Origin of the sequence: Streptomyces sp. NPDC060031, from assembly GCF_042736805.1 — a bacterium.
In the GTDB taxonomy this organism is placed as follows: Bacteria; Actinomycetota; Actinomycetes; order Streptomycetales; family Streptomycetaceae; genus Streptomyces.
Map to the genome: position 1 here is coordinate 1 of NZ_JBHWVM010000017.1, position 54,968 is coordinate 54,968.

At 73.2% G+C, this 54,968-nt stretch carries 53 protein-coding genes (1 of these 53 running past the window's edge); 36 read left to right on the plus strand and 17 right to left on the minus strand.

Annotation, left to right across the window (positions count from 1 at the left end):
• Positions 1–185 precede the first annotated feature (185 nt).
• Complete coding sequence (locus tag ACFWB8_RS10280) at positions 186–881, minus strand: TetR/AcrR family transcriptional regulator (protein WP_385224215.1); 696 nt, start codon at positions 879–881, stop codon at positions 186–188.
• A gap of 127 nt (positions 882–1,008) precedes the next feature.
• On the opposite strand from ACFWB8_RS10280, the gene ACFWB8_RS10285 reads away from it, so the two are divergent.
• The 7 genes from ACFWB8_RS10285 (at position 1,009) to ACFWB8_RS10315 (ending at position 8,688) form a co-directional block, all read left to right on the plus strand.
• The gene (locus ACFWB8_RS10285) at positions 1,009–2,703 is read left to right on the plus strand and encodes an amidohydrolase (protein WP_385224217.1); all 1,695 of its coding nucleotides are present in this window, start codon (positions 1,009–1,011) and stop codon (positions 2,701–2,703) included.
• 83 nt (positions 2,704–2,786) lie between these two features.
• The gene (locus tag ACFWB8_RS10290; protein WP_385224219.1) at positions 2,787–4,451 is read left to right on the plus strand and encodes an ABC transporter substrate-binding protein; all 1,665 of its coding nucleotides are present in this window, start codon (positions 2,787–2,789) and stop codon (positions 4,449–4,451) included.
• Entirely contained in the window at positions 4,448–5,416 is a 969-nt protein-coding gene (locus ACFWB8_RS10295; protein ID WP_385224221.1) for an ABC transporter permease, read from the plus strand. The genes ACFWB8_RS10290 and ACFWB8_RS10295 overlap by 4 nt, the downstream gene beginning before the upstream one ends.
• Positions 5,413–6,321 carry an ABC transporter permease gene (locus ACFWB8_RS10300; RefSeq protein WP_385224223.1) on the plus strand — a complete coding sequence of 303 codons (909 nt, stop codon included), beginning with the start codon at positions 5,413–5,415 and terminating at the stop codon, positions 6,319–6,321. The genes ACFWB8_RS10295 and ACFWB8_RS10300 overlap by 4 nt, the downstream gene beginning before the upstream one ends.
• Positions 6,318–7,286 carry an ABC transporter ATP-binding protein gene (locus ACFWB8_RS10305; RefSeq protein WP_385224225.1) on the plus strand — a complete coding sequence of 323 codons (969 nt, stop codon included), beginning with the start codon at positions 6,318–6,320 and terminating at the stop codon, positions 7,284–7,286. Before ACFWB8_RS10300 ends, ACFWB8_RS10305 begins: the two co-directional genes overlap by 4 nt.
• Complete coding sequence (locus tag ACFWB8_RS10310) at positions 7,283–8,146, plus strand: ATP-binding cassette domain-containing protein (protein WP_385224227.1); 864 nt, start codon at positions 7,283–7,285, stop codon at positions 8,144–8,146. Before ACFWB8_RS10305 ends, ACFWB8_RS10310 begins: the two co-directional genes overlap by 4 nt.
• 68 nt (positions 8,147–8,214) lie before the next feature.
• Complete coding sequence (locus ACFWB8_RS10315; RefSeq protein WP_385224229.1) at positions 8,215–8,688, plus strand: hypothetical protein; 474 nt, start codon at positions 8,215–8,217, stop codon at positions 8,686–8,688.
• Here the strand turns inward: ACFWB8_RS10315 and cynR are convergent.
• Positions 8,651–9,622, minus strand: coding sequence for a transcriptional regulator CynR (cynR, locus tag ACFWB8_RS10320; protein ID WP_385224231.1), 972 nt, complete (start codon positions 9,620–9,622; stop codon positions 8,651–8,653). The genes ACFWB8_RS10315 and cynR overlap by 38 nt on opposite strands.
• 123 nt (positions 9,623–9,745) lie before the next feature.
• On the opposite strand from cynR, the gene ACFWB8_RS10325 reads away from it, so the two are divergent.
• From ACFWB8_RS10325 to ACFWB8_RS10335, 3 genes are all read left to right on the plus strand, one after another.
• Positions 9,746–10,330 carry a carbonic anhydrase gene (locus ACFWB8_RS10325; protein WP_385224233.1) on the plus strand — a complete coding sequence of 195 codons (585 nt, stop codon included), beginning with the start codon at positions 9,746–9,748 and terminating at the stop codon, positions 10,328–10,330.
• Between the two features lie 49 nt (positions 10,331–10,379).
• The gene (gene cynS, locus ACFWB8_RS10330) at positions 10,380–10,850 is read left to right on the plus strand and encodes a cyanase (protein WP_385224235.1); all 471 of its coding nucleotides are present in this window, start codon (positions 10,380–10,382) and stop codon (positions 10,848–10,850) included.
• 102 nt (positions 10,851–10,952) lie between these two features.
• Complete coding sequence (locus ACFWB8_RS10335; protein ID WP_385224237.1) at positions 10,953–11,222, plus strand: hypothetical protein; 270 nt, start codon at positions 10,953–10,955, stop codon at positions 11,220–11,222.
• Positions 11,223–11,241: 19 nt separating this feature from the next.
• On the opposite strand, the gene ACFWB8_RS10340 is transcribed toward ACFWB8_RS10335, so the two are convergent.
• The gene (locus ACFWB8_RS10340; RefSeq protein ID WP_385224239.1) at positions 11,242–12,351 is read right to left on the minus strand and encodes an FAD-dependent monooxygenase; all 1,110 of its coding nucleotides are present in this window, start codon (positions 12,349–12,351) and stop codon (positions 11,242–11,244) included.
• 181 nt (positions 12,352–12,532) lie between these two features.
• On the opposite strand from ACFWB8_RS10340, the gene ACFWB8_RS10345 reads away from it, so the two are divergent.
• On the plus strand, positions 12,533–13,483 hold the full coding sequence (locus ACFWB8_RS10345; RefSeq protein WP_385224241.1) for a TetR/AcrR family transcriptional regulator C-terminal domain-containing protein: 951 nt from the start codon (positions 12,533–12,535) through the stop codon (positions 13,481–13,483).
• On the opposite strand, the gene ACFWB8_RS10350 is transcribed toward ACFWB8_RS10345, so the two are convergent.
• Positions 13,470–13,922, minus strand: coding sequence for a MarR family winged helix-turn-helix transcriptional regulator (locus tag ACFWB8_RS10350; protein ID WP_385224243.1), 453 nt, complete (start codon positions 13,920–13,922; stop codon positions 13,470–13,472). The genes ACFWB8_RS10345 and ACFWB8_RS10350 overlap by 14 nt on opposite strands.
• A 74-nt stretch (positions 13,923–13,996) precedes the next feature.
• Between ACFWB8_RS10350 and ACFWB8_RS10355 the strand changes: the two genes are divergently transcribed.
• Entirely contained in the window at positions 13,997–14,851 is an 855-nt protein-coding gene (locus ACFWB8_RS10355) for an SDR family oxidoreductase (protein WP_385224245.1), read from the plus strand.
• A 12-nt stretch (positions 14,852–14,863) separates the two neighbouring features.
• Here the strand turns inward: ACFWB8_RS10355 and ACFWB8_RS10360 are convergent, their stop codons facing one another.
• Positions 14,864–15,538, minus strand: coding sequence for a LuxR C-terminal-related transcriptional regulator (locus ACFWB8_RS10360; RefSeq protein WP_385224247.1), 675 nt, complete (start codon positions 15,536–15,538; stop codon positions 14,864–14,866).
• Entirely contained in the window at positions 15,526–16,515 is a 990-nt protein-coding gene (locus ACFWB8_RS10365) for a sensor histidine kinase (RefSeq protein ID WP_385224249.1), read from the minus strand. The genes ACFWB8_RS10360 and ACFWB8_RS10365 overlap by 13 nt, the downstream gene beginning before the upstream one ends.
• Positions 16,516–16,805: 290 nt before the next feature.
• Here ACFWB8_RS10365 and ACFWB8_RS10370 point away from each other — a divergent pair, with 290 nt between their 5' ends.
• Together ACFWB8_RS10370 and ACFWB8_RS10375 are read left to right on the plus strand one after the other, a co-directional pair.
• The gene (locus ACFWB8_RS10370; RefSeq protein WP_385224251.1) at positions 16,806–18,068 is read left to right on the plus strand and encodes an SGNH/GDSL hydrolase family protein; all 1,263 of its coding nucleotides are present in this window, start codon (positions 16,806–16,808) and stop codon (positions 18,066–18,068) included.
• Positions 18,069–18,133: 65 nt separating this feature from the next.
• Positions 18,134–20,230, plus strand: coding sequence for a prolyl oligopeptidase family protein (locus ACFWB8_RS10375; RefSeq protein WP_385224376.1), 2,097 nt, complete (start codon positions 18,134–18,136; stop codon positions 20,228–20,230).
• A 49-nt stretch (positions 20,231–20,279) separates the two neighbouring features.
• Here ACFWB8_RS10375 and ACFWB8_RS10380 read toward each other — a convergent pair whose 3' ends face one another.
• Together ACFWB8_RS10380 and ACFWB8_RS10385 are read right to left on the minus strand one after the other, a co-directional pair.
• The gene (locus tag ACFWB8_RS10380; RefSeq protein WP_385224253.1) at positions 20,280–21,053 is read right to left on the minus strand and encodes an SGNH/GDSL hydrolase family protein; all 774 of its coding nucleotides are present in this window, start codon (positions 21,051–21,053) and stop codon (positions 20,280–20,282) included.
• Positions 21,040–21,609 (minus strand): PadR family transcriptional regulator, encoded by a 570-nt coding sequence (locus ACFWB8_RS10385; RefSeq protein WP_385224255.1) that lies wholly within the window; start codon positions 21,607–21,609, stop codon positions 21,040–21,042. The genes ACFWB8_RS10380 and ACFWB8_RS10385 overlap by 14 nt, the downstream gene beginning before the upstream one ends.
• 106 nt (positions 21,610–21,715) lie before the next feature.
• Between ACFWB8_RS10385 and ACFWB8_RS10390 the strand changes: the two genes are divergently transcribed.
• From ACFWB8_RS10390 to ACFWB8_RS10415, 6 genes are all read left to right on the plus strand, one after another.
• Complete coding sequence (locus ACFWB8_RS10390) at positions 21,716–22,165, plus strand: nuclear transport factor 2 family protein (protein ID WP_385224257.1); 450 nt, start codon at positions 21,716–21,718, stop codon at positions 22,163–22,165.
• Positions 22,166–22,286: 121 nt separating this feature from the next.
• Complete coding sequence (locus ACFWB8_RS10395) at positions 22,287–22,748, plus strand: carboxymuconolactone decarboxylase family protein (protein WP_385224259.1); 462 nt, start codon at positions 22,287–22,289, stop codon at positions 22,746–22,748.
• A gap of 131 nt (positions 22,749–22,879) precedes the next feature.
• Positions 22,880–24,088, plus strand: coding sequence for an acyltransferase family protein (locus ACFWB8_RS10400; protein ID WP_385224261.1), 1,209 nt, complete (start codon positions 22,880–22,882; stop codon positions 24,086–24,088).
• Positions 24,089–24,103: 15 nt separating this feature from the next.
• Complete coding sequence (locus ACFWB8_RS10405) at positions 24,104–24,637, plus strand: NADPH-dependent FMN reductase (protein WP_385224263.1); 534 nt, start codon at positions 24,104–24,106, stop codon at positions 24,635–24,637.
• A gap of 394 nt (positions 24,638–25,031) precedes the next feature.
• Positions 25,032–25,640 (plus strand): class I SAM-dependent methyltransferase, encoded by a 609-nt coding sequence (locus tag ACFWB8_RS10410; RefSeq protein ID WP_385224265.1) that lies wholly within the window; start codon positions 25,032–25,034, stop codon positions 25,638–25,640.
• Between the two features lie 77 nt (positions 25,641–25,717).
• Positions 25,718–26,194 carry a luciferase family protein gene (locus tag ACFWB8_RS10415; RefSeq protein WP_385224267.1) on the plus strand — a complete coding sequence of 159 codons (477 nt, stop codon included), beginning with the start codon at positions 25,718–25,720 and terminating at the stop codon, positions 26,192–26,194.
• 32 nt (positions 26,195–26,226) lie between these two features.
• Here ACFWB8_RS10415 and ACFWB8_RS10420 read toward each other — a convergent pair whose 3' ends face one another.
• Together ACFWB8_RS10420 and ACFWB8_RS10425 are read right to left on the minus strand one after the other, a co-directional pair.
• Positions 26,227–27,744 carry an alpha/beta hydrolase gene (locus tag ACFWB8_RS10420; RefSeq protein ID WP_385224269.1) on the minus strand — a complete coding sequence of 506 codons (1,518 nt, stop codon included), beginning with the start codon at positions 27,742–27,744 and terminating at the stop codon, positions 26,227–26,229.
• A gap of 64 nt (positions 27,745–27,808) precedes the next feature.
• On the minus strand, positions 27,809–28,147 hold the full coding sequence (locus ACFWB8_RS10425) for a DHCW motif cupin fold protein (RefSeq protein WP_385224271.1): 339 nt from the start codon (positions 28,145–28,147) through the stop codon (positions 27,809–27,811).
• Between the two features lie 88 nt (positions 28,148–28,235).
• Between ACFWB8_RS10425 and ACFWB8_RS10430 the strand changes: the two genes are divergently transcribed.
• On the plus strand, positions 28,236–29,222 hold the full coding sequence (locus ACFWB8_RS10430; RefSeq protein ID WP_385224273.1) for an NAD-dependent epimerase/dehydratase family protein: 987 nt from the start codon (positions 28,236–28,238) through the stop codon (positions 29,220–29,222).
• 96 nt (positions 29,223–29,318) lie between these two features.
• Positions 29,319–29,843 carry a GNAT family N-acetyltransferase gene (locus ACFWB8_RS10435; RefSeq protein WP_385224275.1) on the plus strand — a complete coding sequence of 175 codons (525 nt, stop codon included), beginning with the start codon at positions 29,319–29,321 and terminating at the stop codon, positions 29,841–29,843.
• A gap of 15 nt (positions 29,844–29,858) precedes the next feature.
• Here ACFWB8_RS10435 and ACFWB8_RS10440 read toward each other — a convergent pair whose 3' ends face one another.
• Positions 29,859–31,214, minus strand: coding sequence for a tetratricopeptide repeat protein (locus tag ACFWB8_RS10440; RefSeq protein ID WP_385224276.1), 1,356 nt, complete (start codon positions 31,212–31,214; stop codon positions 29,859–29,861).
• Positions 31,215–31,353: 139 nt separating this feature from the next.
• On the opposite strand from ACFWB8_RS10440, the gene ACFWB8_RS10445 reads away from it, so the two are divergent.
• Positions 31,354–32,721: a M64 family metallopeptidase gene (locus ACFWB8_RS10445; RefSeq protein ID WP_385224278.1), complete on the plus strand. Its 1,368-nt coding sequence runs from the start codon at positions 31,354–31,356 to the stop codon at positions 32,719–32,721.
• Positions 32,722–32,749: 28 nt separating this feature from the next.
• Here the strand turns inward: ACFWB8_RS10445 and ACFWB8_RS10450 are convergent, their stop codons facing one another.
• Both ACFWB8_RS10450 and fusA read right to left on the minus strand, forming a co-directional pair.
• Positions 32,750–33,694 carry an endonuclease/exonuclease/phosphatase family protein gene (locus ACFWB8_RS10450; protein WP_385224280.1) on the minus strand — a complete coding sequence of 315 codons (945 nt, stop codon included), beginning with the start codon at positions 33,692–33,694 and terminating at the stop codon, positions 32,750–32,752.
• Between the two features lie 239 nt (positions 33,695–33,933).
• Entirely contained in the window at positions 33,934–36,000 is a 2,067-nt protein-coding gene (fusA, locus tag ACFWB8_RS10455; RefSeq protein WP_385224282.1) for an elongation factor G, read from the minus strand.
• 370 nt (positions 36,001–36,370) lie between these two features.
• On the opposite strand from fusA, the gene ACFWB8_RS10460 reads away from it, so the two are divergent.
• On the plus strand, positions 36,371–36,736 hold the full coding sequence (locus ACFWB8_RS10460; RefSeq protein ID WP_385224284.1) for a zinc ribbon domain-containing protein YjdM: 366 nt from the start codon (positions 36,371–36,373) through the stop codon (positions 36,734–36,736).
• Positions 36,737–36,778: 42 nt separating this feature from the next.
• On the opposite strand, the gene ACFWB8_RS10465 is transcribed toward ACFWB8_RS10460, so the two are convergent.
• Positions 36,779–38,221, minus strand: a complete 1,443-nt coding sequence (locus ACFWB8_RS10465; RefSeq protein WP_385224286.1) for a phospholipase D-like domain-containing protein — start codon at positions 38,219–38,221, stop codon at positions 36,779–36,781.
• Positions 38,222–38,411: 190 nt separating this feature from the next.
• Between ACFWB8_RS10465 and ACFWB8_RS10470 the strand changes: the two genes are divergently transcribed.
• The 12 genes from ACFWB8_RS10470 (at position 38,412) to ACFWB8_RS10525 (ending at position 52,588) form a co-directional block, all read left to right on the plus strand.
• A complete protein-coding gene (locus ACFWB8_RS10470; protein WP_385224288.1) occupies positions 38,412–38,906 on the plus strand; it encodes a MarR family winged helix-turn-helix transcriptional regulator in 495 nt (164 codons plus the stop codon).
• 141 nt (positions 38,907–39,047) lie between these two features.
• Entirely contained in the window at positions 39,048–39,686 is a 639-nt protein-coding gene (locus tag ACFWB8_RS10475; RefSeq protein ID WP_385224290.1) for a DsbA family protein, read from the plus strand.
• A gap of 2 nt (positions 39,687–39,688) precedes the next feature.
• A complete protein-coding gene (locus ACFWB8_RS10480; protein ID WP_385224292.1) occupies positions 39,689–40,495 on the plus strand; it encodes an MBL fold metallo-hydrolase in 807 nt (268 codons plus the stop codon).
• 5 nt (positions 40,496–40,500) lie between these two features.
• Positions 40,501–40,926 carry a nuclear transport factor 2 family protein gene (locus ACFWB8_RS10485; RefSeq protein WP_385224294.1) on the plus strand — a complete coding sequence of 142 codons (426 nt, stop codon included), beginning with the start codon at positions 40,501–40,503 and terminating at the stop codon, positions 40,924–40,926.
• A 99-nt stretch (positions 40,927–41,025) separates the two neighbouring features.
• On the plus strand, positions 41,026–42,519 hold the full coding sequence (locus tag ACFWB8_RS10490) for a hypothetical protein (protein WP_385224296.1): 1,494 nt from the start codon (positions 41,026–41,028) through the stop codon (positions 42,517–42,519).
• A gap of 264 nt (positions 42,520–42,783) precedes the next feature.
• Positions 42,784–42,969, plus strand: a complete 186-nt coding sequence (locus tag ACFWB8_RS10495; protein WP_385224298.1) for a thiazolylpeptide-type bacteriocin — start codon at positions 42,784–42,786, stop codon at positions 42,967–42,969.
• Between the two features lie 72 nt (positions 42,970–43,041).
• Complete coding sequence (locus ACFWB8_RS10500) at positions 43,042–43,224, plus strand: thiazolylpeptide-type bacteriocin (RefSeq protein ID WP_385224300.1); 183 nt, start codon at positions 43,042–43,044, stop codon at positions 43,222–43,224.
• An 84-nt stretch (positions 43,225–43,308) separates the two neighbouring features.
• Positions 43,309–45,978: a lantibiotic dehydratase gene (locus ACFWB8_RS10505; protein WP_385224302.1), complete on the plus strand. Its 2,670-nt coding sequence runs from the start codon at positions 43,309–43,311 to the stop codon at positions 45,976–45,978.
• A gap of 29 nt (positions 45,979–46,007) precedes the next feature.
• Positions 46,008–47,156, plus strand: a complete 1,149-nt coding sequence (locus ACFWB8_RS10510) for a lantibiotic dehydratase C-terminal domain-containing protein (protein WP_385224304.1) — start codon at positions 46,008–46,010, stop codon at positions 47,154–47,156.
• On the plus strand, positions 47,153–48,934 hold the full coding sequence (locus ACFWB8_RS10515) for a hypothetical protein (protein WP_385224306.1): 1,782 nt from the start codon (positions 47,153–47,155) through the stop codon (positions 48,932–48,934). The genes ACFWB8_RS10510 and ACFWB8_RS10515 overlap by 4 nt, the downstream gene beginning before the upstream one ends.
• The gene (locus ACFWB8_RS10520) at positions 48,931–50,859 is read left to right on the plus strand and encodes a TOMM precursor leader peptide-binding protein (protein ID WP_385224308.1); all 1,929 of its coding nucleotides are present in this window, start codon (positions 48,931–48,933) and stop codon (positions 50,857–50,859) included. The genes ACFWB8_RS10515 and ACFWB8_RS10520 overlap by 4 nt, the downstream gene beginning before the upstream one ends.
• A gap of 37 nt (positions 50,860–50,896) precedes the next feature.
• Positions 50,897–52,588, plus strand: coding sequence for a thiopeptide-type bacteriocin biosynthesis protein (locus ACFWB8_RS10525; protein ID WP_385224310.1), 1,692 nt, complete (start codon positions 50,897–50,899; stop codon positions 52,586–52,588).
• Between the two features lie 15 nt (positions 52,589–52,603).
• Here ACFWB8_RS10525 and ACFWB8_RS10530 read toward each other — a convergent pair whose 3' ends face one another.
• From ACFWB8_RS10530 to ACFWB8_RS10540, 3 genes are all read right to left on the minus strand, one after another.
• Entirely contained in the window at positions 52,604–52,990 is a 387-nt protein-coding gene (locus tag ACFWB8_RS10530; protein ID WP_385224378.1) for a hypothetical protein, read from the minus strand.
• Positions 52,991–53,307: 317 nt separating this feature from the next.
• Entirely contained in the window at positions 53,308–54,243 is a 936-nt protein-coding gene (locus ACFWB8_RS10535; protein WP_385224312.1) for a MurR/RpiR family transcriptional regulator, read from the minus strand.
• Positions 54,244–54,371: 128 nt separating this feature from the next.
• Positions 54,372–54,968: the 3' portion of a hypothetical protein gene (locus ACFWB8_RS10540; RefSeq protein ID WP_385224314.1), read on the minus strand. The gene runs 531 nt beyond the window's last position; the window shows 597 of its 1,128 coding nt (coding positions 532–1,128); its start codon lies off the right edge, out of view — the gene reads right to left on this strand; it ends in the stop codon at positions 54,372–54,374.

Below are 54,968 nucleotides of genomic sequence, written 5' to 3' on the forward strand. Positions count from 1 at the left end.
GGGGGGGGGCGCGGGGCCCCCGGGGGGTCTGCGGGGGGGGTTTTCCGCGGGGGCCCCCCCCCTTGTTCCCCCCGGGCCCCCCCCCAACGGTGCACGGAAGAGCCGGGCGGGAAGGCTCCGCCCGGCACGGGGTAAGGGGGGTAGAGGGGGGCGACCTGGCGCGGTGAACCTTTCCGGTCGCAGCGCTACGCGTCGCGCAGCGCCTCGGCTCGCCTCTCGATCGCGGTGATCAGCGCCTCGACCCGCGCGTGGAAGATCTGCTCGTCCGTGACCTCGGCGAGCTCCGCGCTCAGCCGGGTGATGTGGGGGAATCCCTGGGCGTCGACCAGGCGGTACTCGCGGCTCCACGAGGACTCGTCGGCTTCGCGGATGTCCGGGTCGAAGAGCAGGTAGGCGGCGCGCTGGCCGACGAAGGCGAGGAGGGAGTCGCCGACCATCCGGTAGTGGACGGCCGCCTCGGCTCCTTCGAGCCCGGCCTCCATGACCGCGCCGAGGATGAGCTCGACCACCCGGAACTCGTTGGGCCGCCGGGTGGTCCGGCTGGCCATGGTCGAGCCGACCACGGGGTACTTGAGCGCGACCTCCAGGGAGCCGTCGGCGAGCGCCCGCAGCCGGTCCTTCCAGTCGAGGCCCTCGGGGATGCTGTCGAGCACCTCGCCGAGCGTGCGGTCGGCGACGGACAGCAGGAGCTCGTCCTTGTCGCGGAAGTGGCGGTAGATCGCGGTCGGATCGGCGCCGAGTTCCTCGCCGAGGCGCCGGACGGTGAAGGCGTCCTCGCTGCCGCGGGCCGCGATGCGCAGGCTCGCTTCGATGATCGCGTCGGGTGTGAGCTGGCTGCCCGAACGCTTGGACCGGGCGGGGGTGTCGGATGGCTTCGGCATGGTGCGGTCAGTGTAACGATGTGGAACAGAGCCAGCGCAACACCGTTGACAACAATGTTGCGCTCCCGTTCACTCCTCCTCAACAACAAGCCGAGCGGGTTCGCCCGCCGAGCCGGAGGATGCGTCGATGTCCAACCACAGGCAGCCGATCGGGCAGCGGGCCGACACCGTCTTCGTGGGAGGGAAGGTCTTCACCGCGACCGGCCCCGCCCCGGTGGAAGCCGCCGTCGCCGTCGCGGGCGGCAGGATCCTCGCCGTCGCCGACGAGGCCCAGGTGCGCGCCCTCGCGGGCCCCGACACCGAGGTGGTCGACCTCGCGGGAGGACTGCTCGTCCCCGGGTTCCAGGACGCCCACGTCCACCCGGCGGTGGCGGGCGTCCAGATGCTCAGCTGCGACCTGAGCGAGGAACGCACCATCGACGGCTACCTGAAGGTGGTCGCCGAGTACGCCGAAGCCCACCCCGAAGCGGCCTGGATCCGCGGCGGCGGCTGGTCGATGGACATCTTCCCCGGCGGCACGCCCACCCGGGCCATGCTCGACGGGGTGGTCCCGGACCGGCCCGTCATGCTCACCAACCGCGACGGCCACGGAGCCTGGGTCAACACCCGGGCGTTCCACCTCGCCGGCGTCGACCGGGACACCCCCGACCCGGCGGACGGCCGGATCGAGCGGGAGCCGGACGGCACCCCGGCCGGCACCCTCCAGGAGGGCGCCATGGACCTGGTCGCCCGGCACGTCCCCATCGCCACGCCGGACGAGGCGCACGCCGGCCTGCTCGCCGCGCAGGAACACCTGTTCTCCCTCGGTGTGACCAGCTGGCAGGACGCCATGATCGGCGCCTTCCCCGGCAACCCGGACAACTTCGGGGTCTACCTGCGGGCCGCCCGCGAGGGCTCCCTGCGCGCCCGCGTCGTCGGCGCCCTGTGGTGGGACCGCGAGCGCGGCCTGGAGCAGATACCCGAACTGGAGGAGCGCCGCCGCACGGGCCAGGTGGGCCGCTTCAAGGCGACCAGCGTCAAGATCATGCAGGACGGCATCGCCGAGAACTTCACCGCCGGAATGCTGGAGCCCTACCTCGACGGATGCGGCTGCGCCACCGCGAACTCCGGGCTCAGCTTCATCGATCCCGAGGTGCTCGACCAGGCGGTGGGCATCCTGGACCGCTCGGGCTTCCAGATCCACTTCCACGCGCTGGGAGACCGCGCGGTCCGGGAGGTGCTCGACGCGCTGACCGGGGCCCTCGCGGCCAACGGCGCCAACGACAACCGTCACCACCTCGCCCACCTGCAGATCGTCCACCCCGACGACATCAAGCGCTTCGCGGCCCTGGGCGCGGCCGCGAACATCCAGGCGCTGTGGGCCGCACACGAACCGCAGATGGACGAGCTGACGATCCCCTTCCTCGGGCCCGAACGGGCAGCCCTCCAATACCCGTTCGGAGACCTCCAGCGCGCCGGAGCCCGCCTCGTCGCCGGCAGCGACTGGTCGGTGAGCAGCCCCAACCCGCTCTGGGGCATCCACGTCGCCGTCAACCGCGCCGTGCCGGACGAGGCGCCCAACGCCCCCGGGACCCGCGAACCCTGCCCGCCGTTCTTCCCGGAACAGGCCCTGACCCTCTCCCAGGCCCTGACCGCCTACACCGCGGGCAGCGCCTGGGCGAACCACCTCGACGACGTCACCGGCACCGTCGAAGAGGGCAAGTACGCCGACCTCGTCGTCCTGGACCGCAACCCCTTCGAGCGCCCCAGCGAGGAGATCGCCGAGACCCGGGTGCTGCGGACCTACCTCGACGGCGAACTCGTCTTCCACGCAACGCACTGAGTCACCGGACGCACCGAGCCACCGGCCGGCCGCCCCGGCCCTGCGCCCCGTACCCCTCGCAGCCCACCCTCAGGAGTCAGACGATGCCATCAGCCCGATCGAGAGCGGCCCGGCCCCGACGGATCCGCCACGCCCTGGCAGCCGGCCTCGCGGCGGCCGCCGTGCTCATCACCAGCGCGTGCGGCGGCCCCGCCCGGCCGGACTCGGACGCGGCCACCGCGTACCGGATCACCGACAAGACCCCCGCCGCTGCGGGCAACCTGGATTCCTTCACCTGGTCGCTCTTCGCGGAGCCCACCACCATCGACTACGCCTACTCGTTCGACTACCCGCCCAACCAGATCCTCGCCAACGTCTGCGAGAGCCTGCTGCGCTGGAACCCGGACCTGACGACCTCGCCCAACCTCGCGGCCTCGTACGCCAACCCCACACCCACCACCTGGGTCTACCAGATCCGCCCCGGCGTGCGCTTCCACGACGGTACGGCGCTCACCGCGGACGACGTCGTCGCCTCACTGCGCCGCAACCTCGACCCCGCCACGGCCAGCGTCTGGGCCTACCCCTTCCGGAACGTGCAGTCGGTCGACCGCACCGGTCCGATGGAGGTCACCGTCACGCTGGCCAAGCCGGACTCCACCTTCAACAAGTACCTGGCCGCCAGCCCCGGCACCGTGGAGTCGGCCGCCACCCTGGCCAAGTCCGGCAAGGACTACGGCAATCCGCAGACCGGCGTGAACTGTACCGGCCCGTTCTCCTTCGACTCCTGGACCTCCGGCCAGTCGCTCACCCTCAAGCGGTTCGACGACTACTGGAACCCCGACCTCAAGGCGAAGGCCGGCCGCGCGAAGTTCGTCTTCCTGGCCGACCCGACGACCCGGGTCAACGCCTTCCAGAGCGGCGAGGTCGACGGCGGCTGGATGGTCCCGCCGAACGCGTACGACCAACTGCGCACCGGCCAGGCCGGAACCCTCTACTTCGGCCGCAACACCAGCGTCGCCGACGAGGTGGTCAGCAACCTCAAGGGCCCGCTGGGCGACGCCCGGGTGCGGCGCGCCCTGCTCATGGCCATCGACCGCAAGGGCATCGTCAAGGCCGGAGCCGGCGGGGTGGGCGAGGTCGCCGGCTCACTGGTCACCGACAACCTCTGGAGCGAGGCGCCCGCCGCGACCCGCGAGGGACTCCTCAAGGACCTGCCGAACTACCCGTACGACCCGGCCAAGGCCAAGGCGCTCGCCGCCGAGGCCGGCGTGAACGGCCAGAAGATCGTCATCGCGACCAGCCCGCTGGACTCGCAGACGACGATCATCACCCAGGCCGTCGCCCAGGCCGCCACGGCCATCGGACTGAAGCCGGAGATCGACTCCGTCTCCGCGGAGAAGTACACGACCCTCTTCACCGACCCGGCCGCACGCGAGGGCATCGACCTCTTCCTCACCTTCTGGTACACCTCCATCACCGACCCGCTGGACATGTACGGCTCCCTGCAGACCGGCGCGTTCAGCAACTACGGCAACTGGTCCCACCCCGCCTTCGATGCCGCCGTCGACCGTGCCATCGGCACCTACGACCCGGCCGAGCACGCCGCCGCCAACGCCGAGGCCCAGAAGATCGCCCTGCGGGAACTGCCCTGGCTGCCCCTGTACACCCAGCCCGTCAGCGTCTTCCTGGGCAAGCGGATCACCGGCGTCCAGCCGTCCATCGCCTACCTCTACTACCCGTGGGCGGCCGAGATCGGGGCCAAGGGATGACGGCCGCGGCGGCCCGGACCGTCCGGGCGCTGCGCAGACTCGCAGGGATGGCGGCGACCCTGCTCGTCACCTCGTTCCTGGTGTTCTCCTCGCTCTTCCTCGCCCCCGGTGACCCGGCCGCGTTCCTGGTGAAGGGGCGGAGCCCGAGCCCGGAGGAACTCGCCGCGATCCGCACCCAGTACGGATTCGACGAGCCGTTCCTCGTCCGGTACTGGAACTGGTTCGAAGGGGTGCTGCAGGGCGACTTCGGCCGCTCCTACCTCTTCCACCAGGACGTCGGCGCGGTCATCTGGTCGCGCCTGCCCTCCTCCCTGCTGCTGATCGGCGTATCCGCCGTGATGATCGCGGTGGTGGGCGTCGGCTCCGGCATCGTCGGCGCGCTGCGCCGGGGCACGCGCACCGACCGCTCCCTGATGCTCCTGGTCACCATCGGCGCGGCCGCCCCCGCCTTCGTCGCCGCACTGCTGCTCCGGTCGGTCCTGGGGGTCCAGCTCGGCTGGTTCCCCACGATCGGGAACGGCACCGGCGTACTGGACCGGCTGCACCACGTGGTGCTCCCGGCCGCGGCCCTGTCCGTCACCTTCGTGGCGCTGGTGACCCGCGTGACCCGCTCGTCGATGCTCGACGAACTGCGCCGCGAACACGTCGAGGTCGCCCTCAGCCGGGGGACACCCCGGCGCACGGTGATACGGCGCCACGTCCTGCGCAACGCGCTGGGACCGATCGTGACGGTCTCCGCGCTGCTGGTCTCGGGAATGCTGGTCAGCACCGCGATCGTGGAGACGGCGTTCGGCATGTCCGGGGTGGGATCGCTCCTGGTGCAGTCGGTGGACCAGCTGGACTTCCAGGTCGTACAGGCCATCGTGCTGATGGTCGTGGCCGCGTTCGTCGTGGTCAACGCCCTCGTCGACCTGCTGCACCCGCTGATCGACCCGCGCACGGCGGCAGGGGGGAGTGCCCGATGAGCGCACGCACGCAAACCAAGACGGTCACGCCGTCCAAGGCATCCGGCGCGGCCCCGGCCCCCCTCCGGGGCGCCCTCGCCCGGCTCCGCACCCTCGGCGGCGGCCCGCTCCACCGGATCTGCCTCTTCCTCCTCGTCCTGTTCGTCCTCGTCGCGCTGCTGGCCCCTTGGCTCGCGCCCCAGGACCCGACCTTCGGCCACCTCGGCGACACCCTCCTCGACCCGAGCGCCGACTACTGGCTCGGCACCGACCAGGGCGGTCACGACACGTTCTCGGCGCTGATCGTCGGCACGCGCACCAGCCTCACCGGTCCCCTCGCGGTGGTGTGCTTCTCCACCGTCGTCGGCATCGCCGTCGGACTGTTCACGGCCTGGCGGGGCGGCTGGATCGACACCCTCGTCGGCCGGGTGCTGGACGTGGTCTTCGCCTTCCCCGCGCTGCTGATGGCGATCCTGGCGGTCGCCCTCTTCGGCAAGGGGATGACGGCCCCGGTCATCGCCATGGCCATCGCCTACATGCCGTACACCGCACGCCTGGTACGCGCCCTGGCCGTGCAGGAGAAGGCCCGCCCCTACGTCGCCGCCTACCGGGTCCAGGGCCACTCCGCCCTCTTCGTCACCGTGCGCAGGGTGCTGCCCAACATCGCCCCGACCCTGCTCGCCCAGTCGACGGTGAACTTCGGGTACGCCCTGCTCGACCTCGCGGCCCTCTCCTTCCTGGGGCTGGGCGTACAGCCGCCGACACCGGACTGGGGCGCCATGATCAACCAGGGACAGACGGCCGTGCTGCAGGGCCGGCCGCTCTCCGCCATCGCGCCGGCCGTCGCCGTGGTGTTGGTCGTCGTCGCCTTCAACGTCGTCGGGGAAAGCCTCGGCGACCGACTCGCGGGGAGGGATTCGCGATGACACTGCTCGAATACGACGAACTCGCCGTCACACTGCCCTCGATGGCCCGCCCGATCCTGGACGGCGTCAGTCTGAACGTCCGCGCCGGGGAGGTCGTCGCCCTGGTCGGCGAATCCGGCTCCGGGAAATCGGTCACCGCCCGCGCCGCCCTCGGCCTGTTCCCCACGGGCGCGGAGCTCGGCGGCCGGGTCCGCGTCGACGGGATCGACCTCGTCGGCGCCGACGCCGCGAGCCTGCGCACGGTACGCACCTCCACCGCGTCGATGATCTACCAGGACCCGCGCGCGGCCATCAACCCGGTACGCCGCGTCGGGGACTTCCTCACCGAACCGCTGCGCCTGGTCCACGGCTGGTCCCGGGACCGGGCGAACGCCAGGGCGGCCGAACTGCTCACCGCGGTCGGCCTGCCGGACCCGCCCCGGCACCTGAACCAGTACCCGCACGAGCTCTCCGGCGGCATGCTCCAGCGCGTCGTGATCGCGGCGGCCCTCACCACCGAACCCCGGCTGCTGCTCTGCGACGAACCGACCACCGCACTCGACGTCAGCACCCAGGCCGAGATCCTGGCCATCCTGGGCCGCCTTCAGCGCGACCGCGGCCTCGGACTGCTCCTGATCACCCACGACATCGAGCTCGCGGCCGCGTCCAGCGACCGGATCTACGTCATGTACGCGGGCCGGATCGTCGAGACGGCGCCCGTCACCGAGCTCTTCACCTCCCCCCGGCACCCCTACACCGCGGGCCTGCTCGGCTCCTCCCCGCCACTGGCGGGGCCGCTGGCCCGCCTCACCCCCATCCCCGGCGCTCCCATGGGCCTGCTGGAATCCGCGCCCGGATGCGCCTTCGCGCCCCGCTGCAGCTTCGCCGAACCCGGCCGCTGCGACCTGTCCGCGCCGCGGCTGGAGCAGCACGGACCGGCCCAGGTCGCCTGCCACCGCGCCGCCGAACTCCGGGAGGACCGTTGACCGCCACCGATTCCGCACCGCCCCTCCTCCAGGTCACGGGGCTGCGCAAGACCTACCGCACCGGCGGCGCGGAGGTCGTCGCCGTCGACGGCCTGTCCTTCTCGCTGCGCTCGGGCGGGGCGCTCGGCATCGTCGGGGAGTCCGGTTCCGGGAAGACCACCACGGCACGGATGCTGATCGGCCTCGAACACCCCGACGCGGGCGAGATCCTCGTCCAGGGGGAGCCGCTGGCCAGGTCCGTACGGGGGCGGGCGGCCCGGCTGGCCCGGGCCAAGGCGGTCCAGATCGTCTTCCAGGACCCGTACCTCTCGCTGGACGCCCGGATCGGCATCGGCGCGACCATCGACGGCGTCCTGCGGCTGCACGGCTCCCACGACCGCGCGGCCCGTGCGCGGCGGGTCGGAGAGCTGCTGGCCCAGGTCGGGCTCGGCGAGCGCGAGGCCGCCGCCCTGCCCCGCCACCTCTCCGGCGGGCAGCGTCAACGCGCCGCCATCGCCCGGGCGTTGGCGGTGGACCCGGCCGTCCTCGTCCTCGACGAGGCGGTGTCCGCGCTCGACGTGTCGGTGCAGGCGCAGGTGCTCAACCTGCTGTCGGACATCCGGCGCGACACCGGCATCGGGCTGGTCTTCGTCAGCCATGACCTGGCCGTCGTCCGCTACGTCTGTGACGAGGCCCTGGTCATGTACCGGGGCCGGACCATGGAACACCGCCCCGTCCGCGAATTGCTCGACTCCCCGCAGCACCCGTACACCCAGCTGCTACTGGCGTCCGTTCCGCACGTGGGATGGGACCCCGACTCGATCAGCCGACGGCGGCGGGAGCTGGATCCGCTGACGGGGGGAGGTCCGCCTGGGGTATGACGTGGCGCGCGTAAAGTCCTACTTTGCTCTTAAGAGTGCCGTGTGTCCGTCAACGTACGGTGACATACATGGACAGAACAGCGGGACGTGGCGGACGAGGCGGCAACGGGTGTGCGTGGATGGCGGTGGGGGCGGCCCTGGTCGTCGTGGCCGGTGTCGCCGTCCTCGGCAGTGACATGACCTGGTTCAAGAGGTCGGTCAGCGGGGCCGGCTGGCACCTGACGTACGAGGCCAAGGCCGCGGACGGGCAGACGTCGCAGGCCCGGGAGATCTTCTACGGCCGGAACCTCGACAGGTACAAGTCGGGTGTCTCCACCGAACAGGTCGGAGCCGTCCCGCTGCCCTGGACCCAGGAGGCGGTGATCAACGTCGGCGAGAAGGCCCGGATCGAGGTGCGCCCCCAGACGGGTGGTGTGGCCTCGTGCCGGATCCTCCTCGACGGCATCCGCGAGGTCGCCTCGGGCACCTCGCCCGCCCCGGGTGAGCCGGCGGTGTGCGAGGTCGTCACCAGCTCGACCCCGGAGAAGTGGGACCGGAAGTAGTCCCAGCCCCAGCCTGTGAGTGGGCGGGAGGGTAGCCGCGGTCCCGTACGAGCTCCTCGGTGAGCCGGCTGAAAGCGCGGGCGGCAGCGGGCTGGTAGGCGCTCTCGCGGCGCAGGAGGGCCACGGTGCGCGCGGGCAGGGCCGGGTCCAGGGGGATCGGGGCCAGGTGGGGGTGGTCGTCGGTGACGGCGTCGGGCAGGACGGTGACCAGCGGGGTGCGCCGGACGATCTCGGTGAGGGCCTGGATGGAGTTGGCTTCGACGGCGATGCGCGGCCGCACCCGGTGGGCGGCGAGGTAGGCGTCGATGTGCCCGCGGGTCGCGAAGTCACCGCTGAGCAGGGCCAGATGCCGCTCCGCCAGGTCCCGTACGGGCAGTGACTCCAGGCCCGGGCCCCCGCCCCCGGGCAGGTGCGCGGTGGCGGCGACGAGGCTGAGCGTCTCGGTGAACAGCGCGACCGCACCGATCCCGGGCAGGTGGGCGCCGTGGAAGGCGATGCCGAGGTCGAGTTCGTCGGCCAGCAGACCCGCTTCGATGCGGTCCTGCGTCAGCTCCTTCACGTCCAGGCTGATGCCCGGGTGGCGGGAGTGGAGCTCCGCGGTGAGCGGCCCGACGAGGTAGGCGGTGAAGGTCGGGGTGACCGCCAGCCGCAGGTGTCCCCGGGAGAGGTCGGCGACGTCGAGTACGGCGCGCTCCGCCGCCGCCAGGTCCCGCAGCGCCCGCCGGGCGTAGTGCGCGTAGGTTTCGCCGGCGTCCGTCAGACGTACGGTCCGCCCGGTGCGGTCCAGTAGCTGCGTCCCCACCATCCGCTCCAACTGCTTGACCTGCTGCGACAGGGTGGGCTGGGAGATCCGCAGCTCCTCGGCGGCGCGCGTGAAGCCGGCGTGCTCGGCGACGGCGAGCAGATAGCGCAGATGACGTAGTTCCGGAGCCATGCACAGCATTATAGATGCCATCGATGGCAGGCATGGATATCACGTCTTGGACGCTATGGATGCAGGTCATGCATGGTGGAACTCGTCAGCCCCACGGGGCGACAGCCACCGAAGGGAGTGACCGTGCACGACCTCACCGAGGGCGTCACCCGATTCCGGCGCGACGTCTACCCGGCCAAGGCGGAGCTCTTCGCCCACCTGGCCGCGACCCACCGCCCGAAGACGCTGTTCATCAGCTGCTCCGACGCCCGCGTCGTGCCGGAACTGATCACCCAGAGCGAACCGGGCGAGCTGTTCGTCATCCGCACCGCCGGCAACCTCGTCCCGGCCCACACCCCCGGCCCGGACGGCATCGCGGCCAGCATCGAGTACGCCGTGGCCGTCCTCGGCGTCGCCGACGTCGTGGTGTGCGGGCACTCCGCCTGCGGGGCGATGACCGCCCTCGCCGAGCAGCACGATCTGAGCGCCGCGCCCGCGATCGCCGACTGGCTGCGCCACGCGGCCCCCGGCGCCGGATCGCAGGAGGTGGAGGCCCTGGTGCGCGAGAACGTCCTCGCCCAACGGGCGAACCTGGCCACCCACCCGGCGGTGGCCCGCGCCCTGGCGGCCGAGGCGCTCACCCTGCACGCCTGGGTCTACGACATCCCCACCGGCACCGTCGAACAACTCGACGACGCCACCGCCCGCCGGCCCGTCCTCGCGGTCTGACTCCGCTCCCTCCCCGCGAACGCGCCCCCCTTCGAAAGGACGCACTCTCATGGTGCACGCCCAGTTCGACCCCGCCGCCCGTCAGGGCCTGGCCATCGCCGCCGTCGACGCCAAGATCCGCAGGGACCTGTCCTGGCAGCAGATGGCCGACGCCGCGGGCCTGTCGGTCGCCTTCGTCACCGCCGCCGTACTCGGCCAGCACCCCCTGCCGGAGGCCGCCGCGAAGGCCGTCGCCGAGCTCCTGGGCCTGGACGACGACGCGGTGCTGCTGCTCCAGACCATCCCGACCCGCGGCTCGATCGACGGCGGCATCCCCACCGACCCGACCATCTACCGCTTCCACGAGATGCTCCAGGTCTACGGCACCACCCTCAAGGCCCTGGTCCACGAGCAGTTCGGCGACGGCATCATCAGCGCGATCAACTTCAAGCTCGACGTGAAGAAGGTCGCCGACCCCGAGGGCGGCGAGCGCGCGGTCATCACCCTGGACGGCAAGTACCTCCCGGCCAAGCCGTTCTGACCGCTCGTACGGCGACAACCCCCAGCCCCCAGCCCCCGCCCCTGCCCCCGCCTCCCGCCCCCGTCGGGCGCGAATCGCCGGGATGATGAACACTTGTCCTTCATGAGCGAACAGCACAGCAGTCAGGTCAAGGCCGGGCCGGGTGGGGCGATGACCGACGAGGTCGGCGTCATCACCGGCGACCTCACCGTCACCACCACCGCGGGACCGCAGGGCCTGGCCCGGATCGACGTCCAGTACACCGGCGCGGACGAGTGGTACACCCTGACCGGGAGCCCCGTACCCGTGCCGGCCGGGGGCCTGGCCGATCTGCACGCGCGGGTCCTGGACGCGGTCCGGGCCGGCGGCGGGGCCGAGGCGCCCGGCGCGTGACGGGGAGGGGTGTCAGGCGTCAGGCGTCGAGCCTGATGGCGTTCTTGGCCCGGGCAACGGATTCCTCGGAGGCCGGGCCGCCCGGGTTCTCGGTGGCGAGGGCCTGGTTGATGGTCACGAACGGCCGCATGCGCTCCTCGTAGCGGGTGAAGGCGGCGCGGTGGCCGGTACCCGCCCGGCCCAGCTCGTCGGCGAGTACGTGGGCGCCGACGAGGGCCAGGCTGGTGCCCTGCCCCGACAGCGGGGAAGCGCAGTAGCCGGCGTCCCCGAGCAGGGCGACCCGCCCCCGCGACCAGCGGTCGACGTGGATCTGGGCCATCGCGTCGCAGTAGAAGTCGGGCGCCTCGGCGGCGGCCTTGGCCAGCCGCGCCGCCTCCCAGCGCAGCGCCCCGAGCTTCTCGGTGACCAGTCCCCGCAGCCAGCCGGTGTCGCGGTGGTCGCCGTCGAGGGGGCCGGACTCGAAGCCGAAGGCGATCCGCAGCTCGGTGTTGTCCCGCACGGGCATGATGCCGAAGCCCGCGTCGCCGTCCCGCAGCCACGTCTGCCAGTTGTCCAGCCCGAGGAAGTTCTCCGCGCTGAACACCGATACGTAGCTCCCCAGATGCCGGGAGAACCGCTCCTGCGGACCGAACACCAGCTGCCGTACCGTCGAGTGCAGCCCGTCGGCTCCCACCACCAGATCGAAGGTGCGCGAAGAGCCGTGCGCGAAGTCGGCGCGCACGCCGTCCTCGTTCTCGGTCAGGGCGGTGAGGCTGTCGCCGAAGAGGTGCTCGACGTCCTGGCGCGTGCGTTCGTGGAGCAGGCGGACCAGGTCCTCCCGCAACAGCTCGATGTCGGCGCTGTCGAGGCGCCCGCTGCTGAAGGTGGCCTCGGTGGACCGGTGGATCTCGTTGCCGTCGGCGTCGAGTACCGACATGCCGCGCATCCGGGTGCGTACCTCCCGCGCCTGTTCCAGGAGGCCCATGCGGTCGACGACCTCGAGCGCGACGCCGCGGACGTCGACGGCCTGACCGCCCCGGCGCGGGGCGGGGGAGCGTTCCACCACCGTGGGCTCGAGACCACGGCGCCGAAGCAGGTGGGCGAGTGCGGATCCGGCGATTCCGCCGCCGGAGATCAAGACAGTGGTCATGTCGAAGCTCCTTCGATACGGTGTACGCAACTGAATGTACGGCGTACTCGAACTGCTGCCAACTGGCCTTTTCTGGTAGCTGTACTAGGGCAGAAGCCCTGGTTGAAGGCATCGCGGCCGGTAGCCTCTGCACTAGTACAGGGCCGGCAGGCCGGAAAAAAACTGGGAGAGGTGATTCGGCGTGGCCGAGACAGCCGACGGCGCACCGACCGCACCGCGCGCGCCCTACGCGCGCATCGCCGCCGACATCCGGCGCCGCATCCGGGACGGCGAGCTCGCGCCGGGGGACCGGGTCCCCTCGACCCGGCAGCTGGCCAAGGACCACGGGGTCGCGCTGGCCACCGCCACCAAGGCGCTGACCGCGCTGCGCATGGAAGGGCTCGTGGAAACCCGCCCGCGCGCGGCCACGGTCGTCGCCGGCCGCACGGAGCCGCGGCCCCCGCAGCGGCGGGCCGTCCCGCCCGCGGACCAGGAGCTGACGCGGGCGGGGATCGTCCGTACCGCCATCGCGATCGCCGATGCCGAAGGGCTCGCCGCGCTCTCCATGCGGGGGGTCGCCGCCCGGATGGGCGTGGCCGCGATGTCCCCGTACCGCCATGTCGGAAGCAAGGAGGAGCTCGTCCTGCTGATGGCGGACGCCGCCTTCGGCGAGTTGGCGTACCCCGATCCGGGCCCCGAGGGCTGGCGGACCCGCCTGGAGCTCGGCGGGCGTACGATGTGGCGGCTCTACCGCAGGCATCCGTGGCTCGCCCACCTCAGCCCGCTCGGCCGCCCCCTGATGCTGCCGAACCTCATGGTGCACGCCGAGTGGATGCTCGGCGCCCTGGACGGGCACGGTCTCGATGCGGTGACCATGTTCGACCTGCACGTGCTGCTCTACGGCTACGTCCAGGGCATCGCGGTCAACCTCGAACAGGAGGCCCAGAGCGAGGCGGCCACCGGCCTCACCGAGGACCAGTGGATGGACCTCCACGCCTCGTCACTGGACGCGCTCGTCACGTCGGGCCGGTTTCCCGTCTTCGCGCGGACCGTGACCGCTCTCCAGGAAGGCTACGACCTGGACCTCGACGCCCTGTTCGAGTTCGGCCTGCGGCCGCTGCTCGACGGGATCGCCCGCATCATCGGCTCTTGAGCTTGGCCCACACGGTCTCCAGCGCCTGGATGTCTGCGTCGTCCAGCCGGTCGTCGAAGACCTCCCGCAGGGCCTCGCGGCGGGTGGCGTCGGCCTCGGCGAACGCCTCGCGGCCGGCGGCGGTGAGCGCGACGCACACGGACCGGGCGTCGGTGGGGGAGGGGGCCCGCTCCACCAGGCCGCGGGCCTGGAGCTGGTCGACCACGCGGGAGACCTGGCTGCGGCTGAGCAGCGTCCTGGCCCCCAGCGCGGAGGCGGCGACCGGCTCGCGCTGGCCGTTCAGCCAGAGCATCACCTCGAACCAGGACAGCGGGAGATCGTGGGCCCGCGACAGGGCCTGGTCGATCCGGGCCGAGAGCGTGGTGCCCGCCCAGATCAGACCGTAAAAGGCATGATCGCGAGGGGTGAGGTCACCCATGGTGAGGTCGGTGCGCGGCATGAGGTGAGGGTACCTGTTTGCGTGTGCGCGCACCTATCTATATTGTGTGTACACACACAGGAATGGAGTACCCCATGACCACCGCGAACACCCCCCAGACGGTCCTGATCACCGGCACCTCCTCCGGCATCGGACTCGCCGCGGCCGTGGCCGCCGCCGAGGCCGGCTGGCAGGTCGTCGCCACCATGCGCGACACCGGCAAGGCCGACCCGCTGCGCCGCGCAGCCGCCGAGGCCGGCGTCGCCGACCGCATCCAGGTCAAGCGCCTGGACGTGGTCGACCAGGGATCCATCACCGACTGCTTCGACGAGGTGCTCGACGAGTACGGCCGCCTGGACGCCGTGGTCAACAACGCGGGCGCCGGCCGCGTGGGCACGATCGAGCAGGGCAGCGTCGAGGACGTCCGCGCGACGATGGAGGTGAACTTCTTCGGAGTCGTGGCCGTCACCCGGGCCGCCATGCCGCACCTGCGCGCCTCGCGGGGCCGCGTGATCACGGTCACCAGCGTCGGAGGAGTGGTCGGTCAGCCCTTCAACGAGGCCTACTGCGCCGCCAAGTTCGCCGTCGAGGGCTTCATGGAGTCGCTGGCCCCGGTCGCCGCGACCGTCGGCGTCGACGTCACGGTCATCGAACCGGGCGCCGTGGCCAGCGAGTTCGTCGCGAGCGTGGGCGTGGACGTCCCCGCGCTGCTGGCGGCGGCGGGCCCGTACGCCCCGGCGCTCCAGGCGTACATCGAGCGCACCATGAAGACCTTCGGCCAGGCGCAGACCCCGGCCGAGGCGGCCCGGCCGGTCATCGACGCGCTGACCGCCGAGGAACCCGCGTTCCGGGTGCAGACCTCCGACTGGGCCCGCGACTTCGTCTCCGCCAAGCTCTCCGACCTGGACGGCTCCGCGGTCCAGGCCGTGACGGAAAGCTGGATGCGCTGACGCCGGGCGCGGCTACGCGGCGGGGCCGCCGCTCTCGCCGGGGTCGAGACGGCCGCGGTCCAGGTCCCGCTCGCGGGCCCAGTCCCGGTAGTCGGTGGGCCGCTGGAACGGACGGCCGATGTCGGAGTACTTGCGCCGGATATTGGTCAGGTGCGTGCGTACGGTGCTCACCGCGCAACCGTAGATCGCGGCGATGTCCTTGTGCAGCAGCCCGTCCCCGACCAGTTGCAGGATCTCCTCCTCGCGCGGGTACAGCCGTGGCCGCCCCGGCCAGTCGTCCTGGGCGAGCCAGAACGCGTGGTCGGCCGTGATGGGCACCTGGCCGGCCGCGATCTCCCGCACCACCTCGACCAGGGTGGCCAGCCCGTGCGTCGGCTTCGTCAGGTACGCCTCCGCGCCGGCCTCGGTGACCTCCCAGACCCACTCCTTCATGGGCAGGACGGTCACGACCACCACCTTGTGGCCCGCTGCCGTCAGCGCCCTGACATTGCTCCGCGGCAGAGACCCGTCACCGAGGTGCAGGTCGAGCGTGACGATCCCGGCGGCGGGCGCGGCGGCCAGGAATTCGGGCACCGAGGACGCCGCGGTGGTGATCCGGATCTCGCTCTCGGCCTTGAGCCATGCCGCGGCGCCGTCCCGGAACATCCTGTCGTCGTCGATCGCGCCGATCTCGATCACCGAGGCCATTTCAACTCCACGGTGGTGCCGTTGCCGGGGGTGCTCCTGATGGCGGCCCGGCCCGCGACGTCCGCCAGCCGGGTGGCGATCGACCTGTCGAGGCCGCGGCGCAGCACCGTCTCGGGGTCGAACCCGACGCCCCGGTCGACCACGGTGATGCGTACGCCGCCCCCGGCCGCCTTGGAGGCGGTCACGCGGACCCAGTTGGCCCGGGCGTGGGCGACCACGTTGTTCAGCGCCTCGCAGGTGGCGGAGGTGAGTGCGTCCACGACCTCGGCCGGGATGTCCGTCGGCAGCGCCGCGATGGTGCTCTCCACCCGGTCGAGCACCACGTGGGCCGTGTGCCCGCGGATCATCAGGGCCAGGGATTCACCGAGCTGGAGCAGCGGGCCGCCGGATTCCACGTACGTCATCGTGCGCAGGAACTGGAGGTCCTTCCTGGACAGGCGCTCGACCTGGTCGGTGCTCATCGTGCGGGCGCCCTGGGCGATGGCCAGCAGGGTCTGCAGGGCGTGGTCGTGCATGAGGCCCTTCTGTCGCTCGCCCTCCTTGGCCCGCGCCGCCGCGTGCTCGGCGACGACGGCGCGCCCGGTGGCGGAGTCCGCGGAACGGGCGGCGCCCAGCAGCAGTTTGCCCGTGAGGCCTGCCACGCAGGCGAAGAGCGTCATCATCGTGGTGTTGGTGAGCAGTTCCAGCTTGCTGTCGGTGCCGACCGCAGGCCAGGCCCCCGCCACCCAGGCCACGATGACGACGGCGACCGCCGCGACCCGGTACCGGCCGGCGTAGATCGCCGCGGTCACCGTGACTCCGCACAGGGGCGGGATCACCCAGTTGCTGATCGAAGCCGCCTCGACCGGCGGGTAGGAGCGGCTGACCACGAGTGCGTACGCGGCCGCGAGGACCACGTCCGCGGCCACCCAGCGGCCGGGGAGCTCGTCGTGCCGGATCGCCCTGGTGAACAGGGCCGCCGAGAAGAGCAGGGCCACAGGGGGAAGCGGGGCAATGGTGAACTCGGCGGTTTTCAGGGGACTTCTGGTCTGCGTCGTGGTGTTGGTCGCAGTCGTCACGGCGCTGGCCGCCGGCATCGTCAGCCTGTGGGGCGGGACCAGGCAGGCCCACCGCGTCGAGGCGGTCCGGCGCGGCTAGTCGTACTCGAGTCGGTGCCTGTACCGGCGCTCCAGCGGTGTGGACTTCGGTGGCCTTCATGACCACATACCGATCGACCACCCGACGGCCCGGCACGTCACATTTCCCGGACGTGCCGGGTCAGAGGGGCATGACTGCCAAGACGATCGCCCTCGCCCTCCCGCTCGCCGCCGTCCTCGTCGCCGGGGCCGCGACCACGCCCGCCGTCGCCCGCCCGACGCCCTGGCGCAGCGCCTGGGGCACTTCGCAGCAGGCCCCCGCGCACACCGACTGGTACCCCAACTGGTCCGAGGCGGGCTTCGCCAACCACTCCGTACGCCAGGTGATCCGCGTCGGCGCCCAGGGCTCCGAGCTGCGCGTACGGCTCTCCAACGCGTACGGCACCACCCCGCTGCGGCTGACCGGCGCGAGCGTCGCCCGGAGCGCCGGCGGCGCCGCGGTGCAGCCGCAGAGCGTACGCCCGCTCCGCTTCAACGGGACCGGCGCGGTGACGATCCCCGCCGGCCGGGAGCTGTCGAGCGACGCGCTGGACCTGCCCGTCGCCGCCTTCGAGCAGCTCACCGTCACCCTGTACTTCGAGGGCCCCACCGGCCCGGCCACCTTCCACAACGCCGCCATGGCGACCACCTACCGGGCCGGCGGGAACCACCTCGGGGACGCCTCCGCGGAGGCGTTCGCGGAGCAGAGCTACTCCTGGTACTACCTGGCCGGCATCGACGTGAAGAGCGCCGGCGGCCCGGTCGGCCGCCCGGGCGCGGTCGTCGCCTTCGGCGACTCCCTCACCGACGGCTTCGGCTCCACGCCCGGCGCCGACCGCCGCTACACCGACGCCCTCGCCGACCGCCTCGCCGCGGCCGGGCGTCCGCGCCCCGTGGTCAACGCCGGCATCGGCGGCAACAAGCTGCTGGGCGACTCCGAGTGCTACGGAGAGAGCGGCCTCGAACGCTTCCGCCGGGACGCGCTCGCCCTCCCGGACGTGCGTACCGTCATCGTCCTGGAGGGCACCAACGACATCGTCCAGCCCGACCTGCCCGCCGACCACTGCAACACACCCAGCCCCGAGGTCACCGCGCAGGAACTCATCGCCGGCCACCGACGGCTGATCCGCGAGGCCCACGCCCGCGGCGTCCGGGTCCTCGGCACCACCATCCCGCCGTACTGGGACCGCGACGCCGCCTACTGGACCGAGCGCGGAGAGAGCGTACGCACCGCCGTCAACACGTGGATCCGTACCAGCGGGGCCTATGACGGCGTCGTCGACCTGGACCGGACGGTGGCAGACCCGGCCGACCCGCGGAAGATCCGACAGGAGTACGCCGCGCCCGACCACCTCCACCTCAATGACGACGGGTACAAGGCACTGGCCGCCACCATCGACCTCAACTCACTCTAGATACACCGCCCGCCCCCGGAACCGCCGAACACAAGACCGCCGAATCCGGGGGCCGCCGGCGGGAACTGGTCCGCGCCGAGAGCCACAGGCAGCACAATCGGGGTGTGACCGATGATCCTTTTCTGTGGCTCGAAGACATTGACGGTGCGGACGCGCTCGCCTGGGTGGCGGAGCGCAATGCCGAGACCCGGGCGGCGCTGACGGCGGAACCGGGCTTCCTCGCCCTGCAGAGCGCGCTGCGGGAGGTGCTCGACGACACCGGCCGCATCTCCTACACCACCCGCCGGGGCGAGTTCCTCTACAGCTTCTGGCGGGACGCCGGGCATCCGAAGGGGATCTGGCGTCGCACGACGCTCGACCAGTACCGCACGGACGACCCCGAGTGGGAGCTCCTCCTCGACGTGGACGCCCTCGCGGCCGACGAAGGGGAGAGCTGGGTGTGGGCCGGGGCGAGCGTGCGGTACCCCGACTACCGGCGGGCCCTGGTGCGGCTGTCGCGGGACGGCTCCGACGCCGTGTGCGTCCGCGAGTTCGACCTCGCCGCTCAGGCCTTCGTCGCGGACGGGTTCCGGGTCCCCGAGGCGAAGACGGGCATCAGCTGGATCGATGACGACCACGTCTTCCTCGCGACCGACTTCGGGCCCGGGACGCTGACCGGCTCCGGCTACCCGCGCACCGTACGCCGCTGGCGCCGCGGCACCGCGCCGGAGCGGGCGGAGCTCGTCTTCGAGGCGGCGGCCGGGGACGTGTCCGCCTTCGGCTGGCACGATGCGACCCCCGGTTTCGAGCGCAGCTTCGTCGGTCGCCGTCCCACCTTCTTCACCAGCGAACTCTTCCTCCTCCCGGACGCCGGAGCCGGAGCCGGAGCCGACGGACGGGCGGAGCCGGTGAAGGTGGACGTGCCCGCCGACGCCGACGCGGACGTCTGGCGGCAGTGGCTGCTGGTGACCCTGCGGACGCCGTGGCTCGGGCAGCCGGCCGGATCGCTCCTCGCCTTCGACTTCGACGGCTTCCTGGCGGGGGAGCGGGAGCCGCAGGTGCTGTTCGCACCGGACGAGCACACCGCACTGGCCGGGTTCTCCCCGACCCGGCGCCATCTGATCCTCAACACCTTCGCGGACGTGTCCACCCGCATGGAGGTCCTGACCCCCGGTCCGCAGGGCTGGACGCGCGCCCCGCTGGCCGACGTCCCGCGGCTTGCCTGCGCGACGGTCACCGACACCGACCCCGACGTGAGCGACGAGTACTTCCTGGACGTCGACTCCTACCTGCGGCCCTCGACCCTCTACCGCGGCGAGATCGGCGCGGGCACGGAGACCCTGAAGTCCGCGCCCGCCCACTTCGACACCACCGGCCTGTTGGTACGGCAGCACTTCGCCACCTCGCCGGACGGCACCCGGGTGCCCTACTTCGTGGTCGGCCCCGACCCGGACGCGACCCCGCACACCGAGGCCGTCCCCGGCCCGACGCTGCTCTACGGGTACGGGGGCTTCGAGCTCTCCATGGTGCCCGCGTACAGCGGGGTCACCGGCCGGGCCTGGCTCGCCCGCGGCGGCACGTACGTCGTCGCCAACATCCGCGGCGGCGGTGAGTACGGGCCGCGCTGGCACCAGGCCGCCCTCGGAGCGGACCGGGTCCTCGCCTTCGAGGACTTCGCGGCGGTCGCGGCCGACCTGACCGCCCGCGGGATCACCACCCCCGGCCGGCTGGGCATCGCCGGCGGCAGCAACGGCGGGCTGCTCATGGGGGCCATGCTCACCCGCTACCCGGAACTCTTCGGCGCGATCGTCGCGCAGGTGCCGCTCCTGGACATGCTGCGCTTCCACCGGCTCCTGGCGGGAGCCTCCTGGACGGCCGAGTACGGAGATCCCGACAACGAGGCCGACCGCCCGCACCTCGCCGCGTACTCGCCGTACCACAATCTGGCCGCCGGTCAGATGTACCCGCCGGTGCTGCTGATGACCTCGACCCGCGACGACCGGGTCCACCCCGGGCACGCCCGCAAGACGGCCGCCCGCCTGCGCGAACTCGGCCACGCGGTCCTGTTCCACGAACACACCGGCGGCGGCCACGCCGGCGCCACCGACAACGAGCAGAGCGCCTTCAACCGGGCGCTGACCCACACCTTCCTGTGGCGGCACCTCGGCGAGCAGACCGCCTGACCGCCTGACCGCCGGACGGGGCGGGTACGCCGTGCCCGGGCGGGCCCCGTCATCTCACCGGCAGCAGCTCCGGGCGCTTCGCGGCGCGGCCGTCACCGGAGGACCGGCCGCGCAGCCGGCGCCCGAGCCAGGGGCCGAGGAACCCGGCCACCCAGCGCAGTTCGGCCGCCGCGGCCTGCGCAGCCGTGGGGAGCGCCCGCGGCGGCAGCGGGAGGGTCCAGGAACCGTCGCTCCCGGGCAGCCGGACGGCCTCGGCGAAGGCCGCGGCGATCCGCGCGTGGCCCAGGGGGCTGGCGTGGAGCCGGTCGGAGGTCCACAGCCGCGGGTCGGTGGCGACGGCCTCGCGGGCCGCGTCGGCGACCGCGACGCCCTGCCGGGCGGCCGCGGCGCGGAGGTGCGCGTTGAATTCGAACACGCGGGACCGCAGCGGCCGCGCGAGCGGAGCGATCTTCCCCACGTCGGGGAAGGTCACGGTCGCCACGCGCGCCCCGGTGGCCGTGAGCGCGGCGAACATCTCCTCCAGGTGCCCGGCCACCTCCGCGGCGTCGAAGCGCGGCCGCAGCAGGTCGTTGACCCCGGCGACGACGGTGGCCAGGTCCGGGCGCAGGGCGAGCGCGGGCTCCAACTGCTCGGCCCGGACCTGGCCGGCGAGCCGGCCCCGCACGGCGAGATTGGCGTACCGGACCTCCGGGTCGGCCGCCGCGAGGTGCTCGGCGAGCCGGTCGGCGAAGCCCCGCAGGCCCACCTCGTCGTCCCCGTCGCCGAGCCCCTCGGTCTGGCTGTCGCCGAGGGCCACGTAGCGCAGGTATTCACCGTTCGGCACAGGTCGTCTGCCTCTCCCCTAGAACGTCCGCCATCCGCAGGCACCAGTCCCGGTGCTCCCGCTCGAAGGCCAGGCCGCGCAGGCCCGTCAGGTACGGGCCGATCCGCTCGCCGTGGCGCAGGAACTCCTCCTCGTCCGCGTCGCCGCGCATCTGCCGCAGCAGCTTGCCGAGGAGCTCGATCTTGCCCTCGGCCGCGGACGCCCGCTCCAGGAGCTGCTCGATCACCGGCTCGGTGCCGATGAGGTCGGCGGACTGCACCTTGACGAGGAGGTCGTCGCGGATGAAGGAGGGCTTCGGCGTGGCCGCGGCGAACCGCTCCAGCTCGGCGCGGCCGGCGTCGGTGACGTGGAACAGGCGTTTGTTGGGCCGCGTCTCCTGGACCACCTGCCGACCCGCGACCAGGCCTTCCTTCTCCAGTTTGGCCAGCTCGGCGTACAGCTGCTGGGGCAGGGCGTGCCAGAAGTTCGCGACGCCGACGTCGAACGTCTTGGCCAGCTGGTATCCGCTGTACTCGCCGTCCAGCAGCGCCGCCAGCACGGCATGTCGCAGGGCCATCGAAGCCACCCCTTCCCTTTCCTCGTCCGTCCCTGCATGATACTCAAAAAAATGACTAGTCACATTCTTGAGTATGAAAGTAAGCGACCGAGTGTCTGGAGGGGTCATGGAGACTGCCGAACGATTCCGTGCTGCCGTGGAGAAGCGCGACTTCTCCGTACTGGACGAGCTGTTCGCGGATGACATCCGCTTCTACAGCCCGGTGAAGTTCACGCCGTTCGAGGGCAAGCCGATGGTGCTGGGGCTCTTCGGGGTCCTGCTGCGCATCTTCGACGACCTGCGCTACATCGGGCACTTCGAGGGCGTGGCCGAGACCAGCGCCGACGGGTCCGAGGCCCCCTCGGTGATCCTGCCGTTCCGGGCCACCGTGGACGGCAAGCAGATCCACGCGATCGACATGCTCCAGTTCGACGAGACGGGACGCGTCAAGGAGTTCACCGTGATGGTCCGCCCCCAGTCCGCGGTGCACGCCCTGGGGCAGGCGGTCCTGGCCGGCCTGGTCGCCGACGGCCTCGTCCCCGCACCGGCGCCCGCGCCCGCGCCCGAAGGCAGCTGAAACTTTCTTCCGCTCACGTGTCACATCCGCGCTCCGCGTTCCGTCAGTGCGGTGGATGACGAGCTCGGGCCGGTGCGCAAGGCGCCGGCGGCTCACGAGACGCGAGACGGAAGAGAAGCACATGAACGCCCGTATGAAGAACCCCGCGATGGTCCTGCCCGACGCCATGAAGGGGATCCAGAACCTCTACAAGGCGATGTACCAGGGCGGCGTGCCGCAGGAGCTCATGGAGCTCGTCCACCTGCGCGCGAGCCAGATCAACGGCTGCAGTGCCTGTGTGTTCGCCGGGGTGGAGAACGCCAAGAAGGTGGGCGAGAGCGACGAGCGCCTCCACGCCGTGGCCGCCTGGCGCGAAGCGCCGTTCTTCACGGACGCCGAGCGCGCCGCCCTGGCCCTCGCCGAGTCCGCGACCCGCCTCGCCGACCGCACCGGTCAGGCGGTGCCGGACGCGGTCTGGGACGAGGCCGCCGACCACTTCGACGAGCAGCAGCTCGCCGCCATCATCCTCATGATCGCCACGACCAACTTCTTCAACCGGCTCAACGCCACCATCCAGGAGCCCGCCGGCGCGACCTGGAGCTGACGCGGACCGCCCGCGGGCGGGCGAGTGCACTCGCCCGCCCGGGTGGCCGACCTGTGAGCGAGCTGTACAGTTCCGCTGACCTGACGGCGGGTATGGGGACTGTCATACATTCACGGGGGCGGAGTCCAGGGATGAGCGCGCGCACTTCAGCCGGAGAACTGCGGCCGGAGAGCCGTACTCGTGAAGGAGCCCACCCTCCCGGCGCAGACGCCGGGCGGCGCCTGGTCGTCCTGGACGGTGTCCGGATCCTCGCCGCGCTCTCCGTACTCCTCTACCACTACCTGGTCCTCGCGAGCGCCTGGGGCGGACCGACCGCCGCCATCTTCCCGGTCGCCAGCCGCTTCGCCGCCTACGGCTGGCTCGGGGTGGAGATCTTCTTCCTGGTCAGCGGGTTCGTCATATGCATGAGCGCCTGGGGCCGCAGTGTGGGTGACTTCGCGGTGTCCCGGGTCTCCCGTCTCTTCCCCGCATACTGGGCCGCCGTGGCCTTCACCTCCGCCGTGCTCTTCGCCTGGCCCGAGGTGCGCGGCGTCAAAGGTCTGACCGACGTGGTGGTCAACCTGTCGATGCTCCAAAGCGGCATAGGGGTCCCGCACATCGACGACGGGTACTGGACGCTCTTCGCCGAGCTGAAGTTCTACGTGCTCTTCGCGATCGTCGTGATGCGCGGAACGACCTACCGCAACTGCGTGTTCTTCTGCGGGCTGTGGACCCTCGCGGGAATCGTGGCTCCGACCGCCGACAGCGGTGTGCTCTCCTTCTTCGCGATCTCGCCCTTCGCCCCGTACTTCACCGCCGGAATCGCCTTCCACCTGATGCGCCGATTCCGGCCGAACGCGATCCTGTGGGGCATCGTCGGCGTCCAGTACCTCCTCGCGCAGCACTACGTGCACGACCGCATGATCTCCAACCTGGGCCGCGGCCTGGCCGGTCAGACGCCCGTCTGGCCCGCTCACGTGATCATCACGCTGGGCTTCCTGGTCATGGCGGCCATAGCGCTCGGGGTGCTCGACGGCATCCGCTGGCGCTGGCTCCCGCACGCCGGAGCGGTCACCTACCCGCTCTACCTGATCCACATGATGGCCGGGCTGACCGTCATCCACCACTTCCGGGACAGGGTGGCACCCGCCCCCCTGGTCCTCGGAGTGGCCACCACCATGCTGCTGCTGGCCTGGACCGTGCACCGGCTGATCGAACGCCCGCTGGGACGCGTCCTGCGCGACAGCCTGCGCCGCGGTGTCCAGGACATCCGCTCGCACACCCCGCACCGGCCGGGACTGGCCGGGTTCCCCGCGCAGCCCTCCGCGCCCGAGGCCGAGCGGGTACCGTCCCGCGGCTGACGATAAGTTGGGCGGATGTCCACGCTCCCAGTGATCCTCCTGCTGTCCGGAAGCCTGCGGGCCGGCTCCTCCAACGAGGCCGTGCTGCGCACCGTCCAGGCCGTCGCGCCCCCGGACGTCCGCACCGTCCGCTACGAGGGCCTGGCGGAGCTCCCGCACTTCAATCCCGATCACGACACCGAGCCGCTGCCCGCACCCGTGGCCGAACTGCGTGCGGCGATCGCCGGGGCGGCCGCCGTCCTGATCTGTACGCCGGAGTACGCGGGCACCCTTCCCGGCTCCTTCAAGAACCTGCTCGACTGGACGGTGGGCGGGACCGAGATCTGCGACAAGCCCGCGGCCTGGGTGACCGCGGCCGCCCCGGGCCGCGGCCAGGGCGCCGAGGACACGCTGCGGACGGTGCTGGGCTACACCGGCGCCGCCATCGTGGAGCCGGCCTGCGTACGGATCCCCGTGGACCGCGGCATGCGGGACGCGGACGGAATCATCACCGACGCGGACGCCCGGGAGCGGCTCGTCAAGGTGCTCGCCGCGTTGACCGGCGGCTAGAGCCGGGGAAACGAGCACCCCCGGCGAGGACCCGCTGCGCACACGCCGGGATGAGTACGCGTGCTCAGGCCCGGGCCCGTCGGCGCCAAGTCGGCGTCCTCCTCCGCGTCGCTTCGCCGGCGGCGGCCCGGGTGGTGATGACCGCCTGACCGGCCGTGAGGCCGTGTCGCACCACCGTGCTCCGGCGGCGCCGGGTCGATAGTGGGGCTGTGGGCAACGCGTCGCAGGACCCCGGGCATCCCGGGCCGGGAGAGCAGACAGCCTGGTCCGGGAGCGAGGGGGCGCAGGCCTTCGCCGCCGTGGAGGCGGCCACCGACTGGCTGCTCGGCTATCCCTTCGTCTTCCGGGAGCTGTCCCGCCGGATCGGCGCCGGCGACGTCCTGGTGGACTACGGGTGCGGCCCGGGCAAGGTGGCCGACCGGGCCGCCCGGCGGCTGGGGGGGCGCGGGTGCTGGGAGTGGACACGTCCCCCGAGATGCTGGCGCTCGCCCGCGGCTCGGGCACGGCCGTGGCGGAGTACCACCTGGTCGAGGACGGGCGCGTGAGCGGGCTGCCCGACGGCTGCGCGGACGCGGTGATGTGCAACCACGTCCTCGCGTCGCTGCCGACCGAGGAAGCCGTGCTCGCGGTGTTCACGGAGATCCGCCGACTGCTGCGCCCGGGCGCCCCGCTCGTCCTGCTGACCACCGACCCGGCGTGCAGCGGTACGCAATACGCCTCGCTGCGGATCGGCGAACCCGGCGAGGTGTACGGGCCGGGGGAGGAGCTGACCGTGCGGCTGCGGCGTACGGACGGGTCCTGGCAGGAGATGCGCAACCACGCGTGGCCCGTGGGCCTTTACCCGTCACTTCTGGAGCGCGCCGGCTTCCGTGACGCCGTCCCGCAGCGTCCGTCCGTGGCCGAGGCGCTCTCGCTCGCCGATCCGGACCTCGCCCGCGGCCGCCCCTGGTCGGCGGAGCGCGAGCGGCCGCCGCTGGTGGTCACCACGGCATCGGCGGCCTGAGCGAACTCTGCCCCACAGACGGTGACATCGGGCCACGGGCCTTGTGGTGCCGGGCCCCGTGCAGGCAGGCTCAGGGCATGAACACGGCTAGGCGCGCCGGTGAACGGCTGCTGGATTGGCCCGCGCTCACCGAAGGCCGACCGCCCTGTGACGCGGAGTTCGCACTGAACTCCGGATCGCAGGAGATCGTCCACTTCCACGGCGAACACGAGGCCGATGTCCACCTCACCCGGGCGATGATCACGAAGCTGCGGCCGGCGCTGTCCCGGTCCACCGCCGTCCGCCTGCGGACCGGATCGGAATGGGTGACGGTACGCCTCGACATCGGTTCCGACATCGACCTGCTGGCGACCCTGGTCAGCGCGGCGCTGCAAGCCGCCACGGGCGGGGAGGGCCGGGGCCCGGATCCCTGCACCCGGCACCGGAGCGCCGGCGCCCCCGCCCGCCCGTGGCCGGCCCCGGTGTGGTCGGAGCCGGTCCGTCAGCAGGCCGGGAAGCTGTCGGTGGCACGGTTCTGGTCGCGGATCCATACGCCGCCCTGCCCGTCGGAGTAGTTCCGGTTGCGGGAGAGCGCGGGTGAGGGCTGTCAGCCCGCGCAGTCGATGTCCCCGGCGGGGCGCTCGCCGGTGGTGAGGAATCCGGTGACGGCCCGGTCCCCGCAGGCGTTGCCGTTGCCGAGGTACACGCCGTGGCCGCCGCGCTCCACCGTGACCAGAACGGCCCGGTCGCCCAGCGCCTCGCGCATCTTCAGGGCCGCGGAGTGCGGAGTCGCCGGATCCCGACGGTTCTGGATCATGAGGATGTTGGAGGGGCCTTCGTCGGTGATCCGCACCGGCCTCTGCGCCGGGGCGGTCTGCCAGGAGGAACAGGGCAGCACGTTCACCGGCATGCCGGCGGTCAGGGGGTGCCGGGCCCGGTCCGCGTCGACCGCGCGCTGGTACGAGGCCACGGACGTGCGCGGCCACGCCACGTCATTGCAGATGACCCCGACCATCACGGCGGCGTCCTCGTTGCGCAGGGGCTGGGCGAGCTCCGGCGGGAGCACGGGCGGGTGCGCCGGATCCTGGGCCGCCTTGACCAGACGGGCGAAGGAGGCGAAGGCGGAGTCGCTGTAGAGGGAGTTCTGCAGCACCTGGCGCAGGCCGTTGCCCGTCAGCGGCGCGCCCGTGGTCGTCGATTCCCGCGGTGCGCGGTCCAGCTCGGCCGCCAGCGCCAGGACCAGCGGCTCCACCTCCTCGGGCCGCGCGGCCAGCCGCAGGTCCTCCTGCTCCCGGTCCTGGTGGGCCGCCCAGGCCGCGAAGTCGGGGAAGCGGTCGTCCGCGCCCTGCGACATGTTCGCCAGCCAGCCCCGTGCGACCCGCTTCGGATCCGGGTCGCCGCTGCTGTCGAGCACCCAGCGGTCGGTGCGCTCGGGGAACTTCTGGGCGTACTGCGCCGCGACGTACGTCCCGTACGAGACGCCCCATGCGGAGAGCTTGCGTTCGCCGAGCGCCTCACGGAAGCGGTCCAGGTCGCGGACCTGGTTGTCCGTGGTGAAACTGCGCAGGACGGCGCCGCCGCTTCGTGCGCAGGCCTGCGCGATGCGCCGGGAGCGGGCCACGTTCCCGGTGATCTCGCCGTCCGGGCCCGGCCAGGACCGCAGGTTGGTGAGGTAGCGGTCCTCGGGGGCCAGGTCGCAGCTCGCGGTGGTGCTGGCGCCGACCCCGCGCGGGTCGAAGGCGACGAGGTCGTACGCGCCGTCCGTCTCCTTCTGCAGGGCGGCGCCCTTCTGCGCCAGCCGCTGCACGCCGGAACCGCCCGGGCCGCCGGGGATCACGACGAGCGTGCCGCGCCGGGCCCCGGGCCGCTCGCTGCGGATCCGGGAGACGGCGACGGTGATCTGCCGGCCCGCGGGGTCGCGGTAGTCGAGCGGCACGGGCAGCTCGGCGCACTCCTGGGCGGCGGGACCGTCCGGCCGGGCGCAGGGATGCCAAGCAAGCCGCGGAGTACCGGACATGGGCTGGGCGGCGGCCGCGGTGGCGCCGGCTCCCGTGACGGTCAGGCCGGCGGCCACCGAGGCCGCGGAGAGGGCGAGCAGCAGGGTCTTCTTCGCGTAAGTCGTCATGGGGCAAGCCTTGTTGACGGCAGCTCGGCCCCCCATCCGGCAGACCGGTCGCCCCTGGGTGGGGCTAGCCCCCGCCGCCGGCGTCGACCACGAAGAGCCGGGCACCCTCCAGGGTGCTAGAGCGGTGCGGCTCCATGTCGTCCCCCACCTGGTAGCTGCTGCCCGCGTTGATCGTGACGACCTCGCCGTTCGCCAGCTCGGTGGTGAGCGTCCCTTCCAGGACCAGCAGGACGTGGCCCCGGCTGCACCAGTGATCGGCCACGTAGCCGGGGCTGTACTCCACCATCCGGACCCGCACGGAACCGAATGCGCGCGTGCGCCACGTCGCGCTGCCGGATTCGCCCGGATGTTCCGACGTGGGGACCAACGACCAGTCGGTGGTCCCGAAATGTATGCCAGCCATGTCCATCGGGCGAGTCTATGCGCGCTGCGCGCTCCGCTCTCGGCGAAGAGCGGGCGCACGGGCACCCGGTCCGTGTTTGAGTGGGCCGATGGAGATCTTGGTACTGGGTGGAACGGCATGGGTGGGCCGCGAGGTCTCGCGGCAGGCACTGGCACGCGGGCACCGGGTGACCTGCCTGGCCCGCGGGGAGAGCGGCGAAGTGGCCGACGGGGCGACGCTGTTCGCCGCGGACCGGCGCGACCCCCGCGCGTACGACGGCCTCGCCGGTCGGGACTGGGACGCCGTGGTGGAGGTGTCGTGGCAGCCCGGCTTCGTCCGCGGGGCGCTGGCGGCACTGGGCGGACGGGCGGCCCACTGGTCGTACGTGTCCTCGGTCAGCGCGTACGCCTCACACGCGCGGCCGGGCGCGGACGAGTCGGCCGAACTGCTCCCGGCGGCCGAGGCGGACGAGGCCGACCGTGACCAGTACGGGCAGGCCAAGGTGGCCTGCGAGGAAGCCTCCACGGACGCGGTGGGCGACCGGCTCCTCATCGCGCGGGCGGGACTGATCGGCGGGCCCGGCGACCACAGCGGCCGCACCGGGTACTGGGTCGGCCGCGCGGCCCGCGAGCCGTCGGCACCGATGCTCGTGCCCGCCTCTCCCGGCGTCCCGACCCAGGCGGTCGACGCCCGGGACCTCGCGGCGTGGCTGCTCGACTGCGCGCAGAAGGGGACGACCGGAACGTACGACGCGGTCGGCCCGGTCGTGCCCTTCGGGGAGTGGGTCGCCCTCTCGAGGCGGATCGGCGGGCACACCGGACAGGTGGTGGACGCCGATCCCGACTGGCTGCTCGGGCAGGAGGTGGTCCAGTTCATGGGCCCGGAGTCGCTCGCGATGTGGATGGCGGACCCGGACTGGTCCGGTTTCAGCTCCCGCAGCGGCGCCGCGGCGAGGGCGGCCGGTCTGCGCCACCGGCCCCGGGCGGAGCTGCTGGCGGACACCCTGCGCTGGGAGCGCGAGGAGGGCCTGGGCCGCCCCCGCCGGGCCGGCCTCAGCCCGGAGCGCGAGCGTGAGCTGCTGGCGGCGCTGGGGTGAGGGCAGCGGCGGGGACCGGTGGCGGGGGCCGGCGGGCGCCGCGGTCGCGGCCGGTCCGCGCCGGGCGTCGGATGATCGGACTGTTATCGTCCGCCTATGCCCGAGCTGATCACGCCCACCCCCCGCCTGTACGACTCGTGGCTCGCCGCGCAGAAGGAATGGGGCGACGACGCCCACATGGACGGAGCCGGGCTCGGCTCCGACGACGACGTGGACACCCTGCGGGGCTTCGCCGCCTGGACGGAGCGGCTGCGGCAGTACGGGGACCGGACGGTGCCGGTCGAGCACGGCCGCGTCCACGCCACGTACTGGTGGATCGCCGAGGACGACACCTACCTCGGCGCCATCGACCTGCGGCACTACCTGAACGGCTTCCTGCTCGACGCGGGTGGCCACGTCGGCTACAGCGTCCGCCCCTCGGCGCGCGGCCGCGGCCTGGCCACCTGGGCCCTGGGCGAGGTCCTGCACGAGGCACGGTTGCTGGGGATGGACCGGGTGCTGCTGACCTGTGACCCCGGCAACCGGGCCTCGATCCGCACGATCGAGAGCAACGGCGGCGTGCTGGAGGACGTCCGCGAGACGCTGATCGGTCCCAAGCGGCGCTACTGGATCGACCTTTAGGGCCCGGGGGCCCGGCTACCGGGGCGCGGGCCGGATCGGGGGGAAGGCCGGGGCGGCGGGCGCCGGACCCAGCGTGGTGGTGCCGGGAGCCGCACGATGGCCGAGGCCCGTGCGGTACGCGTCCAAGGCCGCCTCGGGCCGGCCGGTCCGCCGCAGCAGGTCACCCAGGAGCCGGCACAGATCGGCGAGGTCGCCCGTCGCCCCGCTGCGCTCCAGCAGCGCCAGGGCCTGCACGTAGTGCTCCTCGGCGGACTCGTTCTCGCCGCGCTCCTCGGCCATCAGGCCCAGCAGCCGGTGCGCCCCGCCCGCGTGCACGGCGCCGTGGCTGTCCCCCAGTTCCAGCAGCGCCGAAAGGAGCTCGGCCGCCTCCTCGTACCGGCCGAGCTGGCGCAGTACGTCGGCCAGCTCCACCTCCACCTGGGCGGTGTACAGGGCCGCGCGCCGGGCCGAGAGCATGTCCCGGGCCGTACGCAACTCCCGCTCCGCCGAGGTCAGTTCACCGTTCTGGGCCTGTACGTAGCCGCGCATCCAGTGGCAGTGCGCCAGATCGGTGCGCAGCTGTAGCTGCCCGTAGATCGCCTGGGCCTTGGCGAGGGAGGCGTCCGCGTCGGCCACGCGCCCCTCGGCGAGGAACGTCCGGGCGACCTGCCGGTGCATCCCCGCGACCAGGGCCGGGTCGCTGACCTGCGGGGCCAGCGAGAGCGCGAGTTCGGCGGCATGGGCCGCCCGGGCATGGGCGCCCATGTCGATGTACGGCCCGATGACCGCGGCGTAGAGCAGCACCAGCGCCTCGGGGTCGGCCAGCCCGCTCGCGCCCAGCTCGTCGATGGCGCTCTCGAGGAGGTAGCACGCGTAACGCAGCTCCCCGGCGAGCAGGTGCGCGATGGCGCGGCCGCGGATCGGGCGGACGCGGCGGGTGAGCGGTTCGTCGGCCAGGAGCCGTTCCGCGGCCTCGAAGTTCACGATCGCCTCGGGCAGTTCACCCGACTCCAGGGCGCAGTCGCCGAGCCCGAGCAGCGCCTGCGCCTGCTCGGGGGCCAGTCCGAGGCGCCGCGCCTCGGCGAGCAGCCGGCGGAAGTGTGCCGCGGCCTCGTCCGCGGCGCCGGACGCCAGTGTCTGCTGGGCGTCGGTGAGGGAGAGCCGCAGCTCGGTGGCCAGGTGCACGGGGCGCCCGGTGGTCAGCTCCTCGTACGAGGTGCCGAGGCGGCCGGCGAGAAACCGCAACGCGGCCTCGGAGGGCCGCACCTTGCCCGATTCCAGCGTCGAGATGTACGCCGGGGTGTACGAGGGCTCGGCCAGCTTCCGCTGGGTCAGCCCGAGGTCCGTGCGCATGCGCTGAACCCTGCGGCCGATTGCGGCCGGTTCGTCCATGGAATCCCCCTGGTTGCTGGAACTCCCCAGTATTCAGGGGGAGCGGGCCATTGCGCACCACCCGCGCGCCACTTAGTTTAAGCAACCGATTCACTGCACTTACCTTCCCGTTTAACTTCCCTTGCCGCAGGAGGACTTCATGGCCCCGCCCCAACGCCCCGCCGTCCGCACCGCACTCCGCCCGGTCGTCGTGGCGGTCATCGCGAGCGCCGCGCTGCTGGCCGCCGGACCCGCCCGCGCGGCAGGCACGCCGGACGCACCGGCGAAGACCCGGGTCGAGGTGGAGATACCGGGGCCGGAGCACGGCGGCGAGGCCGGATCGGGCCACGCCCGCGTACCGGCCGGCGGCGGCGCGGCGAAGAGCGGGTCCGCCCGGCTCTCCGAGGCCGACCGGGCCGCCGACGGCGAGGTCACCAAGGTCGTCGACAACGGCCCCACCGCCGACCGCCTGGACGTCGTCGTCATCGGCGACGGCTACACGGCGGCCGAGCTGGCGAAGTTCCACACCGACGCCAAGGACAAGTGGGCCGAGGTGACGGCGATCGAGCCGTACGCCACCTACCGCAACCTCTTCAACGTCTGGACGGTCGACGCCGTCTCCCACGACTCGGGCGTCACCGGCGACCCGGACCGGGCGACCACCCGCGACACCGCGCTCGGCGCGTACTTCTGGTGCGAGGACATCGAGCGGCTGCTCTGCATAGACCAGCCCAAGGTGGACTCGTACGTAGCGAAGGCACCCGCGGCCGACCTGGTCATCGTCCTGGCCAACAGCGCCAAGTACGGCGGGGCGGGCTACAACGAGCCCAGCGCCACCCTCGGCTACGAGGGCATATCGACCGCCTCCGCGGGCCACGCCAAGTCCGGTCAGGTCGCCATCCACGAGACCGGCCACTCGCTCGGCAAGCTCGCCGACGAGTACTTCTACCCCGGTGTCCCGGACTACGAGAGGTACACCGGCCCCGAGCCCGGCGACTCCAACGTCTCCACCCTGACCGCCGACCAGTTGGCCGCACAGCGGGCCAAGTGGTACCGCTGGCTGGGCGAGCCCTCGCCGGACGGCGGCACGGTCGGCGCGTACGAGGGAGGCGGCTACTACGTCACCGGGCTGCGCCGGCCCACCGACGGCTCGATCATGCGGGTCCTCGGCAAGCCCTTCAACCTCCCCGGCGTCGAGTCGATGATCGCGGGCTTCTACCAGCACGCGCGGATCGCCACCCCGCTCACCCCGGCCGACCGCACCCTGCGGCTGCGCCACACCGCGAAGGCGGCCGTGCCCCGGCTGGCCGGCGCGGACGGCCGCCAGCCCGTGGTCCGCTGGTACCTGGACGGCCGGGAACTCAAGCGGTTCCAGGGCCGGACCGAGGTGGCGGTCACGGACCTGTGGCTCTTCGACCTGCGGACGCACAAGCTGACCGTCACGGCCGAGGACCGCACGCCGGCGGTCCGCGACCCGAAGATCGCCCGCACCCTGCGCTCCTCGGTCGACTGGAACGTCCGCCTGTAGGCCCGGAGCCGGTCAGCCTCTCAGCCGGTCAGTCGACGCTGAGGCTCTCGACGAGCACCCGGTGGTCCGAGTAGGGCGTGGGAGACACGTTGCACCACCGCCGGGTCTCGCTGCTGAAGAGGTAGTCGATCTTGCCGCCGAAGTTGTGCGTCGGCCGTCCCGTGCGCGACGTGCCGCTCTGGTCGCACTCCTGGTAGCCCGGGGTGCCCGGTCCGGTGGAGTAGAGGCCGGCGGGCCACACGGCGGCGGCGGTGTTGTTCGGGTCGTCCGGGGAGAGGGAGTTGAAGTCTCCGCCGAAGACCGTACGGGGGAACGTGCCCACGACGGCCTTGATCTCGGCGAACTGCTCGTCCCGGTAGTCCTCCTTGGGCAGGTCCGGGTTGGCTCCCACGCGCGCCGCGTGGACGCTGCACAGGCGTACGCCCCAGGAGGACGCGGTCGCGCACTGGAACGGAGACTGCTGGCCCGTCGGGGGCTGGGTGGTCGGGTACTGACGGGCGTCGGCCAGCTGCCCCTTGACGACGATCGCCGTCCCGATGCGGTCGGCCCGCCCGGTGTCCTCACCGCAACGGCTGTTCCACTTCGTGCCGTTCTGTGACCACTGGTACGGCTCGAAGCTCTTGCTCCAGCCCGCTCCGAGCCGGTCCATCAGGAGGGTGAGGTCGTTCTCGCACACCTCTTGGAGCAGCGCGGCCTCCACGCGGTTCTTCCGGACCTGGTCCGTCACCACGCCCACCTTGTCCTCGGGGCTGCCGGTGCCCTCGCAGTGCCAGGTCGCCCGCTGGGGGCCGCACATGTTCCACGACATGACCTGGAGGTCATGGGGGAAGTCCTCGACAGCGTAGGGCATGGCCTCGGGACCGCCGGTGGTGGCCGTGGTGGGCTGGGCGACGGCGAGAGCCGCCGCGCCGGCACCGGCGAGGCCCACGACGGCGGCCACGGTGAACAGTGCCCTACGGGCGCGGTGTATCACGCGAATTCCTTTGCGGTGGTGCATGGCAGGGGAGCGGTCAGGTTATACGGGTGGCGCGGGCGAGTCGCCCCGCCTCCCCGTACCCCGGCCGGGGGCGGCGCCGCGGCCCGGGGCGTCCGCGAGGTGCGCCAGCTCCCGCAGGGCAGTTCGGGCCCGCTCCGCGAAGCGTCGCCGTCGCCGTCCCTGCCCCGCCCCGCCCCGGCGGACCGGGGCAGGGCGGGGGAACTCAGGCCCCGCCGCTACCGGGCCAGCAGTACGCCGGCGACCGACGACGGTACCGGCGCGAGGCCGGTCGGCCGGGTGGTGAAGGTGCCCCGGCCCTGCGTACGGCCGCGCAGCCGGGACGCGTACCCGAAGAGCTCCGCCAGCGGCACGGTCGCCGTGATCACCGCGGTCCCGGACTCCGTGGTGGACCCGGACACCCGGCCGCGGCGCGCGGCGAGGTCGCCCAGAACCGCCCCGACGCCGTCATCCGGAACGGTGACCGTGACCTCCACGACCGGCTCCAGCAGCTCCAGCGTGCTCGCGCGCAGCGCTTCGCGCAGCGCGAAGCGGCCCGCCGTCCGGAACGCCATCTCCGAGGAGTCCTTGGAGTGCGTCGCCCCGTCGACCAGCGTCACCCGCAGCCCCGTCACCGGATGACCGCCGAGCGGTCCCTCGGCGAGGGCGTCCCGGCAGCCGGCCTCCACGGCCCGCGCGTACTCCTGCGGCACCCGGCCGCCGACGACCGTGGACCGGAACTCGAACCCCGCCTCCTCCAGCGGTTCGACGTCGAGGACCACATGCGCGAACTGGCCCGAGCCGCCGTCCTGTTTGACGTGCCGGTACACCAGACCGGTCACGCCGCGCACGACGGTCTCCCGGTACGAGACCTGCGGACGGCCGACGACGACCTCCACGCCCTGGCCGCTGCGGATCTTCTCCACCGCGACCTCCAGATGGAGTTCGCCCATCCCCGACAGCACGGTCTGGCCCGTCTCCGGATCGGACCGCACCACCAGCGACGGATCCTCCTCGACGAGCCGCGCCAGCGCGGCCGAGAGCCGGCCCGTGTCGGTGCTGCGACGGGCCTCGACCGCCACGGACACCACCGGTTCGGCCACCGAGGGCGGTTCGAGGACCAGCGGTGCGCCGGGCGCGCACAGGGTCGTTCCGGCGCGGGCGGCCTTGAGCCCGACCACGGCGACGATGTCGCCCGCCACCGCCTCCTCCCGTTCCTCGTGCCGGTCCGCCTGCACCCGAAGGATCCGGCCGACCCGCTCCGTGCGGCCCGTGACCGCGTCCAGTACGGTCGCGCCCTTGCGGAGCGTGCCCGAGTAGACGCGCAGGTAGGTGAGCCGTCCGGTCGCCGTCGCCGTCACCTTGAAGGCGAGCGCGGCGAACGGCGCCGCCGGATCGGCGGCCCGCTCCTGCTCCGCGCCGCCCGCACCGTCCACCGTCCCGCGTACCGGCGGCATGTCCGCCGGGGACGGCAGGTACGCCAGGACCGCGTCCAGCAGCGGCTCGATCCCGCGGTTGCGGTACGCCGAACCGCACAGCACCACCACACCGTCCCCGCGCAGGGTCAGCTCCCGCAGGGCGCGCGCGAGTGCCGGCCCGGTCAGTGCCGACGTCGCGCAGAACTCCTCCAGCGCGTCCGGGTGGAGTTCGGCGACGGCCTCCTCGAGGAGCCGCCGACGCCGGTCCGCCTCCTCGCGCAGCGGCTCGGGGACCGGCCCCGTCTCGTACGTGTCAGCGCCCGCGTGCCAGAGCAGCGCGCGCATCTCCAACAGGTCGACGACGCCGGTGAATCCGTCCTCCCGCCCGATGGGCAGCTGGACCACCAGGGGAACGGCGCCCAGCCGCTCCCGGATCGAGGCCACCGCCGTGTCGAGGTCGGCGCCGGCCCGGTCCAGCTTGTTGACGAACGCGATCCGCGGCACACCGTGCCGGTCGGCCTGCCGCCACACCGACTCGCTCTGCGGTTCGACCCCGGCGACGGCGTCGAACACCGCGACGGCCCCGTCCAGCACCCGCAGGGACCGCTCGACCTCGTCGGAGAAGTCGACGTGCCCCGGGGTGTCGATGAGGTTGACGCGGTGACCGCCCCAGGTGCAACTGACGGCCGCGGCGAAGATGGTGATGCCGCGGTCGCGCTCCTGGGCGTCGAAGTCCGTGACGGTGGTTCCGTTGTGGACCTCGCCCCGCTTGTGGATGGCGCCGGTCGCGAACAGGATGCGTTCGGTGAGGGTGGTCTTGCCCGCGTCCACATGGGCGAGGATGCCCAGGTTCCGGACGGCGGTCGTGGGGATGGTGCTGGTGCGCATGGCTCGAGGCCTTTCGAATGATCTCGAATGGTGAAGAGGGCGGCGCGATTCCCGGGCACGGCTCCGCCCGCCCCGACGGCGTACGGCGCGCGGGGCGGCGTACGGGGAGCGGGGATATGCGGAAGCGGAGGCTAAAGGTGTGTCACGGGCATACGGTGACGGCCGCGCAGCCGGCACCGCGCACTGTGAGACACCGGGATCACGTCGTACCGGGACGGGGGAACGAAGGCGGCGGTGCGGTGAATGCACATGGCCCGGTTCCCCTTCTTCTCATCACTCGGCATCAAAAGGCGCGGCGCTCAATCGGCGGCGCGCATGGGCGAGTGTAGTGAGGATGATCGATGCGAGGCACCGCATTTATACTTTCGGGATGACCGACACCGCTCTGCCTCCATGTCCCAAGTGTTCCGGCGCCTATACCTACGAAATGGGTGCCCTGCTCGTCTGCCCCGAATGCGGGAACGAGTGGTCGGCCGCCCCGGCCGCCCCGGCCGAGGCGGCGGCGGATGCCGGGGAGCGCGTGGTCAAGGACGCGGTGGGCAATGTGCTCGCCGACGGTGACACGGTGACCGTGATCAAGGGGCTCAAGGTCAAGGGCAGCACGTCCGGCATCAAGGCGGGCACCAAGGTGCGCAACATCCGTCTGGTCGACGGCGTCGACGGACACGACATCGACTGCAAGGTGGAGGGCTTCGGTCCCATGCAGCTCAAGTCCAGCGTGGTCCGCAAGGCCTGACGGCCCAGCCATGGCGTGAGGGCCACGGCCGGGCGCGGCCGGTTACGGCGCGGTCGCGTAGGTGCGGTTGCAGTGGCCGCCTTCGAGGAGCGTCTTGTCGAAGTTCTGGCGGAACTTCTCGTAGACGCCGGTGTTCTCGATCTTCAGGAGCGTCTCGTCCTGGGAGCGCAGGTTCGGGTACGTGTAGTTGTGGCTGCCCGTGAAGACGAGCTGGCGCCCGCCGGTTCCCAGGTACGTGCCGTCGATCAGCAGGTACTTCGAGTGGATGCCGAGGGCCCCGGCCCCCGCCTCGGTGCCCTCGCACGCGCGCAGCGTCTTCAGCCCGGCGGTCGCGAGGGCGCTCTTGACCGCGCTGCCGACGTTCCCGGCGTCCCCGTTGTGCACCACCTGCACCTCACAGCCCGCGGACTGCATCTCGCGCAGCTTGTCGGCGACCTGGGTCCGGGTGAAGGCGTACATGCCGATGCGGACCTGGGTGGCGGGTACGGCCTTGCAGTCCACGTTCTTGAGGAGCGAGACGACCGTGTCCGTCCCGGCGTCGTCGCGCGGGTCGACGGGGGAGCCCGGCGCGATGTCCCTGTCCGACTCGATGCGCGGGAAGAAGTACGTCTTGTACGTGCCGACGTCCGTGGTCGTGTAGTTGTCCGGCAGGCCCGCGCCGTGCGTCCCGTGGTCCAGCAGCTGCTTCCAGTACCGGCTGTACTCCTGGTAGAGCCCGGCGTCGGGGATGGTGACGGCGTTGTTGTACATGCCGACACGGTGGTTGGACGTCAGGTTCGCCGAGGCCTGGAAGACCACGTTCGAGGTGGCGCCGACCTTCTCGAAGAGGAAGAACTTGTTGTGGTTGATGGCGGACTCGCCCTCACCGGTACCGCCGGCCGGCGCGAGGACGCGGTTGCCGACGCACCCGCGGTCCTGCGGACAGGCCAGGACGAACGAGCCCGCGGTGTCCGCGTCGACGCTCTGCCCGTACTCCGCCTTCCCCAGCGCGTCGCTCAGCGCCTTGTACTCGCTGCCGGTCGCCACGGCCTCGGGAGTCCCGTCCGGCCCCGGCTTCCACACCTGGCTCGCCACCGCGTCCCCGTCCAGGAGCAGCTGGATCCGCAGGTCCGCCTTACGCGCCAGGAGCGCCTTGCGGACCTCGTCATCGGTGAACAGGTAGACGGACCCGCGGACGAGCGAGCCCCTCTCGGCGCGCTGGATGAGGTCGATCAGCTGGTCGCGGACGGCGTTCTGGTTCCCCCACGCGCTGGGACTGACGCCCTGCGGCCGCGGAGCCGTCTTGGCGGGATCGTTGAAAGTGGCCTCCAGTGGCACCGGAGCGGGATCCGGCACGTAGCCCGCGAAGTCTTCGACCGCGTACGGCATGGCGTCGCCGGCGGCGGGAGCGGCGGGCTGGGCGACGGCGAGTGCCGTGACCCCGACGCTGCCGAGGGCGGTGGCTGCGGCCAGGGCCACGAGGGTTCTACGGGGGCTGCGTATCACGGGCGTTCCTTTGTGGCGGGCCGGGCCGATCTTGGGGCGTTCCGGGGAGACGGTAGCCCCTGGACCGGGGCTGATCAACCATGACTGAGAGCTGCTCAGCTGTGATTGATCCCGGACCTCGCCGACGCGCGCATGCGGACTGCGGGTGATGATCGTGCCCTGGGTCCGGACGAGGTGAGGGGTGAGGCGGGTGGGCGACGGTGCGGGAATCGTTTCGGCGCAGGAGGCGGCGAACGACGGGCTGGTGCTCGCGTTCGGGCGGCTGCAGGGGGCCGCGGGACGGCTGGAGTACCTGCTCGGCAGTGCGATCGAGGAGGAGTTCGGGATCACTCACGCGATGTACGAGGTGCTGCTGATCGTGGGCAGGGCGGGCGGTCCGGGGGTGTCGATGCGGACGGTCGCGCAGGAACGGGTCCTGACCACGGGCGGGATGACCCGGCTGGTGGACCGGATGGAGGCGGCCGGCCTGGTGGTGCGCGCCGATGATCCCGGCGATCGCAGGGGCCGGCTGCTGCGGCTCACGGAGCACGGCGAGGACGTCGTGGTGCGGGCCAGCCGACTGCACGTGGAGAACATCCGCCGCCATTTCCTTGCTCCGCTGCCCGAGGAGGCGCGGGAGCAGTTCATGGAGTGCCTGCGGATCCTGTCCCACTCGGCGCGGGACGCGCTGCCCCGGCTGCGGTAGGGCATACGTCCGGCTCGCGTCCCGAGGGCGGGGCCCTTCGCCGCGCGGGAATACCTGACACAGCAGATACTGTTCAGGCAGGTACATCGCCTCGGTGTGGGGCGACCCCCGATTCCAGACTCCCTCTGCAAAGGTCCGCGCATGAAACTCCTCTACGTCTTCGACGCCTATTGCGGCTGGTCCTACGGCTTCGCGCCCACCCTGGCCGAGGTCGCGCGCCGCCACCCCGAGCTGCCCGTGGAGGTCGTGTCGGGTGGCCTGTTCACCGGGCCGCGGGCCGTGCCGATCCGCGAGTTCGGCTACGTCCAGGGCGCCAACGCCAAGATCAGCGAGATGACCGGTGTCGTGTTCGGGCCCGGGTACGAGCGGCTGATCGCCGACGGCTCGTTCGTCATGGACTCCGCGGACGCCGCCCTGGGCATGGCGGTGCTGCGGCAGGCCGCCCCGGAACGGGCGGTGGAGCTGGCCCTGGCCGTGCAGGCCGCGTTCTACGAGGACGGCCTGAGCCTGTCCGATCCCGGCACGTTCTCCCGCATCGCCGCGGCAGCCGGCCTCGACGCCGTCGCGGTCGGCGCCGCGCTCACCGCACCGGCCGCCCGTCGCGCCGCCGAGGCCGACTTCCGACGGGCCGCGGCCCTGGGCGCGCAGGCCTATCCGACCCTCCTGGCCCAGGACGGCGACCGTACGGCGGTGCTGGCCGTCGGCCACGCCGAGCCCGACACGATCGACACCCTCCTGGAGCAGTTCGCCTCCGCCCGCACCGGATCGATGGTGGTGTGATCATGAACGCTCTCGACTTCAAGGTCATCGACCTGGACTTCCCCGTCGGCTCGAAGAACAAGACGGCCACCCTCATCACCGGTGAGCGGGACGCGCTCCTGATCGACACCGGCTTCACCCGCGCCGACGGCCACCGGCTGGTCGCCGAGATCCTCGACTCCGGCAAGAACCTCACCACGGTGTTCATCAGTCACGCGGACCCCGACTACTACTGGGGCGCCGAGGTCATCGCGGACGCTTTCCCCGAGGCCCGGATCCTCGCGACGCCGATCGTCATCGACCACATCGAGGCCGCCTACCGGGGCAAGCTCGCCGCCTGGGAGCCCGTCGGCGTCAACCGCCCGACCCGCCTGGTCGAGATGGAGCCGCTGACCGGAGACATCACCCTCGAGGGCTTCCGCTTCGAGCTCAAGGCCGCCTCCCCGGAGCTCCCCGACCGGCACTACCTCTGGCAGGCCGAGCACCGCGCCGTCGTCGCCGGCGTGCTCACCTTCCAGCAGGAACACGTCTGGGTCGCCGACACCGCCACCCCCGAGGCCCGCGCCGCCTGGGTCAGGGCCCTGGACGAGATGGCCGCACTCGACCCGGCCCTGGTGGTTCCGGGCCACCGCCTGCCCGGCACCGCCACCGATGCCACCCCCATCTCGTACACCCGCGACTACCTCACCGCCTTCGAAACCGAGCTCGGCAAGGCCGCCGACGGCCAGGCCCTCACCGACGCCATGACCGCCCGCCACCCCGACGCGGGCATGCTGATCGCGGTGCAGATCGGCGCGAAGGTCGTCACGGGCGAAATGGCTTGGAGCTGATCCGGATGCACCAGCACACCGACACCGATCCCGCCGCTTCCACGGCGCCCGCCGCCGTGGTGCGCCGCCAGTACCTGGCCTCCGCGGCCGGAGACCTCCAGGCCCTGCGTGCCACCCTGGCCGACGACGTCGAATGGACGGAGATGGCGGGCTTCCCCCTCGCCGGCACCTACCGCACGCCTGAAGGCGTCACCTCCGCCGTCATGGAACGCCTGGCCGCCGACTGGGACGGCTGGACCGCCCACGACGACACGTACGTCACCGAGGGCGAGCACGTCGTCGTCCTGGCCCGCTACACCGCGACCCACAAGGCAACGGGCAAGCCGCTCGACGTCCGCGTGGCCCACCACTTCACCGTCCGCGCGGGCCGCATCGTCCGGTTCGAGCAGTTCGTCGACACCGCGAAGGTCCGTGACGCCATGACGCCGTGACGCCATGTCCCCGTGACTCCGTGACCCCGGGGGCTCCTTGACCTGGACCGGCCTAGGCTCGGCGCACCAGACGGTCGTACGGCACGGGGAGCACGGGACATGGACGACGCGGGAACGGCTCGGGCGGCGAAGGCGGTCGCCGCCTTGCGGTCGCTGCGGCAGCGGGGCGACGAGGTCGAGTTGGCCGACGGCTTCACCGATGCGGAGATGGACGCCTGGGGCGTGGACGTGCCGGAGGAGGTACGGGTCGTCCTGCGGGAGATCGGCGGTCTGGAGACCGAGGAGCACGCGTACGGCTTCGGACCGCGCGGCCGCGCGGTGTTCTCGGACGGCTACTGGACCCTCGGCGAGCTGGAGTTCGGCGCGGGGTCGCTCGTCGTCGGTACCGGGACCGCCTGCTGGGGGCCCGTCGTGGCGGTCAACCCGTGGGGCGACGAGTGCGAGGTCACCGTCGAAGCGCCGGAGTTCACCGGCTGGCTCCACGGGTTCGCCGAGCGGCTGGCCGACGGAACCGGCGTACGGCCGGCCAGCGGTACGCACCTCGTGCCGGCCGTCCCGAGCATCGAGGTGGCCGAGGCCGAGGGGGCCGACGCCGAACTCGCCGCACTCGTCGGGCGCGGCGACTCGCTGACCGACCTCGTCGACCTGCGCGCCCTGCCCGGCTACCCGTGCGCGGTGCACTGGGAGCCGCACTTCTCCACTCGCCACAACACCGCCGACACCGGAAGCAGCGAAGTGCAGTTCCGGATCGTGGGCGACGGACGGGCACTGCTCCTGACCAGTGCGGTCAGTGGGGACTTCCTCGGCCGGCCGGTGCGCCGCCACACCGTACCGCGCGACGCCGCCGGCCGCGCGGTGGCGCAACTACGTGCTCTGGCAGCCGAGTTCCCCGGCTTCGTCACGCTCGAAGCGGGCTGCGCCGACGCCGTCATGGCCGGCTGGGCGGTCGCGGTGCCCGAGGACGTCCGGACGGTGTTCCGCGCCTTCGGCGGGGTGGCCGTCACCGGCCTGCCCGCACTGCGGCTGCTCCCCGGGGCGCCCGAACGCGCGGTGGACCCCGAGGTGCACCGCATGCTCGGCGGGGACGGGACGTACTGGCCGCTGGCCCGGATCACCTACGGCCGCGGCAGCGCACTCGTGCAGGTCCGCATCGACGCGGACACGGGGGAGTGGGGGTACGCCGTGTCCGTGCCCGACCAGGCGAAGGGCCTGCGGGAGTACCCCGACGTGAAGCTGATCGCCGAGTCGCTGGCCGACCTGCTGCTGACCTACGCCCGGCTGGCCCGGCAGGCCGCGGACCGGCCCGGGTTCACCGGGCGGGTCTCCCGGGACGGCGGGTGGCTCTTCCCCGACACCGGAGGGCCGTGGCCGCGGCCCGCCCCGGTCGGCGAGTGGGCCGGCTCGCCCGACCCGCTGCGCGCGGCCGCCGCAGAGCTCCCGCAGGGCACCCACGCCGCGGACCTCCGGGAGGTTCCGATCCCCAGCGACCTGTGCTTCCACCGCGCGGCGGGCTGGCGGTACGGGGCCCTTCTGGACCGGCTGCACTTCGCGGGAGCGGGCCGCCTGGCCGCGGCGATCCCCGCCGCGGGCTGACACGGGCGCCGCCGGACCGCGGTACGCCGCCAGCCGGCCTCCGGCGGATCCCGAGGCGATCTGGATTTCGGCTCCAGCGACTCTGCAGCGCTCCGGCGGAACCTTGGGTTCGAGACCGGGTGATCCGGCCTCGGACCCGACCGGTCCTCGAGCAGGTTCCGTTGCTGCCGCGTCCCGACGGCCGGTCGACCTCGAAGTGCTCTTCGAGGCTTCCTCCAGTACGCCCCCGGCTTTCCTCTTTCCCCTCCACCACGGGAGACACGTATGTCCGACACGGCACGCAACACCGAATTCGACCTCCAGGACCTGGACCTCGGCGACCTCACGGTGACGTCGATGCGCGACACCGCCGCGCTGCCCGAGGGCGGCGCGTCGTGGGGCTCCTGCTCCTGCCAGGGCTCGTCCTCCTGCGCGCAGCCGCAGATGGAGACCGGAGTCCTCACGGACTGACCGCCGCGAGCACCGAGAGCCACGCGCACACCCGCACCCCGCACCCCCGGCCCTCCACCAGAGGAGACAGGCATGACCCACTTCGACGACACCCCCGGCTTCGACCTCGAGGAGCTCGACCTCGGCGAGCTGACCGTGACCTCCATGCGGGACACGGTCGCGCTGCCCGAGGGCGGCGCGTCCAACGGAGGCAGCTCCTGTTCCTGCGGCTCGTCCTCCTGCGCCCACCCGCAGCTTCCGGAACTCCCGCTGTAGCCCTCCACCCGCACGCCGGACGCTTCCCGCCGCACCCTGGCAAGCGGCGGGAAGCCCGCGCCACCACCGACAGGACGGGACACCATGCCGCAGCCGCACCGCACGGCCGCCGGCGCCGACGGGTACCGGGTCGCCTCCGCACCGTACGCACTCGCCCGCGCCACCGTGCTCGCCCACCCGGCGCAGCGGCCGGACGCAGCGGAGTTCCGCGCCCTGCTCGGCCGACTGCACCGGGTCGAGACGCGACTCCTGCAGGGCGTCGCCCCGCTCTGCGACAGCCTGTACGAGAGCCTGGACGGCCACCCCGCGGACTTCCACCGCGACGTCGTCCTCCCGCTGCGCCGCGCCCTGCACAACGGGCGCGAGCCCAGGGCCGCCCTGCTGGACCGCCTCGGCGACCTGCCGGACCGGGTGCCCCGGCTCGCCACCTGGATCGCCCTGCGCGCCCGCCGCGCCGCACTCCTCGCCGAGCTGGGCGCCGCCGCCGAACGGGCCCTGGCCGCCGAACGCGGCGATCTGGCAGCCCTCTGCCGGGAACCGGCCCTCGGCAAGGCCGTCGCCCTCACCAGCGCCGACCTGCTCCGGGCCGTCGAGCGGGCGGGCACCGGCGCGGCCGACCGCCGGGCGCGCAAAGAGGAACCCGGCGTACTGCGCTACGCCCTGCGGGCCAGCACCAAGACCAGCCCGCTGTCCTGGTTCACCGCGGTCGGCTGGGGCGCACTGCCCGAGGTGCCCGCCCGTCCGGTCCCGTCCTGGGGCGCCCCGCCCTTCTTCGAGGGCCCCCTGAACGCCGTCGTGAAGGCCAACCGCACCCTGACGACGGCCCTCACCCTCGCCCTCCTGGACGCGCCGCACCGACGGGCCGCGCTGCCCCACCGCATCACCAGCACCGCCCGGATCGCCGACGGCCGGGCGACGTACTCCCGCGACCGGGCCGCCTTCGCCGGCGGCCGCTACCTGGTGGCCGGCGAGGACGAGGTCGAGGTGGCCTTCGGCGGGCCGCTGGGCCTGGTCACCGGACACGCCGAAAGGCCGTTGCCACTCGGGGAGTTGACCGGTCTGCTGGCCGCGGCCCTCAAGGGGGCGGGCGGGGACGGCCGGACCGCGGCCGTCGCCTACCTCGACCGTCTCGCGGACGCCGGCCTGCTGGCGCCGGGCGACCCGGTCCCGCCGCAGGACCCGGACCCGGTGGCCCGTATCGCGGCGTGGCTGCGGGGGCTCGAAACGCACCCCGCGGACGCCGCGCTCGCGGACCGCATCGGCGAACTCTCCCGGCTGACCGAGGCGTTCGCCGCCACGCCCGCCGCGGAGCGTCCCGCCTTGATCGCCGGCCTTTCGCAGGGCTGGACGGCCGCGCTGGCCGACGCCGGGCGCCCCGTACCGTCCGTCTCCGCCGCGCTCACCGTGCTGTCCGAGGACGTCGTCGCCCCGCGCCCGCTGGCGCTCGACGGCTTCCTCGACGCCGCCGACCACGAGGCGCTCGGCGAGGTCACCGCACTCGCGGAGCTCTTCGACCTCGGCCACCTCGTACGCCGTGTCGTCCGCGACCGCTTCGTCGAGCGGTACGGCCGCGGCGGCGACTGCCGTCACCCGTGGGAGTTCGGCGCCCAGGTCACCGAGGCCTGGGAGGCCGCCGGACGGCTCGCGGTCCTCGACCCCGCCGACCGGGCCGCCTTCCCCACCGGCGGCGACGAGCTGGCGGGCCTGCGCACGGAGGTCGCCGACGGCCTGCGGGAGGCCATCCGGGACGCCGGCGCCGGGAATCCGTCCGACGGAGCCGAGGTCGTCCTGCCACCGGACCTCGTCAAGACCCTCGGCGAGCGCCTGCCCCGGTGGGCGGTCGAACGGCCGCTGAGTTACGCGTACTTCCTGCAGCGCGACCCGGAGCGCGGCCGACTGGCAGTGAACCACGTGTACGGAGGCTGGGGCCGGTTCACCAGCCGCTTCCTCGACGCCCTGGACCCCCGCGCGACCGCCGAGGTGTCCCGGCAGATCGGCCGCGGCCTGGGACCCGGCGCGCGGGCCGCCCAGATGCGGCCCGTCGGCGGGTTCAACGCCAACCTCCACCCCCTGCTGGTCCCGGACGAGATAGGCCCCGACCGCCGCTGGGCCTCGATCGGCGAAGGAGACCTGGACCTGGTCCACGACGAAGCCACCGACCAGGTGCGGTTCCGGCTGCGGAGCACCGGCGAACTCCTCGACGTGCTCTACCCGGGCTTCCTCGCGCCGGTCCTGCTGCCACGCCGCATCGGGGCCCACCTGTGCGACCAGCCCCACGGGGTCGTCGACTTCCGGGCCCTCGTCCCGCGGCGCACGCTCCCCGCGCCGGGCGGCCAGGTGATCCACAGCCCCAGGCTGAGCCACCGCCACGTGGTGCTCCAGCGCCGCCGCTGGACGCTGCCGCCCGACGTGGTGCGCGCACTGCGCGCCGACCTCGGCGCGGGCCCGGTCCCGGCGGTGGCCGCCCGCTGGCGCGCGCTGCTGGACCTGCCCGAACAGGTCTTCCTGCACCCGGCCTCCACCGCCCCCACCGGGCGCGCCACCGAGGACTTCCTGAGCCGGCTGAGCCTGCCCAAACCGCACTTCGTCGACCTCGGCAACGCACTGCACCTGCACTGCCTGGCCAAGTGGCTCTCCCGCCACGCCGACGGCGCGGTCCTGGAGGAGGCGCTGCCGGCGCCCGGCGGCCTGGCCGCCCCGACCCGCGCGGTCGAACTCGTACTGGAGGTCTACCGGGCCGGGCGGTCGCGGTGACCCGCCCGCAGGCTACAGAGGAAGGGACGGTGCCGCACGTGCACCCCCACGACACCGGCGCCCGCGACGTGGTCGCCTACCACCACCACCCCGTCAAGGCCCCGCTCCTGCGCGAGGTCATGCTGCCGCTCGCCGAGTCCTGCGCGGCGGACGGACTGGCCGCCCACATCGAACGGCACTGGCTGCACGGCCCCCACCTCAGGCTGCGTCTGCAGGGCCCGCCGGCGCAGGTGGACGCCGCCGCCGGGGCCGCCGCGTCCCGCATCCGCGGCTGGCTCCGCACGCACCCCTCGCACGGCGACCTCACCGAGGCCGAACTGCTGGAGCGGGCCGCCGAGGCCGGTCGCGCCGAGCTCATCGCCCCGCCCTACGGCCCGATCGTGGCGGACAACACGGTCCGGATCGAGCCCGTCGACGGCTCCCCGGTACGCGGCCTCCTCGGCGACGACGGCGCCGGCCTGCGCGACGACCTGCTCCGGGCCGGGCTCGGCGCGCTGCGGGCCGGAGCGGGCTTCCTCGGGGACCACGGCGACAGCGCACAGGCACGGCTCCAGCTCGCGGTGGCCGCTCTCGCCGCGCACGCGGCCGCCCATCCCGGAGGTCTGGCGGGCGGACACTTCTCGTACGTCTCCCACCTGGAGGACTTCCTCCTCCACGACGACCCGGACGGGCGGCTGCGCGCCCGCTTCGAACAGCACTGGGAACAGGCCGGCGATCCGGTGACCGCTCTCGTCGGGCGGATCGCCGGCGGCGGCGCGCAGGGCTGGGAGCGGGCCTGGGCGGACTTCTCGGCCGGCGCCTGGCAGCTGACGCAGGGCAGGTACGACGCGGGCGCCGACCTGCACGGCGCCCCGCTCGCGTACCGGGCGCGGGCCGCCGCCACCGGGGACGCCGCGGCCGCCGAGCGCTGGAACCAGGACGTCCGCACCCGCTACAGCGAGTTCCACCGGCTGCTGCGGCGCTCCGACCCCGACGGGGCGATGTGGAGCCGCCCCGACTACCTGGTGTACCGGTCCTGCACCAACGCCCTGTACCGGCTCTTCGCGATCTGCGACATCCGACCGCTGGAGCGGTATCTGGCGGCGCACCTGGTCGTCCGTACGGTGCCCCGCCTCACCGGCTGCGACTGGCGCGCGGAGATCGACGCGGTCATCGACGTCGTGGAGGCGAGGGCGTGAGCGCCATGACCGCCGCGACCACCGCCCCCGCCCCCGCCCCCGCCGAGCCCGCCTCCGCCGCCGCTCCCCGGCCCGTACGGAGACTGCGTCCCGGGGTCGCCGTGACCCCGCTCCGCAGCGGCCTCCACCTGAGGGGCCGGCGCGGGAGCGTCACCCTGGAGGGCAGCACGGCGCTGCCCGCGCTGTGGCGGCTGCTGGAGGAGCCGCTGCGGGGCGGCGGGGTCGAGGACCTCCTGGACGGCATGGAGCCGGGTGCGCCCCTGCGCGCCGCGCTGGACACCCTCCTCGGGCAGTTGGCCGCGCACGACCTGCTCGTGGAGGGCCCCGCCGGGCCGGGCGACCCCGTCCCGGTCGCGCAGTGGATCGCCGTCACGGCGCAGCGCCCCGCCGCCGCGGCGGCGGCGCTCGCCACGGCTCGGGCCGAGGTGGTGGCCGGCGCCCCCGACACCCCGCTGGCCGGCGCCGCCGGGCGGGCACTGGCGCGGGGCGGCCTCCCCGTCTCGTACACCGTCGACCCCGAGCTGCCCGCGGGCCGGGTCCTGCTGTACGCCCACGGCGCCGGACCGGGGCGCGGGGTCGCTGCCGGACTGTGCGGCGAGCGCGGCTACGCCACCGCTCCGGGCAGCGCGGCCCGACTCCGGTCCGACGCGGCAGCCCTGGAATCACGGCTCGGGCCCGCCACCCCTGCGCCTGCGGGGTCCACCGCGTTCGTCTCCCTGCTCGCGGGCGCCGCCGCGCACCGGCTGCTGTCCAGCGCCGCCGGGCTGCCGGACCCGGCGCACGAGGGCGAGGACGAGCGGCTGCTGCCCGGGCTTCCCGCGGTGCTCCTCGCGGACGCCCGCCCGCTGCGGGCCGAGTACCGCACCTGGCTCGGTCCCGGCCGGGCCGACGCCGACCGGCCGACGGACCTCGCCCCCGCGGCCACCCTCGGCGAAGCGCTGCGCCGGGTGGCGGCCCTGTGCGACGCGCGGTGCGGCGTACTGCCCGAGCCGCTCCCGGGGGACCTGCGGCAACTGCCCGTACCGCTCGCCGCCTGCGAGCTGCCCGCGGCCGCGCGGCCCGGCGGGAGCCTGGTCGGCGGCGCGCCGCGGCTGGACCTGGCCCGCCTGGAGGTGTTCTGCCGGGCCGCCGAACTGCTGTTGGGCGGGGAGGGTTTCACCGTCGGCGCGAACCCGGGGCACGCCCGCGGCCGCGCCCTGCGCGAGGCGGCCGCCCACCGCTCCGGGCCACCGGCCGGGCTCCCGTCCGTGGCCGAGGCGCGATGGGCCGGGCATCCGCAGGTCCGCCACTGGTGGACGGCGCTGACGGCCCGCCTCGCAGTGGCCGCCCGGCTGGAGGTGTTCCGGGCCGCCCCGGGCGAGGAGGTGTACCGGGCCGTCGTGCGCGCAAGCGCATCGGTCGTGCTGGGCGACGCCGTCGAGGCGACGCCGGGTGACGCGGCCGCGCACGCGGCGCTCGCCGCGGTCGCCGCCGTTTCCGCTCTTTCCGCCGAGGCGCCTGCTCCCGTACGCACCCGTCCCTCGGGCGGTGCGGTCGCCCCGCTGGCCGCCGCCGGAGCGCGGACGGCCGCCTGGGAGGACTGCGGGTGGACCGGCCGCTGGCTCGCTGACACCGCCGGACGCGAGGAGGAGCTCCAGGACGCACTGCACAGGCTGACGGGAGCGGCCTTCCCGGCCTTCCCCGCGCGGGCGCCCGTACCGGATCGGGCCCGGCAACTCGCCGACACGCTGCGGGCCTTCGGCTTCACCGTCCTGTACACCCCGGAGGAGGCCCGATGACCGCCGTGACCGGGACCGGGACCGGGATCGTGACCGGCCCGCTCGGCGCCCTGCCCGTACCGGTGCTCGACGCCGGCTCCGCGACGGCCGCCGAGGCCGGCCCGGCCGTGGTCCTGCTGCCCCGCTGGACGCCGGGACTCGCCGAGGAGCTGAGCCGGCACGCGCTCGGCCACCCGGTGGCCCTGGTCCCGGTGCGCTTCGACGGGGCCCTCGCGGTGGTCGGGCCGGTGCTGCGCCCGGGCGCGGCGGCCTGCCTGTGCTGCGCCGAGTACCAACGGCTGGCCACGGCCGGTGGCCGGGTCCCCTGGCAGAGCCCGAAGCTGGCGCTGGCCGGCGTACCGTCCCCGGCGCTCGAAGAGTCCATCGGCGCCCTCGTGCTGGACCTGTTGGAGCCGCGGGACGGTGACGACGATCCGGGAACCGCCGTCGTCCATGTCCTGCACCAGGGCCGCGCCACCTGGTCCACCCACCGCATCCGCCCGGTCGGCGGCTGCGCGGTGTGCCGTCCGCTGCCGTCGGACTCCGCCGCCGGGACGGCCCCGCTGCCCTCGCGGCCCCGGCCGCTGCCCGACCCGTACGTACTGCGCAGCCCCAACCCCCGCACCGGGTCGGACCAGTTGAGGGCAGCCCTGTACGACGAGCGGTTCGGTCCGGTCCGCCGCCTGTTCCGCTCCGAGGACTCGGCCTTCTGCCTGACCACGGCGTTCGTGACGGACGGCCGCTCCGTCGACGACGGCGGTTACGGCCGGGCCCACGACTTCGCCGACAGCGAGCGGATCGCGCTGTTCGAGAGCATCGAGCGGTACGCCGGGATGCGCCCGACCGGCCGGCGCACCGATCTGCGCTCCTCCTTCGCCGACTTGGGCCCCGGACGGGCGGTGGACCCCGAGCGGCTCGGCCTGCCCGACCCCGCTTACCACGGGCACCCCGCGTCGCCCACCGTCCCGTACACACCGGATCTGGAGCTGGACTGGGTGCACGGCTGGTCGCTCACCCGGCGACGGGCGACGGCCGTCCCCGAGCACGTGGCGTACTGGGACGTGCCGGGCGCCGGCCGGCCGCGCGTGGTGTACGAGTCCTCCAACGGCTGCGGACTGGGCAACAGCCCCGAAGAGGCGGCGCTCTACGGCCTGTTCGAGGTGGCGGAGCGCGACGCCTTCCTGATGGCCTGGTACGCGGCGACGCCGCTGCGCCGCATCGAGCCGCCGCCGGACGACCCGGGAACGGCCCTGCTCGCGGACCGGGCGGCCGCGGCGGGCTACCGGCTCGTCCTGCTCGACGCGACGAACGACTTCGGCATCCCGGCGGTCGTGGCGGTCTGCCGGTACGAGGGCTCCCACCCACAGGCGCCGCGGATGTTCCTGGCGGCCGGGGCCCACCACGACCCGCGCGCGGCGATCCGGTCGGCGGTGGCCGAGGTCGTCACCAACGTACTGGAGTCGGCGCACCGCTCGTTTGCCGCGGGCCGCCCGCGCGATCCCGAGCGGCTGCGCCCGATGCTGGACCGGCCGGAGCTGGTGGTGAGCCTGGACGACCACGTCGGGCTGAACACCCTTCCCGAGGCGGCCCCGCGACTGGAGTTCCTCTTCGCCGACATGCCGTGCCTGCCGGTCGGGGCGGCCTGGCCGGGGGCGCCCGAGCCGGTGGGCGACCTCACCACCCTGCTCGGAGCCACGGTGGAGCGGCTGTCGCGGGCCGGCCTGGAGGTGATCGCCGTCGACCAGAGCGAGCCGGGGGTGCGCGACCGGCTCGGCCTGCACTGCGTGAAGGTCGTGGTGCCGGGCTCGCTGCCGATGACCTTCGGGCACGTCAACCGCCGCACCCGGGGGCTGCCCCGGCTGCTGGAGGTCCCCCACCGGCTCGGCCGCACCGACCGGCCGCTGCGGTACGAGGACCTGGCGCTCCACCCGCACCCCTTCCCCTGATGCCCGCCGACCGCAGACCTGGACGCGAGGACCACCCGTGACGACGACGACCGACACCTGGCACAGCCACCACCTCTTCCTGCACTCCGCCCCCGAGGACATCGACGCGTTCCTGCTGCGGGACGCGGCTCCGGTCCTCGACGGCCTGGTGGCCTCCGGGGAGGCCGACCGGTGGTTCTTCATCCGGTACGCGCAGGACGGCCCCCACGTACGGATCCGGGTGCGCGCCCCCAGCGGCTCGGCCGCCGCGCAGCTGCCGGAGCAGCTGGTCCGTGCGGCGCGGGCGGTGCCGGTGGCGCCGGGCTCGTGGCCGTCCCGCCACGGCGAGGTCCGCGCCGTGGCGTACGAGCCCGAGGCCGACCGCTACGGCGGCCCGGGGGCGCTGCCGGTCGCCGAGGAGGTCTTCGCCGCCTCCACCCAGGTGGTGCTGGAGGCCCTGCGGGCCATGCACGGCGGGGCCGCGGCGCGGCTGATGCTCGCGGCGGACCTGGCCCACGCGACGGCGTACGGGCTCGGCATGGACCGGCTCACCGCGGCGCGCTGGCTGCGCAAGCACGCGGCGGGCTGGCGGTGGGTCACCGAGGTCCCGCTGCTTCCGGGCGCCTCGGTGCACATGCAGGTCAACTCCGTCTACGGTGCGCAGCGCGCGGGGCTGGCGCGCCGTGCGGCGAACGTGCGGGAGCGGCTCGGCGCGGGCACCGCCGCGCCCTGGCTCGGCAGGTGGGCGGAGCGGGTCCGCGCGGCCGACGCGCTGATGGTCACCGGGAGCGGGGAGGAACTGACCGAGGACAGGCGCGCCTGCGTCTGGGCATCGCAGCTCCACATGCTGTTCAACCGGCTCGGGGTCACCCCCGACGAGGAGCGGGCGGTGTGCCGGCTCGCCGCCCGGACCCTGCTGGAGACCGAGGAGCCGCCCGGCTTCTTCCCGTCCGGGCACACCGCGTCCGACGTGCAGTACCTGGAGCGCAGCAAGTTCCAGATCGGCCGGGGCGAGGACACGGCGCTGCGGTCGCTGCCGCCCGGGCCGCCGACGGCCAGTGACGCGCAGGAGGCGGCGACCCGGCCGGAGACCGACCTGCCGGCGGCCCCGCTGCCGGAGGTGTCGCTGCGCAGCGTGCTGGCCGGACGGTCCTCGTTGCGGGGTGCGCTCGGGGGGCCGGTGGACGCGGGCACGCTGGGCTCACTGCTGTGGCACTCGCTGTCCGAGAGCAGCCGTACCGAACACCGCCTCGCGGACGGCCCGGTCCACGTCCTGGCGCACCGCCCCTATCCCAGCGCGGGCGCCCTCTACACGGCCCGGGTGCGGCTGCTGGTCCTCGACGTGGAGGGCGTACCGGCGGGCACGTACGACTGCGTACCGGAACGCCGTACCCTGCGCCGGGTCGGCCCGGCACCCGAGGCGTCGCAGGTCAAGGCGCTGTCGACGTACCTCTCCCGCCCGGCGACGGACCCGGACTGGATCGGCGTCGACGGGGCTCCGGCCGTCCTGGGCGTGTACGCGGACCTCGGCCTGCTGCGCCGCCGCTACGGCCTGCGCGCCCTGCGCCTGGCCCTGCTGGAGACCGGCCACATGGTCCAGACGCTGCTGCTCACCGGGGCTGCCCTGGGCCTGGGCGGCACCCCGCTGGGCGGCTTCCACGACGACCTGGCCCAGGAACTCTTCGGCCTGGACGACCTGGACCAGCCGCTCCAGTACCTGCTGCCGCTCGGGCGGCGCACGACGGAGTGACCTGGGGGGCGGAGGTCAGCGCTTGCGCTGCGCGGGTGTGCTCACGAGCAGCGAGTCGGTGACGAGCCGGGCCCCGCGCGACAGGCGGCCGAGCTGCTCGAGCTCGATGGCGTACATCCTGATCGTGTTCTCGATCACGGACTCGGCGACGCCCATCATGGGCAGCTCGGCCCGGCAGGTGTGCAGTGCCACGCGCACCGCGCGCATCTCGTGCTGGAGCTGGAGCTGGACGTGCCTGGCCAGGAGCGCGGGATGACGGGTCAGCGTCAGGTAGCCGCCGTAGCGGGCCGGCAGGAGGTCCCGCAGCCAGCGCGTGGCCGTGCGTTCCCAGTCGTGGGTCCCGGGGGCCTTGACCTGCAAGGGCCAGTCCGGGCTGCGCGTGATGGTGGCCGTCTGGGGCATTCTCGTCACTTCCGAGTGGTGTCGAACTCTGATCGAGAGCTGTGCTGGGGGGCGGCCTCGGCCCAGGGGTTGACCGAGGCCGCCATGCGTTCAGCGGGATCCGCAAGCCGGACTGGACGACCCGCCGTGACGTGAGGAGGAGCATCACGCCGGGTGTCTGTTCTGGGAGGACGTGGGGGACGTACTCCGTGGCATCTTGGTGGATCCGGAACGCCGCCGTCAGTAAACATATATACCGTCGAGTAAGCAAGAGAATGAAAAATTTCATACGCCTGGATGGCGTGAATACGCCGGGGGTGGATCAGGTGAAATTCTCGCTACAGGAAGAAACCGTGCTGGTCGGCGACCTGCTCGTATCCCTCGAGGCGGGCCTGGGTCCGCTCGGGATCCGCATCGGCCATGGCTTGCAACAGTGCGGCGGACAGCATCCCGGGCGCCGCGTACGAGTCGAACACCAGGCGTGACCCCGTCGGGGCGGTCAGTGCGACGTCCGCCTCCTCGACCAGCGGGCCCAGGGTGGGGTCCGTGATCAGTGCGACGCGCAGCCCCGTACTGCGCGCGGCCCGGAGCGCGGCCAGCGTCTCCCTGGCGTGCCGGGGCATGGCGAAGGCCAGCACCCACGTGCCGCCCGCGGCCCGGGACTGGAGCAGGCCGTCGTACGCGACGCTGCCCCCGCGGGTCACCACGCGGACATCCGGGTGGATGCGGCGGGCCGCGTAGGCGAAGTACTCCGCGAGCGAGACCGAGATGCGCAGGCCCAGAACCGTCAGCGGCACCGAACGGGCGAGCTCCCGGCCGATGTCCAGCACCTGGTTCGTGTCGGCCAGCAGCCGCCGTACGTTCTCCAGGTTCTCGATCTCGGCGTCAACGGCTGCCTGGAGCTCGTTGCGGCGGATCTGCTCACGGCTGTCCGGGGTGGCGGGGGCGCCGGCCACCGCGCTCAGCGCGATCGGCTGGAGCACGTCCCGCAGGGCCGGATAGCCGCTGAAGCCGAGGGAAGCGGCGAACCGGGTCACGGACGGCTGGCTGACACCGACCCGCTCGGCGAGCTCGGTGATGGAGAGGAACGCGGCCTCGGTGAGGTGGTCGATCAGATACTGGGCGATCCGCCGCTGCCCGGGCGACAGCCGACGCCCGTCGAAGAGCGCGAGCAGCCGGTCGGCCGGGGCGCGTCCCAGCTGCGACGCCTGCTCACCCGGTCCGGTCGGTGTGATCGCAGAAGCCTGTGCGCGTGCCTGCTGCCCCGATGACACCGGCGGGCCTCCTTCTTATGTCACTCGTGTTCAAACATAGCTCACCCCTTGTGTTCGGATGATCAAATACCACGCCCGGCACCGCCGTGACGACCCCGGCAGGGCCGGAGCCGTCGCGGCGGGGGCGATCAGCTCGGGAGGTACGCCTGTCGTGAGGCGCACTTCCACACCACGGCGCGGGTCTTGCCCGAGGCGTTGACGGCGCTGCCGGCGGCGCGGTCGTCGTCGGACACGGCGACGGCCGAGGCGGCCTGGCCGGCGGCCAGCCGGGGGAGCGCCAGCACGGGGCCCGAGCCCGGCCACAGCACGGCCTGGTCGGCCGCGTTGATGCCGGCGTCCTCGGGGTGGAAGCGGGCCGAGCCGACGGCCGCGCCGGTGGAGGGGCTGATCCCGTCCAGGCTCGCGAACGGGTGGGTGCTCAGACGACCCGGCGAGGAGCCCGGGGCGCCGTACGGGGCGGTCCACACCCACGGCGTCCACTCGTAACCCGGCCCGTACCAGTCGCTGCCGACGATCGTCCCGTCGGTCGCGATGCCCGTCACCCAGCTGTAGTTGCCGCCGCTGCCGGCCTGCGGGAGGACCCGGGCCGGACCCCCGTCCCCGGGCCACAGCACGGGGTGGGAGTACTCCACGCGGCCGCCGGTGTCCGGCTCCGCCCTGTGCACGCTGGCGACCACGTCGCCACGGGAGTTGATGCCGCCGACCGTGGCGACGTACGCGTCCGG

What these genes read in the sequence shown, in the direction of transcription:
- ACFWB8_RS10520 (WP_385224308.1), top strand. Translation starts at nt 48,931, where the DNA reads ATGACCGCCGTGACCGGGACCGGGACCGGGATCGTGACCGGCCCGCTC.
- ACFWB8_RS10280 (WP_385224215.1), bottom strand. Translation starts at nt 881, where the DNA reads ATGCCGAAGCCATCCGACACCCCCGCCCGGTCCAAGCGTTCGGGCAGC.
- ACFWB8_RS10360 (WP_385224247.1), bottom strand. Translation starts at nt 15,538, where the DNA reads ATGGCCTCGGTGATCGAGATCGGCGCGATCGACGACGACAGGATGTTC.
- ACFWB8_RS10285 (WP_385224217.1), top strand. Translation starts at nt 1,009, where the DNA reads ATGTCCAACCACAGGCAGCCGATCGGGCAGCGGGCCGACACCGTCTTC.
- ACFWB8_RS10405 (WP_385224263.1), top strand. Translation starts at nt 24,104, where the DNA reads ATGTCCACGCTCCCAGTGATCCTCCTGCTGTCCGGAAGCCTGCGGGCC.
- ACFWB8_RS10435 (WP_385224275.1), top strand. Translation starts at nt 29,319, where the DNA reads ATGCCCGAGCTGATCACGCCCACCCCCCGCCTGTACGACTCGTGGCTC.
- ACFWB8_RS10530 (WP_385224378.1), bottom strand. Translation starts at nt 52,990, where the DNA reads ATGCCCCAGACGGCCACCATCACGCGCAGCCCGGACTGGCCCTTGCAG.
- ACFWB8_RS10400 (WP_385224261.1), top strand. Translation starts at nt 22,880, where the DNA reads ATGAGCGCGCGCACTTCAGCCGGAGAACTGCGGCCGGAGAGCCGTACT.
- ACFWB8_RS10390 (WP_385224257.1), top strand. Translation starts at nt 21,716, where the DNA reads ATGGAGACTGCCGAACGATTCCGTGCTGCCGTGGAGAAGCGCGACTTC.
- ACFWB8_RS10415 (WP_385224267.1), top strand. Translation starts at nt 25,718, where the DNA reads ATGAACACGGCTAGGCGCGCCGGTGAACGGCTGCTGGATTGGCCCGCG.
- fusA (WP_385224282.1), bottom strand. Translation starts at nt 36,000, where the DNA reads ATGCGCACCAGCACCATCCCCACGACCGCCGTCCGGAACCTGGGCATC.
- ACFWB8_RS10430 (WP_385224273.1), top strand. Translation starts at nt 28,236, where the DNA reads ATGGAGATCTTGGTACTGGGTGGAACGGCATGGGTGGGCCGCGAGGTC.
- ACFWB8_RS10370 (WP_385224251.1), top strand. Translation starts at nt 16,806, where the DNA reads ATGACTGCCAAGACGATCGCCCTCGCCCTCCCGCTCGCCGCCGTCCTC.
- cynR (WP_385224231.1), bottom strand. Translation starts at nt 9,622, where the DNA reads ATGGCTCCGGAACTACGTCATCTGCGCTATCTGCTCGCCGTCGCCGAG.
- ACFWB8_RS10500 (WP_385224300.1), top strand. Translation starts at nt 43,042, where the DNA reads ATGACCCACTTCGACGACACCCCCGGCTTCGACCTCGAGGAGCTCGAC.
- ACFWB8_RS10315 (WP_385224229.1), top strand. Translation starts at nt 8,215, where the DNA reads ATGGACAGAACAGCGGGACGTGGCGGACGAGGCGGCAACGGGTGTGCG.
- ACFWB8_RS10385 (WP_385224255.1), bottom strand. Translation starts at nt 21,609, where the DNA reads ATGGCCCTGCGACATGCCGTGCTGGCGGCGCTGCTGGACGGCGAGTAC.
- ACFWB8_RS10475 (WP_385224290.1), top strand. Translation starts at nt 39,048, where the DNA reads ATGAAACTCCTCTACGTCTTCGACGCCTATTGCGGCTGGTCCTACGGC.
- ACFWB8_RS10490 (WP_385224296.1), top strand. Translation starts at nt 41,026, where the DNA reads ATGGACGACGCGGGAACGGCTCGGGCGGCGAAGGCGGTCGCCGCCTTG.
- ACFWB8_RS10355 (WP_385224245.1), top strand. Translation starts at nt 13,997, where the DNA reads ATGACCACCGCGAACACCCCCCAGACGGTCCTGATCACCGGCACCTCC.
- cynS (WP_385224235.1), top strand. Translation starts at nt 10,380, where the DNA reads ATGGTGCACGCCCAGTTCGACCCCGCCGCCCGTCAGGGCCTGGCCATC.
- ACFWB8_RS10480 (WP_385224292.1), top strand. Translation starts at nt 39,689, where the DNA reads ATGAACGCTCTCGACTTCAAGGTCATCGACCTGGACTTCCCCGTCGGC.
- ACFWB8_RS10505 (WP_385224302.1), top strand. Translation starts at nt 43,309, where the DNA reads ATGCCGCAGCCGCACCGCACGGCCGCCGGCGCCGACGGGTACCGGGTC.
- ACFWB8_RS10485 (WP_385224294.1), top strand. Translation starts at nt 40,501, where the DNA reads ATGCACCAGCACACCGACACCGATCCCGCCGCTTCCACGGCGCCCGCC.
- ACFWB8_RS10445 (WP_385224278.1), top strand. Translation starts at nt 31,354, where the DNA reads ATGGCCCCGCCCCAACGCCCCGCCGTCCGCACCGCACTCCGCCCGGTC.
- ACFWB8_RS10440 (WP_385224276.1), bottom strand. Translation starts at nt 31,214, where the DNA reads ATGGACGAACCGGCCGCAATCGGCCGCAGGGTTCAGCGCATGCGCACG.
- ACFWB8_RS10395 (WP_385224259.1), top strand. Translation starts at nt 22,287, where the DNA reads ATGAACGCCCGTATGAAGAACCCCGCGATGGTCCTGCCCGACGCCATG.
- ACFWB8_RS10425 (WP_385224271.1), bottom strand. Translation starts at nt 28,147, where the DNA reads ATGGCTGGCATACATTTCGGGACCACCGACTGGTCGTTGGTCCCCACG.
- ACFWB8_RS10335 (WP_385224237.1), top strand. Translation starts at nt 10,953, where the DNA reads ATGAGCGAACAGCACAGCAGTCAGGTCAAGGCCGGGCCGGGTGGGGCG.
- ACFWB8_RS10350 (WP_385224243.1), bottom strand. Translation starts at nt 13,922, where the DNA reads ATGCCGCGCACCGACCTCACCATGGGTGACCTCACCCCTCGCGATCAT.
- ACFWB8_RS10290 (WP_385224219.1), top strand. Translation starts at nt 2,787, where the DNA reads ATGCCATCAGCCCGATCGAGAGCGGCCCGGCCCCGACGGATCCGCCAC.
- ACFWB8_RS10340 (WP_385224239.1), bottom strand. Translation starts at nt 12,351, where the DNA reads ATGACCACTGTCTTGATCTCCGGCGGCGGAATCGCCGGATCCGCACTC.
- ACFWB8_RS10495 (WP_385224298.1), top strand. Translation starts at nt 42,784, where the DNA reads ATGTCCGACACGGCACGCAACACCGAATTCGACCTCCAGGACCTGGAC.
- ACFWB8_RS10300 (WP_385224223.1), top strand. Translation starts at nt 5,413, where the DNA reads ATGAGCGCACGCACGCAAACCAAGACGGTCACGCCGTCCAAGGCATCC.
- ACFWB8_RS10295 (WP_385224221.1), top strand. Translation starts at nt 4,448, where the DNA reads ATGACGGCCGCGGCGGCCCGGACCGTCCGGGCGCTGCGCAGACTCGCA.
- ACFWB8_RS10460 (WP_385224284.1), top strand. Translation starts at nt 36,371, where the DNA reads ATGACCGACACCGCTCTGCCTCCATGTCCCAAGTGTTCCGGCGCCTAT.
- ACFWB8_RS10420 (WP_385224269.1), bottom strand. Translation starts at nt 27,744, where the DNA reads ATGACGACTTACGCGAAGAAGACCCTGCTGCTCGCCCTCTCCGCGGCC.
- ACFWB8_RS10305 (WP_385224225.1), top strand. Translation starts at nt 6,318, where the DNA reads ATGACACTGCTCGAATACGACGAACTCGCCGTCACACTGCCCTCGATG.